Consider the following 57671-nt stretch of genomic DNA (forward strand, 5'->3'; position numbering starts at 1 on the left):
CCGAACGTCAGCTGCATGGATGAATCCTCTACATGAGGCGGTAGTGTCGCGCATCTGTGGTGAGTTGATCAGACCTTTCCTAGGTGTGTTCCGGGGCCTGCGGCGACATGCCCGTATAAGGCACTTCGCCGGATATCTGACTCCGCGTTGCGGATGGGCCGTGGATGAGCAACCTCTGGGTCAGGTGGAAATCAAAATCATTCGGCTAGCGGCCATGCAGTGCTCTTGTGTGCGTCTGGGGGTGTCATATCGATTGCGGGCAAGCTGACCCCCAAACGCTGCCTTACTTTTGCCAACGCGGCCGCATCGGCTTTGAAAACAACATCTAGTCCCCGCATGTATGCCTTCGGATCTGGACTATCGGCGTCGAATCCTCTCAAGCTTTGCCTGACCAGTGCGCATCCGCATACGGGTGGCCGATAGCTCGAGATCGTCAGCGTAGTGCCAGGCGCGTCTGGTCCCTTCGGCGCACTCTTTAACTGAAAAATGAGATCGATCGTCAAGGAACCGAAGGAATTCGACTGCTCATGGCGGCTAGCCAACCGGAATCCGGATTGCTCATAGGATTCGATGTAGGCGCGTTCCAGAGCCTGCAGCGACATGCCGGTATGAGGCACATCGCTGGGTATTTGACTTTGCGCGGCGGATGGGTGGTTCATCAGTGAACCCAGGGTCAGGGTGGTGATCAGGATCAATCGACGGGCTTGCACGTGGTGGTCTCCAGTTCTTGGGACATCTTGCCCCGATAAAGATTTCAATGGCTGCTGCCCGCCGGGCGGCGGCCATTGCTCGGTGCGTCGCACCACCAGACCTGTCTGTGTAACCAGCAGATCGATTCCCGACACCGCGCCGCCCAGCAGCGCGGCCCATCGAGTGTTTCCCAACCCCATCGGGTATGTTCCGGCCGTGGCCGTCCAGTCGATCACGGGCTGGCTGGATGCTCCCGGGTTGACCACGATGTAGCTACCACCCTGCACGCTTCAGCCAGAGGCCGAAGCACCGAGATTCGAACGGCGACGCCAACGCGCAAGGAGTTTCCGCGCCGCCGCCAGACCGCGGCCCATCGGACGCTGGAGACGCATACCAGGATGTAGACGTCGAGCGCGCCGGGCGGCCTGAATCAGGTAAGCCGTTGCTACATCCACCCTGTAGCTGCCGAGGGGTGGCACGTGGCTCATTAGAAAGGACGGTGTCAGGGCGCGGGCATATCCATAGCGGGCAAGCTCACGCCCAATTGTTTCCGTACCTTTGCCAAGGCCTGCGTATCGGCTTTGATGAGAACGCGCTGTCCGCGCGCGAAGATTGCGGGATCAGAACTGTGCTCGTCGGGTGCCCTGAAAGTTTCCCTACTCAGGTTGCGCGGCTGACACGTTGGCGGGTTATTACCCGATATGACCAGAGTAGTGCCAGGCGCACCGAGCGCTTCTGGTGCACTCTTTAACTGGAATTCCAAGACGGTGGTCCAGGAGCCAAACTGATTTGAATACTTTTTGCTGCTAGCGAGGCGGAATCCAGATTGTTCGTAAGACTCGATGTAGGCACGTTCCAGAGCCTCCCGCGACATTCCGCTGTGGGGAGTTTCGGTAACGACGGGGCTATATGCTGCGGATGGTTGATTCATTAGAAGCCCCAGCGTAAGGATAGCGATCAGGATCAATCGACGGGCTTGTTGCATGTGGTGATCTCCGGTTCTTGGAACATCGTGCCTCCGAGACGAAGACGACCGCGTGGTTAGTAGCCTGGGCGCAAAGGGCGTTGGCGAGATCGGCCAGGTCGGCGTCTCTGCGGCCATCTGCAATGCCATCTTCCATGCCACCGGCAAGCGTATCCGTAGCACGCCGATGACGCCGGAGAAGGTCATGGCCGACTGATTGCCCGCGGTGGATCGGGAACGGTCCGCAACCTGTCGCAGATGACGGCGTACGAGCCCGGCACATGCCGGGCTCGTTGCGTCTCCACGATGGTGGCCCAAGATCCGCCATACGTGAAAGGCTTGGGTAGAGACATCGCCGGGCAACGGCATGCCGTTCTACCGCCCTGCACAGGTGTGAGTGCTTCATCGTGTAGCGCTGACCGCGTCCCGATGCAGCGGGCCGACGCTCCAGGCCCTGTCTTTCGACCGTGGTGCGCATGCAGATGCGATAGCCATGTCGCCGATCGCTGCATGCAGCCCCGTCATCGACCGCGAGCCGGCGACTTCTTGGCCTGCGTGTTGTTGGCCGGCGCCCGTCCCGTCCCGGCCTGCACCGTGGACAAGGCCATCGTGATCAGGCCGGCAATCAGGCGACGCAGCACCGCTTCGTTATCGGCCGAGGCCTTCAGGCTGGTGGTGGCAAGCCGCAGGATGTAGGCGAGATCGGCGGCCGACATCGCGCTGTCTGCCCGCACGTGCTGGCCGAGCAGACGCACCAGCGTGTCCTCCATCTGCTGGTACAACGCGTCCAGCGCGGCTGGCGCGTAGACGCCGCAGTTGGCCACCAGATCCAGCCCATTGTCCGAGTCGATCACCGAGGCCATCGGCTCCAGCACCCAGATATCGAACAGGTGCCGCAATTGGGTGTGCAGATCCTGCGTGTCGCGCACGCGTTGCGCGGTCTCGGCCACGCAGGCGTCGCGCTGGCGCGCCACCTGTGCCGCGAAGATCGCTTCCTTGTTGGGGAAGGCCGCATACAGCGACGGCCGCGACATCTGCGCAGCCTGGGCAATGTCGCTCATGCTCACCTTGCGGTAGCCGTGGCGCAGGAACAGCTGCAGCGCGGTGTCCATGACACGCGCTTCCTTGCCCTCGGCGGATGCGGGCACGGCGTCAACGGCCACCCGATGCGACTTTACACTTGACATTATTTGTAAATAAGTAAATCTTACAGATTCCGCCAATTGTAAAGCATCGCCACCGCCATGACTTCAGCCCAGACCAGCGCCACCGGCTCCGGCCGCCTCACCCGTGCCTACGCCGCGCTCGAAAAGCGTGGCCCCATGGTGCCCTGGCAGTTCGAGCGCCGCGCCGTGTGCGCCACCGATGTGGCCATCAAGGTGCTGTACTGCGGCGTCTGCCACTCGGACCTGCATTCGGTGAACCAATGGGCCAGCGAATATCCGCTGGTGCCCGGCCACGAGATCGTCGGCGAGGTAATCGAGCTGGGTGCGCAGGTCGAAGGCTTCGCGCTGGGCCAGCGCGTGATGATCGGCACCATCGTCGATTCCTGCCGGCACTGCGCGCCGTGCCAGGCCCATGACGAAGTGTATTGCCATGCCTTTCCCACCCTGACCTTCGACGGCGTGGACCGCGTCGACGGCAGCCGCACGCGCGGAGGGTATTCGGAGTACTACGTGTCCGATGCGCGCTTTGTCTACCCGCTGCCCGAGGGCCTGGATCCGGCCGCCGCCGCGCCCTTGCTGTGCGCCGGCATCACCAGCTTTGCGCCGCTGCACCGCTACGGCATTGGTCCTGGCCATACAGTGGGCGTGGTCGGCATCGGTGGGCTTGGCCATCTGGGCATCAAGTTCGCACGGGCGATGGGCGCGCACGTGGTCGCCTTCACCACCTCGCCCAGGAAGGCTGCCGAAGCGCAGCGCCTGGGCGCACACGAGGTGGTGGTATCCACCGACCCGGTGCAGATGCAGGCGCAGGCCTACCGCTTCGATTTCATTCTCGATACCGTCTCGCGCCGCTATCCCATGAACGACATGCTCAAGGCGCTGAACCTGGATGGCACGCTGTGCTCGCTCGGGTTGCCGGACCAGCTGGATTTCCGCCCGGTGCTGTTGGCCATGGGTCGCCGCAAGGTCACCAGCTCCGGTACCGGCGGCACCGCCGACACCCACGCCATGCTCGCGTTCTGCCAGCAGCACGGCATCGTGGCCGACATCGAGCTGATCACGCTGCAGGACATCAACGCCGCCTTCGCGCGCGTGGACGCCAACGATGTGCATTACCGGTTCGTGATCGATCTGCAGGCATCGACCTTTTGAACCGGCGGCACGGGCAGCGACCGCGCGTGCGCCTCCGACACATCGCCCGGCCAGGCGATGTGCGGCCATGCCGCCTCGGCCTGGAACGACAGTGCGTGGCGCCGTGCGCGCCTTCGGACTACCCAACCGGAAACCATGCCAAGGGCCTCTCTTCCCGCGCCTGTTGCGCACCAGGCGACTGGACCTGATCGCCGGGATCGCCAGCGATGCGCCGCAGCGCAGCGCCCACTCCACGCAGCAGCCATGCACATCAGAAGGCTGTCGCCATTGTCAGCAGCGCACGCTCAGCCCTGCGTTTCCTCACGCATCGCCTGCGCCAGAAACGGTGCCGTGCGGCTGCCACGCTGCCGTGCCACCACCTCCGGCGCTCCGGCCGCCACCACATTGCCGCCGGCATCGCCGGCACCCGGGCCCATGTCCAGCACCCAGTCGCTGCTGGCGGCCACGCGCATGTCGTGTTCGACCACGATCACCGTATTGCCTGCCTGCACCAGCCCCTGCAGCTGCGCCATCAAGGTATCCACGTCGGCCGGGTGCAGGCCGGTGGTGGGCTCGTCCAGCACGTAGACGGTGTCGCGCCGTTGGGCGCGTTGCAGTTCGGTGGCCAGCTTGATGCGCTGCGCCTCGCCGCCGGAGAGTTCGGTGGCAGGCTGGCCCAGCCGCAGATAGCCCAGCCCCACCTCGCGCAGCACCTGCAGTGGCCGCAGCACGCTGGCATCGTCGGCAAAGAAGCTTGCCGCCTGGTCCACGGTCAGCTCCAGCACCTGCGCGATGGTGTGCCCGCGCAGTTCGATCTCCAGGGTCTTGGCGTTGTAGCGCGCGCCGTGGCAGGTGGGGCATGGCGCATAGACGCTGGGCATGAACAGCAACTCCACCGACACCGAGCCCTCGCCTTCGCAGGTGGCGCAGCGGCCCTTGGCCACGTTGAAGGAGAACTGGCCCGGATCGTAGCGGCGGCGGCGTGCGGCCGGGGTGGCCGCGAACAGCTTGCGGACCGGGTCGAACAGGCCGGTGTAGGTCGCCAGATTCGAGCGCGGCGTGCGCCCGATCGGTTTCTGGTCCACGCGTACCAGCCGGCGCACCCGATCCAGCCCGCCGACGATCGCACCATCCACCGGCACCTGGGTGCCGCGCTCCAGCGGGTCCAGTGTGTCCTCGTCGTCTGCCTGGCTCTGGCCGAGGTGGGCGGCAAGCAGTTCCACCAGTGCCTGGCTGATCAACGAGGACTTGCCCGAGCCGGAGATGCCGGTGACGGTGGTGAACACCCCCAGCGGCAGATCCACATCCAGGCCGCGCACGTTGTTGCGCGTGATACCGCGCAACTGCAGCCAACCACTGGCCTGCCGCGCATGGCGATGTACCTGCGGCGGCGCACCGAACAGATAACGTCGCGTGGACGATGCCTCCACCGCCTCCAGCCCGGCGGGCGGGCCGCTGTACAGCACCTGCCCGCCATGCGCACCGGCGGCCGGGCCCACGTCCACGATCCAGTCGGCGTGGCGGATCACATCCACTTCGTGCTCGACCACGAACACCGAATTGCCGGCCGCCTTGAGCTGGTCCAGCGCGCCCAGCAGCGCCTGCGCATCGGCCGGGTGCAGGCCGGCCGATGGTTCGTCCATCACATACACCACGCCGAACAACTGCGAGCGGATCTGCGTGGCCAGCCGCAGCCGTTGCAGTTCGCCCGGCGACAGCGTGGGCGTGCTGCGCTCCAGGCTCAGATAGCCCAGGCCCAGGGCCTGCACCACGGCGATGCGCGCGCGCAGGTCTGCGGCGATGCGTTGCGCGGCGATGCGCTGTTCCGGATGCGCGGCTGCGCCTTTCTTGTTGCCCTGCGTGCGCAGGTCGGCCTCCGCCGCCGGGCGCAGCAACTCGGCCACCTCGTCCAGCGGACGCCGCGACAACTCACCGATATCCAGCCCGGCAAATGTCACCGACAGCGCCTCGCGTCGCAGCCGCTTGCCGTCGCATTGCGGGCATTGGGTGCTCACCAGATACTGCGCCACGCGCTTTTTCATCTGCGCGCTCTGGGTGGTGGCGAAGGTGTGCAACACGTAGCGCCGCGCGCTGGTGAAGGTGCCCATGTAGCTGGGCTCTTCCTTGCGTTTAAGTGCGCGCTTGACCTCGGCCAGGTCGTAGCCGGCATACACCGGCACCACCGGCTGCTCGTCGGTGAATAGGATCCAGTCGCGGGTCTTCTTCGGCAATTGATGCCACGGCACATCCACGTCGATGCCCAGCGTGGTGAGGATGTCGCGCTGGTTCTGCCCATGCCAGGCACCCGGCCAGGCCGCCACCGCGCGCTCGCGGATGCTCAGGCTGCGGTCCAGCACCATGGTGGCCTCGGTGGCGTCGTAGATGCGGCCCAGGCCGTGACAGGTGGGGCAGGCACCGGCCGGCGTGTTCGGCGAAAACCCATCCGCATAGATGATCTCCTGCCCCGGCGGATAGTGGCCCGCACGCGAGTACAGCATGCGCAGCGAATTGGAGATGGTGGTGACGCTGCCCACCGACGAACGTGCGCTTGGGGCACCGCGCGCCTGCTGCAGCGCCACCGCAGGCGGCAGGCCATCGATGGCATCCACCTCCGGCACACCCACCTGGTCGATCAGGCGCCGCGCATAGGGAGAGATGGAGTCCAGGTAGCGCCGCTGCGCTTCGGCAAAGAGGGTACCGAACGCCAGCGACGATTTACCCGAGCCGGACACCCCGGTGAATACCACCAGCGCATCGCGCGGGATGTCCACGTCCACGTTCTTGAGGTTGTGCTCGCGCGCACCGCGCACGCGCACCTGGCCGGAGATAGATGAGATTGCGTTGGACATGACCACCAGACCGACATTCGACAACGCCCTAGCCTAGCGCGGGACGCATGCAGCCAACGTCAGTGTTGCCGACGAGCCCTGCAGCGCCTGACGCTGATCGCCTTGAAATACATCGGTCGAGGGCGCGGTGCCCTCCCCGCTTGCGGGACACGCCGTGAACCCATCCATGGGGGCTCGGTGGCGGCATCCATGCCGCCACACGGTCCCGCAAGCGGGGAGGGCACCGCACCAGACAGTGGTCGGCGCTCACTTGAAAAACTATCCGTAGTGCGGCGCGCATCCGGTATGGAGACGATGCTCATGACCCAATAGGGCGCACCCGGCGGTGCTCTTTCATGCACACCGACCAACTCGTCTGGTCCTTGTTCGCCCCCGGTCGCGGGACCTTATGCAGCATGGATGCCGCGTAAGAACTTACATGGACGTACTTGCAGCGTGTCCCCCGCGATGGTGGGCGGGCAAGGGCGCTGCAGCCAGGCAGCAAATCAGTCGCTCTAAGCGGCCATTCTAAAACGCGATCAGCCCAGCGCGTGCGCCGGCACCGGCTGCTCGCCGGTCTCCGCCAGTGCCTGCATGCGCATGACAACGCCACTGAACAGCCGCGCAGTTGCCGCATCGCGGGTGCGGAAGATCTCTTCCAGCGCGGCGTAGTACCACAAGGTGCCGTCGCGGCCGGCGGTAAAGACCTTGAAGATGTCCTGGCCCACTGCAGGGTTTTCCAGATCCTGCACGATGGTGCGTGCGTTGTAGAGCTTGTCGCAACCGGACACCAGCAAGGCGTGCTCCGGGGTCTTGCGCAGGTGCTCCAGGTAGGCCAGCTTGCGTTCGCGCCAATCGCGCTTGCGCGCACGCTCGCTGTTGTCCACCTCGGCCTTGTCTTCGGCGGTGGCGTCGGTGCAGGCCATCACGATGTCGGCCACGCTGTCGCCGAACTGCGCGCGGATCGACGCCTCATGCCCACCGCCACAGTCTTCCACCACATCGTGCAGCAGCCCGGCGATGGCCTGCTCCTCGTCGCCACCGCATTCCAGCACCAGCGTGGAAACGCCGAGCAGATGACTCAGGTACGGAATCTGCGTGCCCTTGCGCAGCTGCCCGGCATGGGCGATGCGGGCGTAATCCACGGCCTGGGCGTAGCGTTCGGTGAGGGCGGTCATGGGGCTTCCGATGCGGGCGATATGCCCAGTATCGCCGAGCCCGACCACCGGCAGGGTGAGGACGTTGCGATGGAGAAGGCGCGGGAGCCGCGGAGGCTGCACTCGCGTGGCGCTCGCTCGCCGTGTACCAGAACCGGCACAGCGGGCGCGGCCTGCGGTGCAATGCCGCACGCGTGCGCCACAGCTTGCCAGCCGCGGCAACACCGGACGCCCAGGGAGTGTGCCGTTTCCTGGCATTGGCCATGCCGGAGCTGCCGGCAGCGCCGCAATCGGACTGGCTGCCCTCAATGACGCGCCATTGCGGCCGATAAGGCTAGGCTCGATCCACGTCGCACGGTGATCCCGCCATGACCCAGATTCCTGTTTGCAACGCCTGCCGCGATGGTCAAGAGTTCCCCACCGCCATCACCATGGCCTTCCAGCCGATTGTCGATGTGGTCGCGCACACCGTCTACGCCGGCGAAGCGTTGGTGCGTGGCATCAACGGCGAGTCGGCCGGCAGCATCCTGGCCGCGGTGGACACCCACAACCGCTACGCCTTCGACCAGGCCTGCCGGATCAAGGCGATCGAATGCGCTGCGCAGATCGCCCTGCCTGCGCTGCTGTCGATCAACTTCATGCCCAACGCTGTCTACAACCCCGAGCACTGCCTGCGCGCCACGCTGGCGGCCACCGCGCACTACGGCTGGCCGCTGGAGGCGATCATCTTCGAGGTCAGCGAGCAGGAATACCTGACCGATCCGTCGCATCTGCTCGAAATCCTGCGCACCTACCGCGCGCGCGGCATGAAGACCGCCATCGACGACTTCGGCGCCGGCTATGCCGGGCTGGGCCTGCTGGCCGAGTTCCAGCCGGATCTGCTCAAGCTGGACATCGCACTGATCCGCGGCATCGACACCGACCGCAACCGCCAGGCCATCGTGCGCTACGTCACCCGCATGTGCGAAGAACTCGGCATCGCCGTCATCGCCGAAGGCATCGAACGAGCCGACGAATACCGCGCCCTGCGTGAGCTGGGCATCCACTTGCAACAAGGCTATCTGTTCGCCCGCCCGCAGATCGGGGTGCTACCGCAGGTGCACTGGCCGACTTGAGTGGCACGCGGTGCCAGGCGCATCCAACGATGCCCGGCAGATCAAGCGATCTCCACCAAAAGCAAGCACCAAAAATGTAGACGCGGAAGCTTGGCTTGACGATTGTCCAATCCCGATTCCCGATTCCCGATTCCCGATTCCCGATTCCCGATTCCCAGCAGGACATCAGCACGGCATTAAGCGATTCAAGTGCCGGTCGGCTCCTGAGTGGCAAGTTCGGACACCGGCACCGGTTCTGCCTGATGCGCCAGATACTGGTGAATCTGCGCGACTACCGCAGCGCCCTCGCCCACCGCCGCCGCTACGCGCTTGACCGAGCCGGCCCGCACATCGCCGATGGCGAACACCCCGGGGCGATTGGTTTCCAGCGGCAGGCAGGCGGGCACGCCATCGCCGCGTGCGCTGCCGGTGATGACGAAGCCGCGTTTGTCGGTCTCCACGCAATCCTGCAGCCAGCCCGTGTTGGGATCGGCACCGACGAACAGGAACAGGTGCCGCAGCTCCACGCGCGTGGTCGCGCCATCGCTGCGCGTGCGCAGCGTCGCCGCCTGCAGCCCGCGCTCGTGGTCGCCATCCAGTGCGGCCACTTCGGTGCCGGTATGCAGCTGCACGTTCGGCAGCGCGGCAATACGTTCGATCAGGTACTGCGACATCGACGCTTCCAGGCCGTCGCCACGAATGATCAGATGCAACTGCTTCACCCGCGGCGCCAGGAACGCGACCGCCTGGCCTGCAGAATTGCCGCCACCCACCAGCGCCACCACGCCGCCCTCGCATAGCCGCGCTTCCACCGGCGAGGCCCAGTACGACACGCCATGGCCTTCGAAGCGGTCCAGCCCGTCGATCTGCGGGCGCCGGTAGCGCGCACCCGAGGCGATCACCACGGTGCTGGCCAGCACCTGCTTGCCGTCGGCCAGATCCAGGTGCAGGGCGCCATCGTCGCGCCCGCACTCCAGGGTGGCCGCCTCGATCGGGATCGCCAGCTCGGCGCCGAATTTCAGTGCCTGGTTATAGGCCCGGCCCGCCAACGCCTGCCCGGAAATCCCGGTGGGAAAGCCCAGATAGTTTTCGATGCGCGCCGACGCGCCGGCCTGGCCGCCGATGGCGCGCTGGTCCATCACCAGCACCGACAGGCCTTCGGAGGCGGCGTACACCGCCGTGGCCAGGCCAGCAGGGCCGGCACCGACGATGGCCACGTCGTAACGCCTGTCCGGGTCGATGTCCGGTGTCATGCCCAGGCAATGCGCGGCTTCGGCATCGCTGGGCTGGCGCAGCACACGGCCGCTGGGGCAGACCATCACCGGCAGATCGTGCTCCTGGATACCCAGTCGCTCGACCAGCGCGCGGCCATCGTCGTTGGAGATGTCCACCACCGTGTTGGGGTAGCCGTTGCGGGTGAGAAAGCCCTGCAGCCGCGTCAGATGCCTGTCGCCCGGCGCACCGATCAACACCGAGCCGGAGGCATCGCCCTCGATCAGGCCCACCCGGCGCAGGATCAGCGCACGCATCACCACTTCGCCCACTTCGGCAGAACTGATCATCAATGCGCGCAAGTGTGCGGTGTCGAACGGCAGTGCCAGGCAGCCCTCCGGCCCGGCCCGCCCGGCCGCCAGCGACGCGCGGCCGGCCAGCTGGCTCACCTCGCCGGTGAATTGCCCAGGCGTGTGCCGGGTGATCGGTTTTTCGTTGCCCAGGCCGTCGCGGCGTACCACCTCGATGCTGCCTTCCAGCACCACCCACACCGGTGCGTGCGCATCGCCGACATCGAACACGGTGTCGCCGGCTGCAAACCGCTGCGCCGGCCCGCTGGCGAAGCGCCGCGTCATCGCCAACTGGCCCGCGTCCAGTTCGGGAAACATCTGATGGTGGCGGGTATCGTCCAGGGGCATGGATCGGCAACGCAGGTGGGGGACTGCATGCAAGCATGGACACGGGTGATGGCAATGGCAATCACCCGACAGAGGCAGCACACACCGCCTTGCGCACGCCGCGTGACGCACGCGGCCACCCGCGCCGGCGCCCTCGCGTCGGTGCGCGCCGACCCAGCGTGACGGCGCAGACGAACGCCACCGGCAGCGTCCGCGGCGCGCACATGACAGATGCCTCCGACGTGATCGCAACGCGCAGGCGCTGCAGAGCGAACGCGACCACTCGCGCGGAATACGCCACTGCAAACTGGCTCGCCGCCGCCGCTGTGCTACGGTCCGGCGCTGCATCCGCACGGAGCCGTCCCGCATGCCGCATCGACCGATCGTTTTCTGCCTGCGCTGGCTTGCAGTGTTTGCCGCCGCTGCCTGTCTCGCAGTTCCCGCCGCTGCACGCACGGCCGGGTCCGCCTTCGACGCGGTGGATCCGTTCATCGGCACCGGCGGCGAAGGCCATACCTATCCCGGTGCCACGGTGCCGTTCGGCATGGTGCAGCTGAGTCCGGATACGCAGATCAAACCGCGCAAGGAGGCCTACGGCTGGGCTGCCGGTTACCGCCATAGCGACAGCACCATCGTGGGGTTTTCGCATACGCATTTTTCCGGCTCAGGGCATTCGGACCTGGGCGACATCCTGCTGATGCCGCAGGTGGGCGCGGTCAAGCTGGAACGCGGCGATGCCAGCCAACCGGGCAGCGGCTACACCGCGCAGTTCGACCACACCAGCGAACAGGCGCAACCGGGCTATTACGCCGTGACCTTGAAGGACCGCAATATCCGCGCCGAACTCACCGCCAGTGCGCGCGTGGGCGTGCACCGCTACCAGTTCCCCAAGGGCAAGCCGGCGCATGTGTTGGTGGACCTGCGCACCAGCCTGTACGACTACCCCGGCAAGGTGCAGTGGGCGCGGCTGCGCGTGCGCAGCGATGGCACCGTGACCGGTTTTCGCCAGACGCGCGGTTGGGCGCCCGGCCGGCAACTGTATTTCGCCATGCGCTTCTCGCGGGGCTATCTGCCCGCTGCGAACAAACGCGACAACCGATCCACGATTCCTGGCACTTCGCGCGGAGTTCGCTAAACGCTCGCGAGCACGAAAGCAGTTCCGAGGTTCCTTCTCCCATCGGGAGAAGGTGGCGCGCAGCGCCGGATGAGGGTGCGGGCGCACGCGGAGCATGCGGGCGCAGCGATGCAAGTAAACACCAACCGTCTGCAACACGGTCGACCCATCGCACCCTCACCCGAACCCCCGCTCCGCGCCCCGGCCCGCGCTTGCGGCGCGGGCGCTCCAAGGCACACGCGCCAATGGCGCGTAAGCCGTGCCTTTTCGCCCCGACGGGAGAGGGGCTATCTACCCGCTGCGGACACCCGCGATAGCCGATCCACGATTCCCGGCACTTCCAGCGGAATCTCCCGCGCCAGGAATCCCACCGTACCGACCCGCCCGGCCAATCGCTTGCCGGCCGCTGCATGCACAAACACGCCCCATAGCGCGGCAGTCAATGCATCGCTTCCGCGCGCGGCAAATCCCGCAATCAGTCCAGCCAAGGTATCGCCCGAGCCGGAAGTGCCCAGGCCTGGTACCCCGCCACGGTGCACCCACAGCGCGCCGTCAGGCCCGGCGATGAAACTGTCTGCGCCCTTGACGATCACCACGCTACGCATCTTCTTTGCAAAGGCCAGCGCGTATTCGCCAGGCGCCGCCTCCACTGCCGTCTTGTCGTCACCGGCCAACGCCGCCATTTCGCCGGCATGCGGCGTCAGCACGAACGGCCGCCCGGCCGGCGCGCGCAGGTTTTTCGATAAAGCGCCGGCATCCATCACCAACGTGCACACCGCCTGCGCAATGGCGCGCCTGACCAGCGCCGCCGTGGTACTGGTGCAGGCCATCCCCGGGCCGATCACCGCTGCATCGCAGGCGGCCATCGCCGCATCCAGCGCACGGTGCCCGCGCACGATCTCGCCTTGCCCGTTCTGCCCCAACCCCAGCACCAAGGCTTCCGGCACCGCCAAGGCCATGCCCGGCGCCACGCTTGCCGCCGTGGCGATCTGCAACTTGCCCGCACCCGCACGCAGCGCGGCCTCGCCCGCCAACAGCGCCGCACCAGGCACCCGCATCGACCCGCCCACGATCAGCACCCGCCCACGCTGCTCCTTGTCCCCACCGGGCGATGGCAACGGCATCGTGCGCAATGCAGCAGCCGTCAAGGTGCGTAGCCGCGGGGCGCTCATCTCAGCGCGCCCCGGCCGGGCGATCGGACTCGGTGGTCACCGGCTCATCGGCCAGCTCCGGCGGCACGAACTTGGTGCGGATCAGCTCCAGCGATTGCCCATCGGCAGCGGCTGCATATTCGGTGACGCCGCAATTGGGCACGTCGCCTTCGCGGTCGATCGCCAGGATGGTGGCCTCGTCCATCCGCTCGATCAGGTAACGGAAGCAATTGACGATCACCTGGTGCCCCACGATCAGCACGCGCGCACCCACATGGTTGCGCTGCAGATCGCCCACGATACTGCGCAGGCGAAAGATCACATCGCACCAGCTCTCGCCACCGGGCGGGCGGAAGTAGAACTTGCCGACCAGATTGCGTTGCTCGAACAAGGCCGGAAAGGCCTCGCGGATGCCCGAGGTGGTGTAGCGATCGAGCACGCCAAATTCCTTCTCACGCAAGCGCTCATCCACACTGACCGCATCGGCTGGCTGACCCAACGCTCGCGCAACCGCCGCTGCTGTCTGCCGCGCACGCACGTACGTTGAACTCAGAATCAGGGTTGGCCGCTCCTGTGCCGGCAACCCGGCAATCCATGCGCCCAGCGCATCCGCCTGGCGCTCGCCAAGCGCCGACAGGGGAATGTCCGCATCCCGGTGCTCCAGCTCGATCAACGCCGCCCCATTGGACTCGGCCACATCGCGCGCCACGTTGCCCGCACTTTGCCCGTGCCGCACCACCCATAAGCGCGCCGGCCATTGCGCCGACACGCCTGCAACTGCACTGTTCTCACTCACATGCATCTCCTGCAACCAGACCTCACGTGTCGCACAGCCGCCGTGAAAAATCGGTTGATCCATGCCCGCTGCACACAGTGCAGGTCGCCTTGCAAGCCCCCATGACTGATGGCACAGACGCAAGCGAACGCAACGGATGGGCAACGCTGCGCCGGTATACTGCAGCCCCCCGCCAATCTGCTGCCCCATGTCCAACGTTCTGCTGCTACGCACGGCGAAAGAGCGCGAAGAACTGCTGCTGGAAGATGTCCTGGTCGCCACCGAACAGTGCATCGACGAAGTGGGCCTGGGCGCCACCAGCTTCGAACTGATCGCCGAACGCGCCAAGGTCAGTTGCGGCAGCCTGCTGCAACGTTTCGAAGACAAGGACGCGCTGGTACGTGCACTGCTGGAGCGCAACTACATGCGCGCCATCCGCCAGATGTGGCTGGTAGAGCGCCCGGACGAAGTCCACGTGGTGGATTTCATCGCTGGCCTGCTCGAAGACTGGCTGCTGCAGGAAACCAGCATCAAGCGCATCCGCATCGACCTGGAACTGCACCTGGCCACCCTGCGCGACCCGGTGCTGGCGGCCTTCATGCGCAGGCAGAGCGCATCACTGATCGAACACCTCAGCGCCCTGCTCAAGCGCCTGCTCCGCGGCCACGCCGACCCGGCCAGCAGCGAACACGAGTTCCAGGCCCGCGTCTTCGCCGTCGCCGCCATGTGCGGCGGCCTGCACAGCGTGATGACCAGCGGCATGGAACTCAACCGCATGCATCTGCAGTTGATCCTACGGGAGAGTTTGTCGGGGATTTTGAAGTCTGCGCCGGTGTAGCGTTGAACACCTAGCAAGTGACACGTGGTTCACCGCGCAACCCGGACGCATCACGCGTGGGGTCGCCTTTCAACCACCGGACGATGCAGGCGCATCTGCAGACGCGCGGCTTCGCGCGGCCGCAAGTAAGCGACTCACCAACGCGTTGGCATCGTTGCCAACCCCACTGGCAGCACTCCAGAGTTCAGGAGGCAACTGCGAACGGTCTGATGTCGCCAGGTGCATGAGATCCGTGGCCAGTGCAATCCTCTCCCCTTCGCTCATTTCAGGGCCGGACGTCTCTGCATCGGGCGCGGTGACCAGGTCGATGGCCTCGTCCAAGCATGCTTCGGTTGTTCCCAACTCGGCTGCCCTGGCTGCCTTCGTCACAGGAGACTGAGATAGTGCTTGCTCATACCATTCCATCAGACGTTCGATCGAATATGCCGCAGCCAACGCACTCAACGACGCCAGAAAAGGAGGACAAGCAGCGATTGCGTAGTTCTTCAAGTGCGGATTATCTGTCGCGTAACCGTAAGCTGCCGCGAACGGCGCCTGTAATGCGACCAAGCCACTAGGAACGAGCGAAGCAGCTGCCACCATCGTGCCAGCATGCGCCACCCACCTTCCCGCGCCTGCGATCTGTGCGCCGACGCCTGCGATCTGTGCGCCGATGGGCACATGCGGCTGCCTCAGGCGCGCCGCACGCACTGGTGGCCGTGGCCTCAGGTTTTCCGTCAATTGCCTGTTCTGCTGAGGATCCGCCTGCTGTTGGGAGGAGCCAACGCCATGCTCGGCTGGCATCTCAGGTTGATCGTGTCTTGACCCTCTGCGTGTGGCCGATGTCAGATTCGCAGGGCGCATGCTTCACCTCTTCATCGAGTTGACAGGCCGTCAATATTGCTCTTGGATGTCCCTGCGTAAAGCGAATAACCGAAAGCATGCAGCACCTGACGAAACAGACTGGTTCGCACCTCGCACAGGTGCAGGGTATCGGCGTAGCGACCACGCACGCGTATGCGTCTGCGGCCACCTGTCACAAGACAAGCGTCCGACAACGGTGTAAATGCCAGTGTGCTGCCATGCTGCAATGGCAGGATGCAGAGGCGACGTGTCCGCAGATCGCTACACGCTGTCACTATATCGACGGTCACGATTTCATCATTGAAGCAGCGCAACAGGCAACCGCCGCTTCGTGCCGTTACCGCGCCCTTCGCTGATCGATGTACCAGGGAATGACGCCGCATCCATGCTGATCGTCCCGTTGGCCAGCATCTACGCGAGAACAATGGATGGACCCCATCGGGCACCCACCCACACTGCATATGCCCACAAACAGGCCGCGGCGACCGAGCGCACGGCTCAGCACGCTGGACCCGTGGCGGCAGATCGACACCCGCCCTGCGCAGAGCCCCAAGACGGCGCAAGACAGGCCATTGCGTTCGACCAGGTGTGGCCGAAGGTCACCAGACTCAACTTGTACGACCCACTGACACTACTTGCCTCGGTTCCCGGCGCGGCGGGCATGCTGTTTACGCCGAGGCAGATCCAGACCGATGGACTCAGCGTTGTGGAGCAGATAGGCGAGAACGACGTCAGGCATTCGGAGAAAGCCAAACTGCTGATGTCCGCCTTGGCGAAAGCGGCGCTTGCCAAGACAAAATGACGATCGAGCATTCTGCAGACGCGGCAACCAGGTTCTGCAGAGCTGGGCAGCAGCAACTGTTCCAGCGCATCCACCTGCTCCACGGTGATGCCGAACGCAAGCGCATCACGCGGCTTGTCATCCCCGGCCCGCCTTTGTGTGCGGGGCGATGCCATCACCGGCTCATGCGGCCTCCCCAGCATCGGCACGCGCGTTCTCAGAGGCGTCGGGCTCCAGGCGCGCGGGCCACTGCACCTGCGCCAGTGCCTGCGTTACCTGCTCGGCCAGCAGCTCCAGGCAGCACGCCAGCTCGTCCATGCGGATGGCAGGCTGCCGCGACTGCTCTTCGGCCTGCGTGCGTGGCTGCGCCAGGCGCGCCAAAAATCGAATGTGGTCGCGCAGCTGCTGCAAGCGGTATTGCGCGCCCTCTGGCAAGTAGTAGCCCCGGTATGACTGCGCATCGCGTACAACGTCCGACATGGCCTGCTCCTCATTCCATGGAATCAGCCCGCCCGCCGCAAGGCGACGGACGGGAAGTCGGGAGGCTCGAAACCGCTAACAGCCGGCGGGCGTATTCCCCTTGCGGGTGTTGTATTAGCCGCCCTCCCGACGCAGGCATCACGTCGGTTGCACCTACAAAAGTTGCAGGCACAAAAAACCCACCGGTTTGTCGGAGGTGGGTACCGCTGTTAGCGGAGTTTCGAGGCTCCGTAGGCTGAGCATGCTACTCATCAAATTCAGCGTCAACCCCAAGGCACGCGTTGGAGCGGCTAGCTTGCACCCTTCAGACTTGAGCTAGCGGCCTGCACTCGAATCGTCGCAGTGTGAGCAGGGCCGATACCTGTCGGCTATGTCGCCAGGGGCAAGGCGTTGAGCTCAGCTCTCGCGTCTCGCCATCCAGCGTAGTGCTTGTCCAGCAAGGCGATGAAGCGTGCATTGTGCGTTGGCTCAAGCAGATGAATCATTTCATGCACAATCACGTATTCGAGCAAGTCACGCGGCTTCTTGACCAGCTCGGTATTGAGCCGGATGTGGGCGCGCAGGTGATTGCAACTCCCCCACTTGGTTTTCATGCGCTGGAGAAAATAACCTTCCACCTTTACCCCGATACGGCCTTCCCAGTGCGCGATCAACGGCTGGATCGCTTCATGCAGCAATGACCGCTGCCAACGTTGATAAATGGCCTCGCGCCTGCCTGCATCGGTGCCGGGACGCACACTCAGGGTGATGCGCCGGTGGTCCATCTTGACGGCGGGCGAAGTATCGCGCTCCACCACAGCAAGCAGATAGCGTCGCCCCCAGACGTAGTGACTCTCGCGGGTGACAAACTGCCTGGGTGTTTCACGTACCTGCGCCAGCAATTGCACCTGCTGTTGTCGAATCCAACGCAACTTTGAAATCGCATAGGCGCGTGCCACTTCAAGCCGTGTGCCAGTCGGCGCCACCAGCGTCACCTCGCCTTGCGGCGGGTGAACGGAAAGGTGGACGTTCTTCACAGCCTTGAAGGTGACCGCAATGTCCAGCTCGCCCAGGCGGATGTGCGTCTGTTTCATCAATAGCCCGACTGACTTTTCAGCAGCTCGAAGAGCTTGAGCGTGGCCTCGCGATTGCGGCCCGTCAGCGGATACAGAACATTTTGCACAATGCGTTCCTTTGCTTCATCTCCTCGCCATCCTGCCGGAGCCTCGTCACGCATCAGGCGATCGATTTTCAGTGCCAGGAAGGCCAGCCGATTGCCGTATTTCACTTCCGGCTCCTGGATGGCGCCATGTCCAGCTTGAGCATCATCAGAAATGATGTCCGGCAGATTGCGATAAATCACCAGCGCGCCGGCATTGCCACGCAGCATGGTGGGTTCATCACTATCGTGCTGTCTCTCATGCCAGGTCATCACCAACGCCTCTGCCTTCCTCAGAAATGCTTCGTAGGCTTCGGTGCTCTCGCGGCTTTGTTGGATCAAATCGCCGAGCAGCTTGGACATCTGCTCGTAAAACCGCGGATCAGTCAGGCGGTCGCGGATAATGGTCTTGCGGACATTGTTGATGATGGTTTCCGCAATGGCATTCTTTGACAGCTTGCCCTTCTCGTTGAGCTTTTTGGCGATAGCGTCGTGGACGCCGGTTTTGATGATCAGCTCAGTCAGCGACAGCTCGGCTAGTTGCCCCAATGCTTGTGCCGGTTCGGCATGGACATAGGTGTTGATGAGATGTCGCATATCAGCCTCAAAGGGTTTGATATCCAGCTCCTCACAACTGCAATGCTTGATGGCAGACCTAACCTCGGCATAGAACTCGGTTTCGCACCGCAAGGTATCGGCCTCGCTATTGGAATAACCCGCCTCGGCCAAGTCCTGGGCAATTGCGGCAAAGGCGCGCAGATAGGTCGCTACCGCTTTGTAGAAGGCAATACGTAGCGCCTCACTCTCCAGTAGCGCCTCCGGATCACCTGCATGGCCGCAAAAGTAGTGGATGAACTGCTCTACTTCGCGAGGGTGCTCGACCGGCTCGCACAGGTAGTGCAACGCCTCGCGCGCCTCATCCAACTGTTTACGACCTTCGCCCAGCCAATTCTTTAGCTGGATGTTGTTGTCGCCACTGTTACCGGCGTCGATGTCCAACGCATCGGAGCTGTACACCGCAATCGCCTGCTGCACATCATCGAACAGCTTTTTGTAATCGACGATGTAGCCATAGTCCTTGTCCTCGCCGTCGAGACGATTGGTGCGACAAATGGCCTGAAACAGGTTGTGGTCATGCAGCTCGTTGTCCAGATAGATGTAAGTGCAACTGGGCGCATCGAAGCCTGTCAGCAGCTTGCTGACCACAATCAGCAGTTTCATGCTGGCCGGCTCTTCAATAAAGCGGCGCTTGGTTTCGTCTTCGTACTGTTTGGTTGTTTGGCCGGTGCGCAGCACATGCTGCTTATAGGTGTCGTACTTGTAGCGCTCATCGCTGCCCGATGACGCCTTCGAGATCGCCACCGGATTGGGCTCAAACGATGTGATGACACCTACATGCGGGCTAAAATGTGTGTTCTGTAAAAGCCGAAAATAATGGCATGCGTCGTAGATCGACGCAGCCACCAGAATCGCCGTACCACGATCGTTGTCCAGGCGGGGCTTGAGGCTGAAATCCTCGATAATGTTGGCAACGATGCGGTCCTTGCGCTCTTTACCGCTCATCAACTCTTCCATCGTTGCCCAGCGCTTGCGCAGGATGGATTTCTGAAAGTTGTTCAACCCTCGCGTTTTCTTTTCAAACCAGGCATCGATGGCCGCACGCGAGGTCAACCGCTGCGGCACGTCGCGGGCCTCGTACTTCAGGTCCAACACCACCTTGTCTGCCACTGCCTGGTGAAACTTGTAGGTGTGGATGTAGGTCCCGAACACATCGCGGGTGGTTTGCCTGTCCTTGCGCAGTAGCGGCGTGCCAGTAAAGCCAACGAAAATCGCATCGTCTAGCCAGCGCTTCATCTGCTTGTTCATGTTGCCACCCTGAGTACGGTGGCATTCGTCAACAAACACGTAGAACCGCCCATGGATCGGTGGTGGCTCGCCCTTGAGGTCCGCAGCATCAAACTTGTGGATCAGCGCGCACAGCAAGCGGGGGGCGGCCGCACTCAGTTTTCGCACGAAGTCCGCTCGGGAGGTGATGCGCGGCGCAGCGGATTCCGCACCAATCACACCGGCATTGCGCATGACACCTTCGATCTGCTTGTCCAGTTCGTCGCGGTCAGTGACCACCAGCACGCGCGCCTGCGGGTCGTGCTCCAGCAGCCACTTGGCCAGCAGCACCATTAAGATGCTTTTGCCACTGCCCTGGGTGTGCCAGATCACACCACCCTCGCGTTGGGCAATGCGCGCCTGGGCCGCCTTGATGCCCTGGTACTGGTGCTGCCTGGGCACCTTCTTGAAGCCTGCGTCGAAGATCACGAAGTTGCGGATCAAGTCCAGCAACTGCACCTTGCTACACATCTGTGCCAGTGGACGATCCAATAAGGCGCCTGCCGCTACTGCAGCCAATGGTTGTTCGTCTTTCCACTGCACGAAGAACTGTTCCGGGGTGCCGGTGGTGCCATAGCGCAGCCCCTGCGCGTCGCTTCCGGCCAGCAACACCTGCACCGTACTGAAGAAACCTTGGTTGAACGCCTCCTCCTGATTGCTGCGCAGCTGGCGAATGCCGTCGCCCAGATCCACCGAGCTGCGCTTGAGCTCAATCACCGCCACCGCCAGGCCATTGATGTACAGCACGATGTCCGGCCGGCGTGTGCTCCCGCCTCTCAGCGTCACTTCTTCGGCAAGGGCAAACTGATTCCGCTGCGGCTGCACCCAGTCGATCAGCTGTACCGTCTCGTGCGATTTGCCGGCCGCAGTCTGCACCGGCACGCCATAGCGCAGCAATTGGTAGGTGCGTAGGTTAGCCTGATAGGGCGTGATGCCGGTGACATCCACCGCAACTTCCAGCTTTTGCAGTGCGGCGCTGATATGGGCAGGCGCGTAACCACGCGCTGCCAGATTGGCGCGTAACAGATCGACTTCAATGGCCCGATTGTTCTCGCGCTTGCTCCAATTGCCAAGGTGCTCGTAACCCAGACCGCCCTTGTCTACGGGGTCAGCGAATAGGCGCGCTACGCGGTTTTGTGAGTTGCGCTCGGAGCGCGGCATGCCTTGGGTCATTGCATCATTCCTTGGTGCGTTCATTGACAGCGTTAGCCAGCTCCCGCTCGATCTGCTCGATGCTCGGCAGGCTGGTTTGCAGCTCTTGCGGCAGAGATTCCACTAGCTTGTATTCGGCAATGCCCATTGGCTGGGACTTGTCCCCCAGCGCGTATTCGGCCACCACCTTGTTCTTGCTCTTGCACAGCAGCAGGCCGATGCTTGGGTTGTCTTGCACGTGCTTCAGCTGCCGATCTACCGCCGTCAGATAAAAGCCCAGTTGCCCCAGGTGCTCGGGCTTGAACTTGCCTGCCTTGAGTTCGATTACTACGTAGCAGCGCAGCTTGAGGTGATAGAACAGCAGGTCGATGAAGAACTCCTCGCCGCCCACGTCCAGCAACACCTGCCGCCCCACAAAGGCAAAGCCCGCGCCCAGTTCCAGCAGGAAATCGGTCACGTGCTGCACCAGCGCGCCCTCGATCTCGCGTTCCTGCGCTTGCTCTCCAAGGCCGAGGAAATCGAAGCGGTACGGATCTTTCAACGACTCCATGGCCAAGTCGGACTGCGGGGCGGGCAAGGTGGCCGGGAAGTTCGTCACGGCCGAACCGCTACGCTCCAACAGGCCGGACTCGATCTGCAGCACCAACACGTTGCGCGACCAATTGTGCTCGATGGCCTTGGCGGCATACCAGCGGCGGGTTTCAGGGCCGGGCAACTTGTCCAGCAAGGCCAACTGGTGATACCAGGGCAATTGTGCAAGCACCGCTTGCACAAATGATTCGTCCGGCCAGGCCTCGGCAAAGGCCCGCATGTATTTGAGGTTGCGTGGCGAAAAACCCTTCATCTCCGGGAAGGCAGCACGCAGGTCATGCGCCAGACGCTCGATCACCTTGGCGCCCCAACCCTGCTCGGCCTGCCGCGCCAGAATGTCGCGGCCGATCTGCCGGTACAGCCCCACCAGCTCCCGATTGACCGCCAGCGCCGCACGTTGCTGTGCGCCGTGGATGCGCCCCTTGAGCTCTACCAGCCAGTCGGCATAGCCCTGCGGGGTGGCGGCGAGGGAAGCTGGCTTGTCGCTCATATCAACCTCGTCTTCCCCGTCAACAGTTCCTGCATCATCGCCTGCTTGAGCGCGCGGGTCTTGGCGCGACGGGTTTCGAGCGCGATGATCTCGGCATCCATGTCGGTGAGGACGGTAGCGATGGCAGTTTGTTCATTTTTCTTTGGAAAAGATATCTCTAGGCGTTTCAACTCGTTAACTGAAATACCCTTAACTGTGCTTCCGCTACCAATATCGTCTATGCGCTCACCATAGCAAGAAAACCAGTGGAATAAGAAATCAACAGTCACGTCCGAATTCAAGAACAAAGCCTTCATGTCTTGATTGATTGCCACATCAACTTGATAGACCACTGCTTTACCAAGCGTCATACGAACTGAAGTTATCAGCGTTCCAGCCGGAATCAAATTTGATGCACTATTACATAAACCCAACCTTGTTATTCCTTCTTGCGCCTGAAACGGATTGAAGGTTGCAAAATCATTCACGGTCACCCAGGGAATTTCATTCCCCCAATATGCGGGATTTGCCCGACTTGGTGTCCCACCCCCAACAAATTGGTCGACCACATCGCCAAGCGTCTTCACCTCCCATTCTCCGCTGAACCCCGGCAGGCGAATGTGGCCGGCAAGGATTTTCTGCATGGAGGACTGTTTGATGGCGCGCTTTTTGGCGATCAGGCGATCCAATCCGTCCAGCAGCGCATCCATATCACTCAGGACAGAAGCGATAGCGCGCTGATCTTCATACGGAGGTATAGGCGCTAAAACTTTACCCAAGCTCTGCTGTCCGATGTTTGCACGAACTGCACCTTGCCCCATCGGAACAATCTGAGAGCGAATAAATGGCGCGCGAAAAGCATAGCCAGAGTACAGAGGATCAAGAGCCTGAAAAATTGGTCGCCCACGAATAACAAAGCCACCAAACACAACAACCTCGGAATCAAGATAAGTCGCCGCCAAACCAATTTCAGATTCCGTCTCTGATGTACGATTAAAAATTACGTCACCCTTCTTGATGGCATAATGATTAATAATGCGCTCTGGAAGAGACACCCTCCCAGGAATATCTTGGCCATGCAGGTGCGAATATGTAATAGGCTCCAGAACATTTATGAACCGAACACCCTCACCATATGCATTCTTATCGGCGTTAACTCCATTTCTAAATTCGAATAATTCGCCAAATGACTTAATCTCCCAATCCTCCGGAATCACTCCCACGTCCGTCAGCTTGTAACCCGGTTTCACTTCCATACCGCCCCCATCTTTTTCAGATGTGCTTCCACCTTGGCGCTAATGGTGGCCACGTCATCTTCCAGCTTGGGCAGCGGGGTCTCGTAGCGCTCGGCCAGTTCGCGGATGCGCTGGGCGAGGGTTTGCGAGATGCGTTTCAGCTCCTGTTGTACGTCGGCTTGCAGGTGGGCCAGCCATTTGTCTTGCACCACCAGCGTTTTCACCTCAGCTTCGCCGAGGCTGGCGTACTGCTCGTAGGCTTGCTGGTCGAGTTCCCCATCAAGCGCTTTGACGGTCTTTTTCAGCGCTGCTTCGCGGGCGCTGAGCTGCTGCCACTGCTGGAGCACGGCGCGTTCGTCAGCGCTGTCGGCGTCGTCGCCAATCTCGGCGATACGGTCTTTCACCTGCGCGGCGTTGATCTTGTCGAAGCCTGCGAAGGCACCATCTTCGCCACTGTGTTCTTCCTGCAACTCGGCAAGCTGGCTAGCAACGCTATCAAGCTCGGCTTGTTTGGCCTCCAACTCGGCCTGCTCGGTGGCGAAGTAGCGCGCAACGATATAGGACTTCGGCAGCAGATCGCAGATCCAACCCTTGTCCTTGGCCTTGCCTTTCTTGTCGATTTCGACGATGCGCCGGGGCAGCGCCACCCAGCCGTCGGCGACAATCAGGTAGGCGTCGTCCTGCATCACTTCCGCCCAGTAGTCCATCAGATGCTGGTAGATGTCATAAGGGTCAAGCAGGGGCGCAGCGTGGAAGGTTGCGAGCAGGGTTTCGGCCGCCTGCGTAATCAGCACCTTGGGTTTGTCGCCGGGCTGGATACCGGTGAGTAAGGGGGTGACAGCTTGTTGCCATTTTTCGAACAGGGTTTCGACCTTGCTGCGGAATCGCTGGAATTGCGGGTGGGCCAGGATGACGGGGCGCACTTCGGCTATCGGCTGGCGCAGCCGCGCATAGCCAGGGCGCTCGGCCTCGAACAGCGCCTGGCGCAGGGCTGGCATTTCCTCCCAGTCAGCGGCGAATGCGCCGATATCGCGCTCGGGGATGCCGCCGTTGAGGTGCGCATCGATGTCGTGCAGGTCTTCCGGCTCGCTGCTGTCGATGTAGCGCGGCAAGTTGAGGTTGTAGCTGTTCTTGTCGCTGGCGATTTCATCCAGCGGCACCATACGGGCATAGCGCGGCACATCCACGCCACGGCGGAAGGCATCGACGATGCGATGGATATCCTGCTCGCGCAGGCGGTTCTTGGGGCCGTCCTTGATGAATCCTTTGCTGGCGTCGATCATGAAGATGCCCTTGCGAGCGCTGGCATTTTCCTTGTCCAGCACCAGGATGCAGGCGGGGATGCCGGTGCCGTAGAACAGATTGGCCGGCAGGCCGATGATGCCCTTGAGCACACCTGAGCGCACAAGGTTTTTGCGAATGACGCCTTCCGCATTGCCACGAAACAGCACGCCATGGGGCAGGATGATGGCACCCTTGCCGGTAGTTGCCTTCATGCTGCGGATGACGTGCAGCAAATAGGCGTAGTCGCCCTGCTTGCCCGGCGGTGCGCCCCAGGCAAAACGTTGATAAGGATCGTTGGCGGGCGTCAGCCCGGTGGACCACTTCTTGTCCGAGAACGGCGGGTTGGCGACCACGTAGTCGTAGCTACGCAGCTGCTCGCCATCCTTGAACCTGGGGTTGGACAGCGTGTCCCCGCCAAGGATGGTGGCACTGGGGAAGTGGTGCAGGATCATATTCATCCGCGCCAGGCCGGCAGTGGTCACGTCCTTTTCCTGCCCTTCCAGCGTGATCTGCCGGCCGGCCTCGGCTGCCACTTTCAGCAATAGTGAGCCTGAGCCGCAGGTTGGATCGTAGGCGGTCGTAGATCCGCGGCTATTGGCATGCGAGATGCCGATCACCTGGGCGATGATGCTACTGACTTCGGAGGGGGTGTAGAACTGGCCCTTGCTCTTGCCGGAGTCCTGCGCAAAGTGGCGCATCAGGTACTCGTACGCATCGCCGAGCAGGTCGTCGTTGTCGGCCCGGTTGTTGGCGAAGTTTAGCTCGGGCTTTTCGAAGATGGCGATCAGGTTGCCCAACCGCTCGACCATGGCCGGGCCTTCGCCGAGCTTGTTGGGGTCGTTGAAGTCGGGGAAGTCGCTGCGCCCCAGCTTGGTGTTGGCGTCGATCAGCTTTTGAATGACTTGCGTGTTGATCCTGTCGCCGATATCGGCCTTGCCCTTGAGCGCCACCATGTCCTTGAACGAGGCGCCAGGCGGGATGACGACAGGCGGGGCGAAATCGTCACTGTTACCGTACTTGTCGCTGATGTACTTGATGAACAGCATAAACAGTACATAGTCCTTGTACTGGCTTGCGTCCATGCCACCGCGCAGCTCATCGCAGGAGGCCCAGATGGAGCTATACAGGTCAGACTTTTTGACTACGCCGCTGCGCCTCACCGACGGTGCTGTGTCTGCCTCGGCATTCGTCTTGACTGCCTTTACTTTAAGAACTTCCACTACTTTTTCTGCCTGTTTTGCACCAGAATCTCCGGCTCTGTTTTGCACCACAGCCGTCTCAGCAAGCGCGACGGAACCGCCGCGCCCTCGGCCAGACACGATGTCGCCTTGCTCGATCAACAGGTGTTTGATGCGTAGATACGTACTTTCCTGCCAGCCAAGTTCCTCTCGCAGCTTGCCGTTGCCAGCAGAGCCGCCGAGAGACTGCAACATGGCGAGAAAACGTTCAGTATTTTGCTCGGTGGATGTCACTGCGTTGTTCCGTACTGCTTGAGGGCCTGCATCACGCCTGCCAGTGAAGCCGCTTTAGCGGCAAAGAGTATTTTTTCAGCATCGATAGCCACTTAGCCAGGAGTTGTTTCAAGCATGGCGCGCACGACGCTCGGGCCTACTTATTCTTTTCCGGCCAGAAACCAAACCGGCTTGAGCGGCAGACGGGCCCTGGCAGTGTCCTCAAGCTGTGAATAGTGGGTGGTCCATAGTTCGACCAACTTTCGCGCATCGATCAGATTGATCCGCCGATGCGATTGCCGCGCTTCGTAGTCGGCGTCCTTGGTGAAGCCGGACAAAGCGACGAACAAACCGACGTCTCCATCCCCCAGAACCGCCATAAAGCTGCGCAGGCCTGTCACATCAATCCGCGGCGAGTTTGCATTACGCTTGACCTGCACCTTGATGCGCGGCGGGCGGGTGCCGAGCGGATCGTTGTAGGCAATGATGTCGGTGCCACCATCCTTGCCGGGCGGCGCGACCCAGGCAACGTGATACCCCATCGCCCGCAGCAGAGACGCTACGAGCTCTTGGAAGTCGTAGGGCGGCATCGCAGCGAGGTAAGCCTCGATCTCGGCCCATGCCATTTCTTCGGCTTCTTCTAGCGTGATGCTGGCCGATTCCTCGGTGAGCTCGCCTTCGGGATCGTCGACCTCGTCGGCAACAGGCTGGGCGCTCTTCCACTTCTTGTACAGTTGCCCCACCGCGCGGATGAACTCCTCTGGGTCCGGATACGCGTCAAGCGCCGCTTCGCCCTCTGGCGTGAGGGTCCAGATGCCTTTGTCCTTGACCAGCCAGCCGGCCTTGACCGGCGCTACGGTGCTGAAGCGCACGATCTTCTCGAAGCGACGGCCGCCGGTTTCGTAGTCGCCCGCTTCGTACTCGGTAAGCACGACCTGCTTTTCCAGTGCGGCCAGCGCGTCTGCGGCACGCATGCCTTCAGGCTGAGTCTTGAGGATGTGGAACAGCGCACGGGTCAATTCACCCGTGCGGCGCCTGCTGATATTGGCCATCTACTTCCCCTGTGGCGCGGCGTTGGCGCCGGCGCCGTGCTTAATGATAGTCGCCTTCACACTGATGCCTGACTGCCAAAACGGTGACGACCTGATCGCTTTCCACCTCAAACAGCAGGACGTAGCCGCTGGCACCGAAACCGATCACCAGCTCCCGCAAGAACGGGTCCGCCAACCCCGCCTTGCGGCAGCTCAACGGGGCCAGTTCGAGCACGGTAACGCCGTCGCGGATCGCCTGCAGCGCGCGCTCGGCCACGGTGAAGTCGCCTTCGGCACGCTGTAGCAGCCAGTCGTAAAGACGCGCGAGATCGTCGCGCGCCTGCTGCGTGAAGCGGACGGAAAATCCCACCTTGACTCAGCCCTTGCGCGCCTGGTCCAGTTGGGACTGCAGCCCGGCCAGCACATCGGTCGCGTCGATGTACCGGTTGGATGCCTTGGCGCTGTCAAGCGACGCCAGCCCGCGTGCAATGAAGGCTTCCTGCTGCTGACGCTGCTGCACCTGGGCACGCACGGAGTGTTCGACAAAGCTGGACAGCGTCTCACCCTCCTGCAGCACGGCCTCGGCCGCTTCGCGCAGCGCCGGGTCTACCCGGAGCGATGGAAGAGATGCGGATTTCATGGCAGGCCCCGTGCGTTGCAATTGCGATGCATCATCGCAAGCGAGCGCCGGTGCTTCAAGGTTTCTTTGCAGACCTAAGTCGACGATGTCGCAGCTACGCTGATGCAATGGTACGTAGACGCTGAAGCACAACGCTTGCGCGCGCCGGTTCGGCGACCAATCCCGGCAACGCGTTCACAAACGCCGGGTTATCCACTAGCCCCACGAACACGTCGGCCACCCACTGCCGAAGATCTACATGCTCCACGGCAAGCTCTTCCACCAGCTCGGCCCGGCCATCGACGACATTGAGGACATCCTCCAGGTCGTGACTGGAAAGGAAGTCGCTGTTACCCCGGGTAGCGAAGGCTTCGAGCTTGGTCGCAACGAATGCTGTCGCTGTCACCAGGCGGATGGACAGGCGATCGCTCAAGGCCACAACTTGGGCCGTCTCTACCGCATGGGCGTACCAGCGGTTGGAGAAGCCAAGCACGCCGGCATCCACCGGCATCAGGTCGAAGACGACGCCCGACGCTTCGTGTACCCAGCGGCAGACAACACCGCTGCGCATCTCGCGCGCAAAGCCCTGCGATTCCACGCGCGCCTCGATACCGCGGAACCGGGCCCAATCAAGATTGACCACCGCATCGACGTCATGGGTGGCGCGGACGCTTTCCGCCAATGGATCGGATACCAGCAGTCCAACAACTGCCCCGCCAAGAAATACTACGTGGTCGCAAAGTTCGCCCAGTGCATCTGCAATCACCAGCAGATGCGGCAAATTGGGATCATCAGAGCGCATCGCCAAGCCCCAGCAATTGTTTGAGATAGCGCGCTGCCAGCGCGCGCTCGCGGGCGCGCCCGCTGCGCAGGGCGTCCTGCAGCGCCAGCAATTGGTGCAAGGCAGGGTCGGCCAGTGCAGCGTTGGGCGCACCGGCCGACAACGGCGACAAGCTGGGGCCTTTGGCTGTGCCCTGCGCGCTTGGCCACACCGGTGCATCCCCTGGGGAGCTGGAAATGGCAATGGACAGTGGGGGCACGCCAAAGGCCGTAGGAATGCCACGGCTTAGCGGTCCGACGACCGCAGGAAAGGCATAGCGCACGCCGTGAACCGCAAACTCGTGCAGGGCCGTGCGCACCGTCTCCCACTCGCCGCGGCTTTTTTCCAGCGCCAAGCCGGATGCCACCGCGCGCTTGACGCTGCGATGCACCTGCGAAGCGCTCATGCCCAGCGCTTCTCCAAGGGAGGCGTAGGTCCAGGCTCGGCTGGCCTGGGCGACCTGCTTGTACAGCACCACCAGATCCTGGGGCTTCAGTTCCACAGCCAAGCCCGCCTTATTCCATATTCCGGAATATGGAATATCCATCGAAACGACCTGTTTTGGCAAGTGTGCGTATTCAAAAAGCGAACCCGAGCCCAGATCTATCGCCCAAGGTGGGCAACGGACGACCTTACCCAATACTCCGGGGTTTGACTGCCTCTTCCTGCGCCACCGATCTTTCCAGCGCTTGGCTCTGCGCTTGCGCCAACGTACGCGCATCGAGCTCTTGCAGCCTTGCCAGTGACTGCTCCACCGGCGTATTGACTGCAACGTGAGTGGGCATGCTGGCGCGCAGATGGGCCGGGTTGCTGGGTTCGCCCTGTACCACGAACACGGTGGCGCCGGCCGCTGCACGCGGAGTCTGGTTGCTCAGCATTACGTGGTCGATCCGCTCGAGCCCATGCTCCTTCGCCAGGTGGGCCAGGCTGGCGCTCATCCGCTCGCTGTGCGCATCGCTGGCGCGGCCCATGCTGGCATCCAACCGGCCAACCAGGGCGCTGGCCTGTGCATGCAACGGATGAGGCGCGGGTTGGGCGTCTTCTGCGTCTGCCTGTCGCGGCCTCCCAGGCACAGGCGCGGCAGGCCCGCCGTTCTGCCGCTGCGGCTGGGCCGGCGGATGCCCCCGCTCCTCCTGCCCTGGCTGTGCCCCTTCATTTCCTCGCCCTTGGTCCTGTTGCTGCTCCCGCACCGGACCGGGTGTAGTGCTGGTCAGCACGTATTGCCAGCGCGTCTGCGCTGGGTTGCCTTGAACCGCATTCAAAAATGCATCGTAGTCGTCCGCGTGGATCGTCTGGCAACCGGCTGAATCCGTACTGCCACGTGATCCGCGATGGATCTTGAACGTATCGTTGAGATCCTGCGTGCCGTTGACATCGGCCTGGTCGAACCAGCCATCGGCGTTGCTGTCCCGCTGCACCATGCCGCGCCCCGCGGCGACCGCGGCCTGGGTCGGCCTCAGCGCGCTGTCCATGGTCCCTGCCAGCAAGGGATTGGGATGCTGCGCACTCTGCATTTCGATCGTGCCTTCGCGCAGACGTCCAAGGTCACGCACACCGTCCGCGTTGACATCGTCGCCTTCGATCTTGCGAGGCCGCGTAATGCTTTCAAATCCTGGAGATGGATCGAATCTACGGTCCTCGCGGCCGCCTTCGCCCAGCGGCCTGGCTCCCGTATTGCCGGCATGGTGGTCGTATTGCGCAGTTGGCTCGGTATTGGCGCGATTAGACTCGACCACATGCGCGGTGCCGTCCGCATCCTTCCACAGAACAATCAGACGATCGTTGTAGACGCCGCTGCCGCCGCGCGACTCGTCGCGCGCAGTGGCCGGGTTGTCTGCCCGCCGCTGGGTTGGATGGGCCGAATCCTCCATCGCGTCGAGCGTGGAGTTCTCTTGACGTAACCCAAGGATCACCCGTTGCCCTGGCGTTGCCAGCGCTTGATCCGCTGCCGCGTTGCCACGCGCCTGCGCGATGCTCGCGTAGACGTCGTACTTCTGGCTGTCGGCCAGTGCGGCCATCTCATCTTCGGACGGAAACCGCGGCGCCGTGGTCTGGGTGCCTTGCAACCGCTGTAGCGCTGCAGCAACACCTGGTGCCTGCGAGCGCTCTGCACCGGCGGCGATACCGCGCTGCACCTGGGTGCCGACATAACGATCCAAGCTTTCTTGTACGACCTCTGGCTGCCCCTGCCGATGTCGTTCCAGCAATGCCACGGCATCTGCCGGACGGTTGGCGTTGAACAGCGCCACAACGTCGTCTGCGTTTGCTTTGATATCGAACTCTATGCCCCGTGCCATCTGTGCTCTCCCTGCATGGATTAAGGAGTTACAAAGCGATCGCCACTGCTATCCAGCGCGCTGGAACAGGCAGGCTTTCCTTCAGCCACCGCCCTGCACGGCCATCGCGAGCGATCAACCTTGTCCTTCAATTCGAAGCGCTGCCCGGCCCAGACCAGAAACCCGAAATGCAGATACGCCCAGTCGTTGTAATAGCGCGGGTCATCGGCAAGCGGTGCATCGGGATCCGACTCGATGACCCAACGCAACACGGGAACTTCCCACAGGCGCGAAACATCCAGAATGGGAACCGGCTCGGCATAGGCTTGATAGCGCCGAACCTCCTCTTCCGACAATGTGGGCGCAGCTGGCAACACCTCTCCACTGACATCTACCAGCCGGCCTTGCCCTTCGAACCGGAACGCACGGACTCCCCCCGAATCCTTGCAGTCAATGGCCTGGTCGGTGCACGTCACACCGCCGACCAAGTAAACGGTGTTGCTTGGTTCACGCGACTCGAACGAGCGCACCCAGAACGTGTTGGTCGCCAACGTGAAATCTGCGCGTGCGCCCAGCCCGGGCGAAGCAACATACGCGGCATTCTTCAAGGCCTCCATACGTGCCTCGGGGGTAACCCTCATATCAGACGATGGGAGCGACAGAATGACCTCGGCCAGCGGACGCGGCGCAGGGCCGATGCATTCGTCGGCAGGCAACAACGTGCTGCGACCGGAAGAGCTTCGCTGCGACCGGGTTGAACAGGTTGCTCCCATGCCTTGCTCCAGCGCGAAGCGCTTCCAAGGTTTTGGGGAAGGCGACGGCACCGCCGGATAGGCATTCTCGGCGGCAGAGGCCGTCGCACGGGGCCGGGGTGCCGAGCGGGCGCTGTCTTGAGCGCAGCCAGCTGCAATGATGAACACGGCCCCCACAACCAGTCCATTCAAGTGGCGATGCTGCATGCTCTGCTCCGTCTGGATGGCCTAGGTCAGGATCGACTGACTTTTGCCAGGCCACGTCTTTTTGCTTTGTCGCACCGGTTACTGCTCTGGCTTGGTGCGACCTGCGCGTGAAGAACTCACCTTATGCCGCACGCCATGGATTGGCAATCTGCGTTGCCACACTGCGTTACCGGGCAAGGAAGCGGTCCTCACCATCCGGATAATCCGCACATGCCGGCTCGCCTTTGCGCTGCTGGCGGCACGGCCACTGCGCTCTAGGGACCCGTTCCACAAGCTCGAAGCGCTCGCCTGTCCACCGAAGAAAACCAAAATGGGCGTAAGACCCGACGCGCTTCGGATCATCGATGGCCACTGGCTGGTCGGGATCGAACTCCATCAGCCATCGCATTGTCGGCGCCACGGGTAGCTTGTCGTCGAACAGAAAAAGCTCCGAGCCGCCGTGTTCGTTCTGCCGGGCAACATCTTCTGCAGTCAGGCTAGGCGCTGGCGGAAACACCGCTGCACTGACATCGCGTGTGGTGCCGTCCTTGGTGACGCGATACGCCTTTCGCCCTTTGCCCGATTGGCACGCGAGGCCAGCTTCGCCCGCGCCACATTTCACCGACCAGACCAAGTACACCGTTTTGTAGGGATCCGCACTTTCAAACGAACGGATTGTCAGATCACCCGCAACCACGGTGAAGTCCGCGCGCCGTCCCAGGCCGGGTGCAGCCACGTACACGGCGTCGCGCAGGCTCGCTTCGCGCGCTTGCGGCGAGGCATCGACCGCATCCGCAGGCAGGGCAAGCAATGCAGCCGCCATGTGCGCAGGTGCCGGGCCTTTGCAAAACCCGTCCCTGAGCAAAGGCGCAGGCGAGGAGCCCTGTGATTGCGTACGGTCCACACAGACGGCGCCCATCTGCCGTTCCAGTTTGAAGGACACCCAAGGCGACGGCGTGGCAGTAGGCGCCCGAGGAAAAGACGTTGCTTCGTGTGCACCACTTGGAGGTTTTGCGGCAGCCTGTCCATCGAAAGCCGTGCGCACCCAAGCGTCATGATGGGCACCAGCGCGGTTGCCAAGATGCACTGCGTCAGCTTCTTCACGGGCATCCTTGAACGGAGAAGACGAATGCCCCGGACTGTGGCCACATGAGGAGGCTTGGTCAAGTGACTGATCGCAGACGAAACCGGTTCAGTGGCGCTCCTATGTGACCGAAATAAGCGCTGCATCCCGCAATGCTGCCATCTACTAGGATTCAGCGCGAGCGTCCGGGTTGGACAGTAATTCGGTTAGTTTGAAACGCTCAACCGACACGCTGCGTGCGGCTTCATGTGATCACCGGCATTGCACAAGGAGGTTGAAGTGGCCTGTGTTAAAGCCAGCCTAGAACATGGATGGGCCACAAGCGCGGCCCTGCCCTCTTGCTGATTCGCCGCACCAGTCATCCAGCGACAACTTCGCCTGAGAGACCGCAGATCACTACCGTCTCATAGCACCTGCCGATTGACTGTACCGTGTAGCGGAAAGCGCACCTCTATTAACGAGTAGGTGCGCTCACACCACCGCAAGCCCTCTGCCCCGCCCGCCCTGCCTATCCCCGCAGCGCCACCCGAAGCGCCTCCCCCGCCAACCGCGCACTCGCCAACAGACGCTCCAGGCTCTGCCCATGCCGGGCGCTGGCGGACAGCCCGGCCATGGTGGTGCTGACGAAATCGGCCAGCCGGTCTGCGTCGTGCGGGCACTGCTTGGCGATGTGGGAGCGGATCAACTCCTGGGCGGCGACATGAAAGCCGCAGGCGGCCTCGCGCGCCTGCGGGTCGTTGCTGCGCGTGCCTTCCAGCACCAGGCAGCCGGTGGCAGCGGGGTCTGCGGCATAGCAGCGGGCGGCCTGCTCCAGTACGTCGGCCAGTGCGTCGGCCAGCGGGCGGGCGGTGTCCAGGAGTTGCGGCAGCGGGATGGCCCCAGTCTGCGCGTAGCGGTCGAGGATGCGCGCATACAGGCCGGCCTTGCTGCCGAAGGCGGCGTAGAAACTGGGCGGGTTGATGCCCAGCGCCTGGGTGAGGTCGGCCACGCTCAGTGCGTCGTAGCCGCGCGCATGAAACAGCTGCTGCGCGGTGGCGACCGCTTGGTCCGGGTCGAATGCGCGCGGCCGGCCGCGGGCCCGGGGGGTTTCTGTAGTCATATTTACAAAATCCTTGACGGCAGACGAAATCTATTATGTATTAATCGCTACATTAATTGCGAGGTGAGTGCATGTCAGCGTTCAAAAATAAGTCGGTGTTGGTGCTTGGTGGCAGCCGGGGGATTGGGGCCGCCATCGTGCGGCGCTTCGTGGCCGAGGGCGCGCGGGTGACGTTTACCTATGCCGGTTCTGCCGAGGCGGCGCAGCGCCTGGCCAGCGACACCGGCAGCACCGCGGTGCTGGCCGACAGCGCCGACCGCGATGCGGTTATCGACACGGTGCGCCGCAGCGGGCCGCTGGATGTGCTGGTGGTCAACTCCGGCATCGCCTTGTTCGGCGATGCGCTGGACCAGGATCCCGACGCGGTGGACCGGCTGTTCCGCATCAACGTGCACGCGCCCTACCACGCGGCCGTGGAGGCGGCGCGGCAGATGCCGTCCGGCGGCCGCATCATCGTGATCGGCTCGGTCAACGGCGACCGCATGCCGCTGCCCGGCATGGCGTCCTACGCGCTGAGCAAATCCGCGCTACAGGGGCTGGCCCGCGGGCTGGCCCGCGACTTCGGGCCGCGCGGCATCACCATCAACGTGGTGCAACCGGGCCCGATCGATACCGACGCCAACCCGGAAAACGGGCCGATGAAAGACCTGATGCACAGCTTCATGGCGATCAAACGTCACGGCCGCGCCGAGGAAGTGGCCGGCATGGTGGCTTGGCTGGCCGGCCCGGAAGCGAGCTTTGTCACCGGGGCGATGCATACGATCGACGGTGCGTTTGGGGCATGACGCAGCGACGTCTGTATTGAGGGCACGGCAGCTCGACACGTCGCGCGATGGGAGGCGACAAACGCCCTCCATCAGCCTACATGGCGAACTGCCGTTGCACGGCCAGCCTGATGGTCTGCCCGCATATCCTGCTGTCAATGCGTGGTCGCACTCCCACGCCGTGCGGCGCATGGCAAAGGCAATCGCTGGCCGGGCCCTTGCTGTCGCGTTGATCTTGATTTGCCTATAGTTCGCGACGAACCCTGCAATGGATTGACCAATGCATCTGATGTTATCCGGCCGGTGCCTGGCCCTTGCACTCGCCGTGGCTGTCACCGGCAGTGCGTGTGCACGGACGCCGTCACCCGACCAAAAAAGGACTTCCCCCATGCCAGACAACGTCATCACCGGCCGCACCATCAACGGCCACACCTATTCGGACGCTCCGGTTGACGTAAAGCTGGGGCCTAACACCTTCCGCATCCCCGCCAACTACCTGGACAGCCAGATTGCACCGTGGCCGGGCGAAGGCGTCACGCTTGTCATCGAATGGCCAGATATGACTCCCACCCCGCCCGGGGCACGGGCCAACCCGCGCACGAATGATTTCCGGAAAGAAATTTCCGTATCGATCGACTACATCGACCGCGCCCCCATCGAAACATCGCTGGAGAGGCTGTCGTCCAACGAGGCCATCACTGAAGACGGTTCGGTGGAACGCCGAGATCCAAGAGATCGCCTGGACTTACGCATTGCCCAAACCGAGACCATGGGGCTAATGCTATACACCATCGACGAAGCAAAGATGGCAGGGTTTTCGAAAGAATACGAAGCACGCTATGGCAAACCACCAACACGTAACCCCGGCTACGAAGACGATTGGTATGTCGCGCGCGGACCAAAGGGCAACCTGACGACATTTATCAAATGCGACAGCAAGAAGTTTCGAGGAGATGGCGTGCGCCTGGAGGGTGACCAGGTCATCAATGAGGATGGCGCAGTTTCCGCCGGTTGCTTTCATTATTTCTCGGATATCGAGAATAAGCTGTCAATCAGGTTGACCTACAAAAGAGCGTTCCTGAAGGATTGGAAGCGCATGGAAGACGCAGTACGGGATGTACTGGCGCGAACCAAACTGCAGTAATCCGCCCATTATAGGAGTGATCATGAGTGGATTGACTAAGAAGGATTTGGCTGTCCTGACCAGCTATGCCAGAGATGGCAACCGCGAACTCTACTGGAACTATCTTTCCCAGTTGCCAGGTGCCGATGGCTACGGAACGTTGGCACTGGGTGTCGTTCGCAATGACAGCTTGCCCGGCCAAGTGGCAAACAGTTATGCCCAGGATTACGCCAGGCAACAACACGACAACGGATCGCGCTTTGCCAATGCCGAACTGAGTGAGCGTCAATGGGAGGTATTCGGGCAGACGCTGGTCAAACAGGATTTGGCGCAGCGGATGCATTGGATGGAACAGCGCCGCCCGGACCTGGCCTTGAACCTTCCCGGCAAGGATGTGATGACTGCACATGATCGAGCATTCGAATTTCACCAGCTCGACCCCAACTGCTGGACACCTCGCGTCCTTTTAGAAGCAGCCGAGCAAAAAAGCGGTCCCCAGAAGCTGGAACAGATCTGGACCAACATGCTCGACAACGGGTATGCCGGCGCCACCCGCATCAGCAACACGGGCTATGAGACCTTTGCGCAGATGGGCCTAGCGGCCGGTAGCGAGTACCTGGCCAAGCTCGGCACTACCGAAGCGATCCAGATGCTGGAGGGCCGCTCTGCCGTCGATCCCAATGTCATCGGCAGCAACAGCTTCTACGCGATGTACTTCGAAAAAGAACACAAATGGGTGAACGTCAGCGCAGGCGGCGGGCATCTTTCCATGCGCGAAGAGACCAATCCCGGCCGTATCGCCGAACTCGACGATGCCCGCGCCGTGCGCCTGGAGCGGCAGCAGAAAGCCACGCAGTTCCATGAAGACGACCCGCACCGCTCCATCACCCGCAGCCCGTTCACCGCGTCGGTCGATGACATGCGTGATCGGATGCTCCCGCCCACCAAACTGGCCGATATCGGCCCTGATCATCAGGACTACGCACTACTGCAGCAGGTGCGAGCGGGCGTGAGCGCGATCGATGCGCAGGCTGGGCGCACGCCGGACGAAAACAGCGAGCGCCTCATCGCCAGCGTGATGACCCTCGCACGCCAGAACAACCTGGACCGGGCCGACCATGTGGTGCTGAGCGCACAGACCACCGACAGCCCGGCCGGCCGCAACGTGTTTGTGGTGCAGGGCGAATTGAACAATCCCGCGCACCTACGCGCCCACATGCCCACCGATGTGGCCGTGCAGACGCCGGTGGAGCAGTCGCTGCAGCGGCTGGAAGTGACCAGCGCGGAACGCCAACAGGCCTTGGCGCAGAGCCAGCAGCAGGAGATGGACAACCGGCAGCGTGAGAGTGCAGCAATCCGCATGGGGTAAGCGATGCTGCGTGTCGGCGCCTCCGAGGCAACGCCACCCCGGGGCCGCCCTAACGGGGGGTGCGGCATCGCGGTCCTCCCCATCAGGATCACGTGGCGCGCCGCTGATCGAAGCGCCACAACGACAAGGAACGCGCAATAAGGAACGCGCAATGTAGCGTCTGCCAGGCGACACGCACGCAACCACGCCGCGATGCCCGGCAAACGCCGCTGTCTCAAGATCCCACGCGTTCGAATGGCGGTGCTGGCTGCCCTGGCATCAGCGCGCGCCAGGGTGGAGATAGCTTTCCGGGGTTAGGCTTCGGGCTTGTCGACGGCATCCGATGCAGCCAAGGCTGCACAGCGCGCGTGAATCAAGCCTTGCGCGCCTGCAACCACGCCCTGATCTGCGGCACACGCTGATCACGCAGCTTGACCCGCGTCTGGATGGTGCCGATCGCGGTGTCCGCCTCGCTGCGCGAGGTGGCGGCGATGTACTTGTCCGCAAACGCCTTGATTTTGTCGACGGTCTTGAGGTCGAACGAGCCATCCGCCAGGCCGGGGTAGTAACGCGCACGCGAGGTGGTGTCGACCAGTGCGTCGACCTGGCTGCGATGGGCAACGGCGAAATCGAACGCCAGCTCGGGGTGCTCCTTTGCGACCGCACGGATCATGCTGGCGGCATTGGTCGCCCCAGGTTCGCTGGTGAGGGCCAGCGCCAGGGCGCGCTCTGCCAATGCCGGGTCCTTGGCCTGCGCCAGATAGAGGTAGTCCTCATCGCGCACCATCGCGGAGGTTTCCTTCCTTGCCATTGCCTGCAGTACTTGCCAGGTGGCAGCATCGGCATGCCGGGCGACGATGCCGAGCACGGCACTGCGCAGCTCCGGCGACAGCGCGGCGGGCGTGGCCTGGAAGGCAACGAAGCGGCGCTGCGCTTCGGCGATCACCGCAGGGTCGTCCAGTGAGCTCAGCGAGGTGATCAATTGCGCGCGTAGTTGCTTGACCTGCGCCGAGTCGCCATCACGCTCGTCCCAGCCGTAGCGGGCGAACACCGGCGCCAGCCGCGCCAGCGCATAGCTGCGCCAGGCGGCGCGGTCGGCTGCAGTGGTCTTGAACAAATCATCCAGGTCCACGAAGGTGCGGGACACGATCTGCCACAGGTCCGGCGCGGCATCCGCCGATAGGTTGGCGGTGAGGTCGAGCAGGTCCGCATCCGGCTGCAGGCCCACCTTGGCCAGTGCCGCGGTATCCAGCAGGACGCCGAGTTGGTCCACCACCGGCAGCGTCGGCAAGCGCGCGGCCAGCGCCTTGAACTGTGCGGGCGCATACAGCGTGCGGTAGTAGCCCTTCTGGCCGGCGTTGACCAGCACCGGGGCATCGCAGCCGGGCAGTGCGAGCTGCGCGGTGCGGTCCACCAACACGCGCTGGGTGTTGCCGGCGCCGCCGCGCACGGTGACCGGCACGCGCCATGTCAGCGGTGTCTTGTTGGGCCGATCCAGGGTGTATTCGCCCTGCTCCAATGTGAGCGTGGTGGTGCCGGCGTCGCAGCGGGCGCTGGCCTTGATCAGCGGCACACCCGGCTGCTGGGTGAAGTCGTGCGCAATATCGATGAAGTGCTTGCCAGGCGCGACCTTGTCGATCTGCTGCCACAGCTGGCCGGTGACCGCGTTGCCGTACTGATGCTGCTGCAGATACTGCCGCACGCCGGTGCGCCAATTGTCCGAGCCCACATAGTCTTCCAGCATGCTGATCACCGCCTCGCCCTTGTCGTAGGTGATGGCGTCGAAGGCCTGGCTGGCCTGCTCCACGGTGGCCACGTGCTGCACCACCGGGTGGGTGGTGGCGTAGGCATCGAGCGCCATCGCGTTGCGGCTTTTGTAGGCCGGGCCGGTCTTGTCGATATCCCATTCCGGATGCAGCTTGGCGGTGGTGCGCGCCTCCATCCAGTTGGCGAAGCCTTCGTTGAGCCACAGGTCGTCCCACCACGCCATGGTCACCAGATTGCCGAACCATTGATGCGCGATTTCATGCGCGGCGATGGTGAACACGTCCTGCCTGTCGCTGACGGTGGACACCGCCGGATCCAGCAGCAAAAAGCGCTCGAAGGTGAAGATCGCACCCCCAGTTTTCCATCGCACCGAAGAACTGGCTGCTGCCGGGCGCGGCGATGTTGTCCAGCTTGGGCAAGGGATAGCGAATGCCGAAGTAGGCGTTGTATTCGTGCAGCACATCGCGCCCGGATTCCAGCGCGAACTGCGCCTGGTCCACCTTGCCCTTCTGCGCGATCACGCCGATCTCGGTGCCATTGTCGGCGGTGACGGTGGCGCGCTCGAACGCGCCCACGCCGACGAACAGCAGGTAGGTGGACATTTTCGGCGAGGTCTGGAACGCGATCCGGGTGCGACCATCGGCGCCCGGCGTGGACGATGCCACCGGCATGTTGCTCACCGCCATCTGCCCGGCCGGTGCATGGATGACCAGGTCGAAGGTGGCTTTGAAATCGGGTTCGTCCCACGCCGGCACGAAGCGGCGCGCATCGGAGTTCTCGAACTGGGTGAACAGCGCGCGGCGGCTACCCTGCGCGGTGGGGTAATCCAGTGCGAACAGGCCATTGGCCTGGGTGCCGATGGTGCCGCTGTAGTCCAGCGTGAGCAGGTACTTGCCCGGCGCCAGCGCGGCGCCGGTAGCGATGCTGGCGGTTTGCGCCTCGGCATCGGTGGTGACCTTGGCGACCACCGGCTTGCCACCTGCCGCGGCCAGCGTGGCCTTGTTGAAGCGCAGATCCGCTGCCTGCAGCACGATGGCATCGGTGGGCACCAGCACGTCCACATCGATGCCGACCTTGCCGTCGAAGCGCATCGCCTCGGCATGCGGGGTGATCTCGATGGCGTAGTGGCTGGGCCGGGCGGTGCGCGGCAGTTGGGTGGTAATGGCCGCATCGGCCGGTACCGCGGTCATGGCCTTCGCGGTTTCGGCAGCATGGACCGCACCCGTCAGGGCGGTGCCGGCCAGGGCCAGCGCGATGGCGGTTACCAGGGGAAGACGCATGGGCAATTCTCGCAAGAGGACGTGTGGATCGACCCATCCATGATCCTACTGCGGGCTCATCCGCGCGCACCGCCGAAAGTCATGCCAATGCGCAGCAAGGCTCAAACGCCAACGGCCCGGACAAGCCGGGCCGTTGCTGTGCCACTGCGCGGGGTCAGCCGATCAGGCGAACGGGTCCTGCAACACCATGGTGTGGTCGCGGTCCGGGCCGGTGGAGACGATGCTGATCGGGCAGCCGGCCAGTTCTTCCAGCGCGCGCAGGTAGGCGCGGGCTGCCGGCGGCAACTCGTCCCACACGGTGATGCCGTGGGTGTTCTCGGTCCAGCCGGGGAACTCCAGGTACACCGGGGTGCACTCTTCCCAGCCCTGCGCGTCCAGCGGGGCGTATTCGGTGCGCTTGCCGCGGTATTCGTAGGCGATGCAGACCTTGAGCTTTTCCATGCCGTCGAGCACGTCGAGCTTGGTGATGCACAGGCCGGAAATGCCGTTGATGGCCACCGCACGCTTGAGCGCGACGATGTCCATCCAGCCGCAACGGCGCGGGCGGCCGGTGGAGGCGCCGTACTCGGCACCGCGATCGCGGATGCCCTGGCCCACTTCGTCGTCCAGCTCGGTCGGGAACGGGCCACCGCCCACGCGGGTGGCATAGGCCTTGGCGATACCCAGCACGTAGTCGATCGCATCGGCACCCACGCCGGTACCGGCCAGTGCGCCGCCCACGGTGGTGTTGGAGCTGGTGACGTACGGATAGGTGCCGTGGTCGATGTCCAGCAGCGCGCCCTGCGCGCCTTCGAACAGCACGCGTTTGCCCTGCTTGCGCAGGTCGTGCAGGATGCCGGCCACATCCGACTTCATCGGCTGCACGTACTCGCCGAAGGCCAGCGCCTCGTCGAAGGTCTTCTGGAAATCCACCGCGTCCACGCCCAGGTACTTGGTCAGCACGAAGTTGTGGTAATCCAGCGCGGTGCGCAGCAGTTCTTCCAGCTGCGCCGGGTAATGCAGGTCGGCGATGCGGATGCCGCGGCGCGCCACCTTGTCTTCGTACGCCGGGCCGATACCGCGGCCGGTGGTGCCGATGGCCTTGCCGCCGGCGGCCTTCTCGCGGGCCTGATCCAGGGCGATGTGGTAGGGCATGATCAGCGGCGCGGCCGGGCTGATCTTCAGGCGCGAACGCACTTCCACGCCGGCCGATTCCAGCTCGCCGATCTCCTTGATCAGCGCCGCCGGGGAGATCACCACGCCGTTGCCGATCAGGCACAGCGCATCGTCGCGCAGGATGCCGGAGGGGATCAGGTGCAAGACGGTCTTCTTGCCGTTGATGACCAGGGTATGGCCGGCGTTGTGGCCGCCCTGGAAGCGGACGACCGCACCGATCTCTTCGGTGAGCAGATCGACGATCTTGCCCTTGCCTTCATCGCCCCACTGGGCACCGAGCACGACAACTGATTGACCCATGACGGGTGAACTCCTGAGTTTTGCTGCGGCCATCGGGGCCGCGGGATGGGACCGGTTCGGGGCCGACGGCGCCACCATGCGCGCGGCTCCATCGGGGAGCGTTGCGGCGGCCAGACGCCCGGACACGGAAAAAGCCGAACGGAGTGCTCTGGTTGGAGCGTGCCCGGCCGGCTTTTGTGCATTATCCGGGTTTCGGGTGACATGCACTACCCCTGGCGCGCGGGAACGCGGCAGTCTGGTCAATCAGGAGCTGGACCCAATCCGCGGCCGCCAGGCCGGCCGTGTGGCAACACCCAAGCCTCTTCACGCCAATCCCAATGCCGCTCACCGCAGGCCGATCAATGGCGCACGATCCACAGCCCGATGACGGCCAGCGCCAGGGTCACTGCGCCGATGGCCCGCACCTGCGCGACCGGCAGGCTGAACAGCTGATCGATCATGCGCTTCCAGGCGATCGGCATGGCAAACAGCAGCAGGCCTTCGATGACGAAGATCAGGCACAGGGCGGTGAGCAAGTCATGCATAGCGATGCCATTGTCTGGGAGATCTGTAGTGTGCCCGGATCCGCAACCCGAAATACCCCTCGCGCAGGAGCGCACCTGGGCGCGACGGGTATTCGGGTCAGGTGATCGCGCCCAGATGCTTTCCTGCAGCTGGGGGGCGTACCTGCTCGGCAAAAGAGCCACATACAAAAAACGCCCGCATTACGCGGGCGTCTTCGATTCAAGCAGAGCAACTCAGCGATCGCTTTTGAGGTACTGCAGGAACGGGTCGTTCTTGTCCAGCACAACCACGCCGTTGCCGTCGGTCATCGACTCGCGGTAGGCCTCCAGGCTGCGGTAGAAGGCGTAGAACGCGGGGTCCTTGGAGCCGGCCTGCCCGTAGATCCGCGCGGCTTGGGCATCGCCTTCGCCACGCAGCTTCTGTGCGTCGCGCTCGGCATCGGCCTTGATCACCGTGCTCTCGCGGTCTGCCTGGGCGCGAATGGTCAGTGCCTGCTCTTCGCCTTCGGCGCGCAGCTTGCTGGCTTCCTGCTTGCGCTGGGCGCGCATGCGCTCGTAGACGTCGGTGATCACCTGGCTGTCGGTGGGCAGGTCGATCTGCTTGATGCGCAGGTCGGTGATCTGCATGCCCAGGCCCTTGATGGCGGCATTGATGCCCTTGAGCTGGTTGGCGATCAGCTCGCTGCGGTCGCCGGAGACCAGCTGCTGCAGGGTGCGCGAGTTGATCTGGTTGCGCAGCGAGTCGGTGATGATCGGGGCCAGGCGCGAGTTCGCCACGGCCTCCTCGCCGCCGGTGGCGCGGTAGAACGCACGCACATCGGAGATGTAGCCGATGGCGAAGAAATCCACGCTCACGTCTTTCTGCTCGGCAGTGAAGTATCGCGCCGGGGCGGTGTCCAGCACCTGGAAGCGACGGTCGAACACGCGCACCGATTCCACCATCGGAATCTTGAAGTGCAGGCCGGGCTTGAGGTCGGCACGCACCACGCGGCCCAGGTTGAGCACCATGGCGGTCTGGTCCTCGCGCACCACGAACACCGAGCCCATCAGGCCCAGCAACACGGCGACGATCAGGCCGATGACTAGCGAATTCTTCATTATTCGGTTCCCTCACGGCCGGTCGGACGCGGGCCGCGATCCGGATTACGGATGGCCTCGCTGCTGGCACTCTGCGGCGGGTTGAGCAGCACATCCTGCGGCACCATCGACGGCATGCCACCGTTGGTGTTGCCACTGGCGTTGGCAGGCTTGTTGGCATCGGCCGGCAGCGGCACATAGATGACCTGACGGCCATCGCTGCCGATCACCTTGCGGTTCTCGGCCAGCACTTTCTGCACGGTTTCCAGCCACAGCCGCTTGCGGGTGACCTCCGGGGCGCCGGCATACTGTTCCTGCAGCAGGGTGAAGCGGTCGGCATCGCCCTCGGCCTTGGAGATCACCGCCTGCTTGTAGCCTTCGGCGCCGGTACGGGTGCGTGCACCCTGGCCGCGCGCTTCCGGCACCACCTTGGCGGCGTAGGCCTGGGCTTCGTTGATCAGGCGCTCGCGCACCTGCTGGGCACCGTTGACCTCGTCGAAGGCCGGCTTCACCTCTTCCGGCGGACGGGCGTCGGGCAGGGTGACGGCAGTGACGGACAAGCCGGTGTTGTAGGCGTCGAGCGAGGCCTGCAGGCGATCCTTGGACGCGATCGCCAGCGGGCCGCGATTGTTGAGCACGGTATTGAGATCGGAACGACCGACCTGCTCACGCACGGCACTCTGCGCGGCCTGCTCCAGCACCAGGTCGGCATTGCGCGAACCGAACAGATACTTGCGCGGGTCGCTGATCTGGTACTGCACGTTGAGCGAGACGTTGACGATGTTCTCGTCGCGGGTCAGCACCGGCACCTGGTTGCTGAAGGTCTTGATCTCGGTGGCATTGACCTTGCGCACCGACTCGATCGGCCACGGCAGCTTGAAGTTCGGGCCAGGCTGCAGGATGCGCGAGAACTGGCCGAAGCGCAGCACCACGCCACGCTGCTGTTCGCCGATGAGCTGGAAGCTGGAGAACAGCACCATCAGCACCACCGCGACCAGGATCCAGCGGCCCACGCCGCCATCGAACAGCTCCTTCAATGGCGCCGGCAGATTGCCCCAGCCCCCGCCATTGCCGCCGCCGCGCGGCCCCCAGGACCTGCGACGGTTGGGATCCGGGCCATCTCCGCCCTTGTTGCCGGGTGTATTCCAGGCCATGCACGCTCCGTGATCGAGGGGCTGTGCGGGCCAGTCCCGCAGTGCCGCCGTGTTGTGTGATTCGCCGATTCTACTAGATGGGGCAGACCCGCCGTTTTGAAAGGCCCGGATCGGTGCATCGGCGGTTTAGCCGCTGGGGCGGATCGAACGCGAAGCGGGTGCCGGCACCGAGCGACCAGCGACATGCCTGCGCGGGCGGGAATCGAAGGACCAGGCGCGCGCCTGCCCCGCAGGGCGATAGCCGGGAGCGAACTATCGATATGTCGCCCGCCTGAGCGGGCAGCCCTGGCCTGCCAACGCTGGGCTGGCGTGCATGGGTGCGAGCGGGCGCATCGACGTGCGCCCCGGCCGAACCAAAGGGGAGCGTAAGCGCAGATCCGACGTTTGGGGACGATGCGCGCTGCCACGCTGGGCAATGCGCCGACGCCGATGCCTCTGGCTCACCGGAGCCGTAGTGGTTGCGTGCGGGCAACCGCTGCGTCGGTCGCAGGCGTGACGCCGCCTGGTGAGTTGACGCGGCCGTGCGCAGCGATGCATGGGGCGTTGCGCCGGCGGCCCTCAACGGCGCATCTGCTCGACCCGTGCACCGGTCGGGGCGAGGATCGCCATGCCGCTTATCCTTATCCCAGCCTGCGCCCATGGAAGCGGGGAGTGCCCCGCCCGCCTGCGAAGGACCTTGTCCGGTAGAGCCTTGCCGACGCGCTCAGGCCGCCGGTGGTTCTTCCTTCTGGTTGAACACGCGCTCCATCACTTCCAGCAGTTCGTCTTCGGAGAACGGCTTGGTGATGTAGGCGCGCGCGCCCTGGCGCATGCCCCACATGCGGTCGGTGTCCTGGTCCTTGGTGGTCACCAGGATCACCGGGATGTGCTGGGTGGTGGGCTCGCGCTTGAGCGTGCGCGTGGCCTGGAAGCCGTTGAGGTTGGGCATGACCACGTCCATCAGCACCAGATCCGGCAGCGACTCCTTGGCGGCTTCCACGCCGGCGGCGCCATCGGTGGCGGTAATGGTTTCGTGTCCCAGCTTCTCGACGATGCGCTGAATCCCCAGCAGCTGCGACGGCGAGTCGTCGACGATCAGAATGCGTGCCATGTGTTTCCCCTAGTGTGCGGCGAGTGTAGTGCGCCGGCAGCGCTTTCGGTAGCTGGGCCGGGCCAACTGCCCGATGCGTGCTGCCTGGCGCCTTGCAAGTGTTGCTGCACGCGAACGCACGGCGCTGGCGTGTGAACGCACGTCACCCCATCCGCCCTTCGGGCACCTTCCCCCGCGAGCGGGGGAAGGGAGCGGGTGGATGGTCGTGCAGCACAACCAACAGATCACAGCCAGGCGTCCCTTCTCCCTCTGGCGGGAGAAGGTGGCGCACAGCGCCGGATGAGGGCAGCACCGTCATGGCCATACGGCTGCAGGCATGGCAACGCACGGCGCTGGCGTGTGAACGCACCTCCCCCATCCGCCCTTCGGGCACCTTCCCCCGCGAGCGGGGGAAGGGAGCGGGTGGATGGCCGTGCAGCGCAACCAACAGATCACACGCAGCCAGGCGTCCCTTCTCCCGCTGGCGGGAGAAGGTGGCGCGCAGCGCCGGATGAGGGCAACACCGTCATGGCCATACGGCTGCAGGCATGGCAACGCACGGCGCTGGCGTGTGAACGCACGTCCCCCCATCCGCCCTTCGGGCACCTTCCCCCGCGAGCGGGGGAAGGGAGCGGGTGGATGGTCGTGCAGCGCAACCAACATGTCACACGCAGCCAGACGTCCCTTCTCCCGCTGGCGGGAGAAGGTGGCGCGCAGCGCCGGATGAGGGCATGGCTACGATTCGATGGTGCAGATCGACGTCGACTGCTGCGGTGCTGGCCGAGCGTACCCTCCCCCACCACCTCGCGCGCCAATGGCGCGCAAGCCGTGCCTCATCGCCCCGTAGGGAGGGACTCCAGTTCCCGTTGTGGGGAACCTCACACCGTCTCGCCAAAGGCCTTGGCGAGATTGCGATACGCCTTCTTCTGCGCATCGTCGGTGGGCGCCGGCGCCAGGATTTCCAGTTCCACGATCTGGTCGCCCGGGGTGGTGCCCGGCAGCCCGCGCCCGCGCAGGCGCAGCTTGCGGCCGGCATCCGAATCCGCAGGCACCTTCAACTCCACCGACCCGCCCAGGGTGGGCACGCTGATGGTGGTGCCCAGCGCGGCCTGCCAGGGCGTGACCTGCAAGGTGTACAGGATGTTGCGCCCGTCCACCTCGAAGTGCGGGTGCGCGGCATATTCGATCTCCAGCAGCAGATTGCCGCCACCGTTGCCCTGCCCGCTCAGGCGGATCACCTGGCCGGGCTGCACGCCCTTGGGCACGCGCACGTCCAGCTGCTTGCCATTGATGGTGATGCGCACGCTGTCGCCCGAATGCACGGCCTCCAGCGGCACCGCCAGCTTGGCGCGGGTGTCGCCACGCGCCTGAGGGCCGGCTCCCGCGCCCGGACCGGCTCCCGGGCCGCGTGGCCGCCCACCGCGCTGGCCGGCGAACAGGCTCTCGAAGAAATCGCTGAAGCCGCCACCGGCACCGCCGTTGCCGAACACTTCCTCGAAATCGAAGCCCTGCCCGCCGCCGTAGCCGGGGGGAGCCTGGAATTCGTCGCCGGGGCGATAGCCCTGCGCCTTCAGCTGATCGTAGGCCTTGCGCTTGGCCGGGTCGCGCAAGGCCTCGTAGGCTTCGTTGATGGCCTTGAACTTGTCTTCGGCGCCGGCTTCCTTGCTGACGTCGGGGTGGTACTTGCGCGCCAGCCGCCGGTAGGCGGTCTTGATCTCCGCATCGCCTGCGCTGGGCTCCACGCCCAGCGTTGCGTAGTAATCCTTGAATTCCATCTAATCACCTCTGGAAAAAAAACGGCCCGCAGCCAGGGCCACGAGCCAGTTCGAGGGGCGGCACCCGGTTGGCGCGGCCATGACTGCGGTGGGTACCCGGATCTGCAGGGACATGCCGCCCCTGCAGATCCGGATACCCACCGCGCCGTGGCGCTGACGCAACTCAAGTGCCAGCCGATCCATTCGCAGCCGGGCGGGCGACCGCGCCTATTCTACGGCGCGACCGTCGCCGGGGAGCGAAGCCGATGGCTTCGCCCCAGGTCGATTGCCTTTCAGTGGCTCGTCGCATCGGCGCACGGGCGGCCGCCCGGTAATGCCACGTTCCGGGCGCCATACGCGGCCCGGAGCGTGGCAGTCAGCGGAATCGGCGGCCTTGCAGCCTCGCTGCGACCACGCGGCTTACTGCACCGTGCCGCCGCTGGCGTCCTGCCCGTTGCCGACCTGAATACGACGCGGTGTCGCCGCCGGACGCTTGGGAATGCGGATCTCCAGCACCCCGTTATGGCCGGCCGCAGTGATGCCGTCGGCATCGGCACTGTCGGGCAGCGCGAAGCGGCGATGGAAGCTGCCGTAGCGGCGCTCGATGCGCGAGAAGCGCTTGGTCTCGGTACTGGACTCGCCCTTGCGCTCGCCCTTGATCGACAGGATGCCCTTGTCCATCTGCACCTCGATCTGGCTCGGGTCGATGCCCGGCAGGTCGGCATACAGCACGAAGTGATTGGCCTCTTCCTTGATGTCCACGCGCGGCACCCACTGCGCGGTGACCACGGCCGATTCGTCGGTATCGCCGTTCTGTTCGAAGAAGCGGTCGAACACATGCTTGATCTCGTTTTGCAGGGCGTGCGTGGGCCACTGGGGATAACGAACGATGTTCATTGCAAGCCTCCAAAAGGTTGGGTGAGGGGCCGGCGGCGGTGGCGTGCATCGTTGCGCCGGCCATGTGCGTCAGATAGGCGTCGGGTTGCGGATTTCAAGCGCGTTGACGCGCTTTTCCCCTGCCCTTTTCTAGACTTCGTTCAGCCACAGGAGCCCCACCCATGACCATCGCCGTTGGTGACAGCATTCCCGAAGTAGTGCTCAAGCGCATGCGCGAGGGTATCGAAGCGGTCGACACGCATAGCCTGTTCGCCGGCCGCAAGGTGTTGCTGTTCGCGGTACCGGGCGCGTTTACGCCCACGTGTTCTGCCAAGCACCTGCCGGGCTATGTGGAGCACTTCGAGGAGTTCCGCAAACGCGGCATCGAGGTGCTGTGCACCGCCGTCAACGACCCGTTCGTGATGCAGGCCTGGGGGCGCAGCCAGCTGGTCCCCGACGGCCTGCATCTGTTGCCCGACGGCAACGCCGAACTGGCGCGCGCCCTGGGCCTGGAGATCGACGCCAGCGGTTCGGGCATGGGCATGCGCTCGCGTCGCTACGCGCTGTATGCCGACGACGGCGTGGTCAAGGCCTTGTTCGTCGAAGAGCCCGGCGAGTTCAAGGTGTCTGCCGCCGATTACGTCCTGCGGCACTTGCCCGACTGATCCACTGATTTCCCCGTCCACTCAGAAGGAAAACGGCCAGCCATGTCCACTCAGCCAGCCAGCACTACCACCGCCGGTATCACCGATACCGCCACCCTGCGCGCCCGCGCACGCAAGAGCATCGAAGACGGTGCCATCACCGAGAGCTACCATGCCGACCGCGAGAAGGTGATCGAACTGCTCAACACCGCGCTCGCCACAGAATACGTGTGCACCCTGCGCTACTACCGCCACTACTTCATGGCCAAGGGCATGCTCGCCGACGCGATGAAGGGCGAGTTCCTGGAGCATGCGCAGCAAGAGCAGGAACACGCGCACAAGCTCGCCGAGCGCATCGTACAGCTGGGCGGCGAACCCGACCTCAACCCGGATACGCTGACCAGGCGCTCCCACGCCGAGTACAAGGAAGGCAGCGATCTGCGCGACATGGTCAAGGAAAACCTGATCGCCGAGCGCATCGCCATCGACAGCTACCGCGAGATGATCGATTTCATCGGCGACAAGGACACCACCACCAAGCGCATCCTGGAAAGCATCCTGGCCCAGGAAGAAGAGCACGCCGACGAATTCGCCGACATGCTGGAAGGCTGGATCGGCGAGTAAGACAAACTGTGGCGATGCGTTTGATCGATGCGTTTGGTGTACCGCAGTATCGACAGCGATGATGAAACAGACAGGGCGCCCCGAGCGCCCTGTTTGCTGTCCGCTCCGCGCAGTGGCGCGTGGATGATGTCGTTCCGGCCGATGCCGCTGCGATGCGGCACGCCATGCCCTTGGCCATCGTTGGAACCCATGTTGGCGTGACGAGATTTCCAGGCAACGCCCGTCGCGCCCGGGTGCGCTCCTACCCCGGCAGCGGTGTTCCTGCGTGGACGCCGCCACACGATGCAGAAAAAACAGCGTGCCGTTGAGCACCACGCTTCCATCCATCGCCGGTATGGCTTGCCAACTGAGCGGTGAGTTTTAAACACCATGCAGACAACCATCATTCCCTAGGAGCGCACCCGGGCGCGACGAGATTCCAGGCAGTGTCTGTCGCACCCAGGTGCGCTCCTGCCACAACAGTGCTGTGGCCCTGCCCGCTCAACGCAGGACGCGAAAGCGCACCTGGGTCCAGGCGCCGTCGGCGGCCATCGCGGTCAGCGTGTGCTGGCCTACCTCGGCAAAATCGCGCTGAAACCCCTGTCGCCCGCTGGTCTGGGCGATCCAGCGGCCATCCAGCAGCCAGTCGATGCGCGCTTCACTGCCCAGCGCGCGCAGTTGCAGCCGCACCGGGCGGGCGCTGTCGTTGGCGCGCGCCAGGGTGGCGCGGTCGCTCAGCCCGTCGATGCGCAGCACGCCGCCACCGGTCATGCGTCCATCGGGCAGGCAGTCGGCGGCCAGCGGCGGCAGTTGCGCGGCCGCGCGCTCGGCCGCGCTGAGCCAGGGCGACACCAGCGCCGGCCAGCGCGCCAACGCACGCGGTTCCCGCTGATGCGGCTGGGTGCATTCCTGCGACAAGCGCTGGCCGCTGCGCGCGTCCACCTCGAACCGCAGCTGGCCGCTCTGCCATAGCCGCGCATCGCGTTCGGCAAAGGTGGGCGGCACCGCACCCTCGAGCGTGTAGGCCTCGGCCCGGCGCGCGCACAACGGCGGCGGCGTCTGCTCGGCCGCACCGCCCAGCGGCCAGCAGATCTCCACCGGCTGCACCGTGGCAGGCATCGGCAGTGGCGCGCTGTCGCCGGCATTGCGCGGCAATGCATCGATGACTTCGAACATCAGCGGCAACGCAGTCACCGCGCCGTACTGCCCCGGCAGCGGCGTGCCGTCCGGTCGCCCCACCCATACGCCCACGGTGTAGCGACGCGTTCCGCCGATCGCCCAGGCATCGCGGTAGCCATAACTGGTGCCGGTCTTCCAGGCCACGCCCGGACGCGCGGCGGTGTCGAAGGTGCCGCTGCCATAGCCGGGGCGCGGGTTGCTCTGCAGGATCTCGCGCACGATCCAGGCCGCACCCGGCGACATCAGCCGGCGGTTGATCTGGGCATCGTCCGGCGTATAGCGCACATGCCCGGCAATGCCGCCGCGATTGAACGCCGCGAAGGCGCCGACCAACTCCTGCAATTGCGCGCCGGTACCACCCAGTATCAGCGCCAGCGAAGGCGGCGTGCCGCGTGGAAAATGCAGGGCGATCCCGGCATTGGACAGCCGCGCGGCAAAGCGTGCCGGGCCGATGCGATCGAGCAGATCCACTGCCGGCACATTCAACGACAGCCGTAATGCAGTGGCCGCGCTCACCGGCCCATTGAAGGCGGCATCGAAATTGCCGGGCCGGTAATTGCCGAAGCTCTGTGGCGCGTCCACCAGCAGGCTTTCCGAATGGATCAGGCCATCGTCCAGTGCCATGCCGTACAGGAACGGCTTGAGCGTGGAGCCGGGCGAGCGCCAGGCCTGCACCATGTCCACATGCCCCAGCCGCCGACGGTCGCCGAAGCTGGCCGAGCCCACGTAGGCGCGCGCTTCCATGGTGGCGTTATCGACCACCAGCAAGGCGGCCGAGGTACGTTCGGGCAATTGCGAGAAATAGCTGCTCACGCGTTCTTCCAGCGTGCGCTGCAGCTCCACGTCCAGTGTGGTGACGATGCGTGCGGCGCGCGGCTGTGCGCTGTGCAGGCGCTGCGCCAGCAGGGCCGCATGTAGTGGCGGTTTGAGCGACCGGGTCACCACCGGCTCGATGCGCGCATCGTCCACCTGCGCGCGCGACCACACGCCCAGTTCCACCATGCGATCGAGCACCTTGTCGCGTGCGCGCTGCGCCGCCTCCGGATGCCGGTCCGGGCGCAGCCGGCTGGGCGATTGCGGCAACACTGCCAGCAAGGCCGCTTCGGCCTGCGAGAGCGCCCTGGCCGGCTTGCCCAGGTAGGCCCAGCTGGCCGCTTCCACACCCTCGATGGTGCCGCCGTAGGGCGCGCGCTCCAGGTAGAGGGTGAGGATCTCGCGCTTGCTCAGATGCGCTTCCAGCTGCAGCGCACGCAGTAGCTGCTTGATCTTGCCCCATGGCGTGCGCGTATGCGGGTCCAGGATGCGCGCCACCTGCATGGTCAGGGTGGAACCGCCGGAGACGATGCGCCCCTGCCCCAGCCACTGCCCGCCGGCACGCAGCAGCCCCCATGGATTGATGCCAGGGTGGTGCCAGAACCAGCGATCCTCGTAATTCAGCAATGCCTGCAGATACAGCGGCGACACCGTCTGCGGGCTGGCCGGATAGCGCCACACGCCATTGCGATCGGCGAACGCACGCAACGGCGTGCCGTCGCGCGCCACCACCAGGGTGGAGGTGTCGCGAGATTTGGGTAGCGGCAGCGGGAAGGCCAGGTCCAGCACCAGCAACACGGTCAGCAGCGCGGCCGCACTCCAGCGCAGCCATCGCAGCCATCGCAGCCAACGGCGGCGACGCTTGGCCGGTTGTATCGGCGCACGCGGGCGCGGCGGCGTCTGGTCCATCCCTGTCTGCGCCTGCGGTTGTTCGTCCATCGTGCAAAGCATGCAGGGCAAAACGCATTTCGGCCACTGCCACGCGGTGCGGGCGGTGTTATTGCCAACGCCGGCTGACCATCCGCGGCGCTAGGGGTGCGGCGTCCGGGCAGCGACGACAGCGCTGTGCGCGGGCCGGGCAGGCCTGACGAATGCCCGCAGCAATCCCATCGCCAGAAACACCGCCGACAACCGCAGCGCCATCCCCAGCCAGCCACTGGCGGCCGAGTCGGACACCGCAAACACGGTCCACGCGGCGTTGAGCGAGACATGCAGCACCCAGCCGCTCCAAATCGTGTAGCCGTCCTGCGCATCCACGATGGCAAACAGCAGCGCCCCGATCCCGGTGATGGCAAAGATCAGCAGTGCCTCACCGCCAGCGCCGCCTGCCCCCAGCCAATGCACGCCGCCGAATACCAGCGCCTGCAGCAGCGCGGCCAACGCCGGGCGCCAGGCAAGCGCGCTGCAGGCGAACACGAAGCCGAACCCGCGGAAGACGATCTCTTCGGCCAGCGGAAACAGCACCGCCAACCACAGCAGGCCCAGCAAGTCGTCGGTACCGATCGCGGTGGCCTGCGTCCACAGGCCGATCCAGCACGGCAGCGTGGCAAGCAGCGTCAACAGCGGCCCACGCAGGCCATTGCAGCACAGCCCCAGGCGCGCGTACAGATCGCCAGGCGTGCTGCGGTAGAGCAAGGCGGCCGCCGCCAGCACGACGATGACGCTGAGCCCGTTGTCGAGGATCGCACCGCCATACGGCACCGGAATCCTGGGAATCGGCAGGCCGATGGCCTTGGCGATATCGCGCACCTGCAGCGCGACCAGCAGCACTGCCAGCCAGACAAGATGCCGGGCCAACGGCCAGGCGCGGAACGCGAGCGACATGCAGACATCCTTGAGCGCAACCGTCGGAGTGCGACTGTAGCCAGTGCCGACCGATGCCCGCAATGGCTTCGACCTGGTCAAGCCGATGGCCGTGGCGCCAGACCCTGCGAGTCGGCGGCTCGCGTGCAGCATGCACCGTGGTCTTTGCACGCGACCGCTCCATCAGGCGGTCAGGCGCCTCTTGGTGCCCGCTGTACACGGTGACATGGTGACGCTTGATTGGGCAGCGCGCCGATCAGTAGGTCCACTGCGCACTCCTGCCACGTACTCAGCGTTTTTCCAGCGTGGCGCGATAGCGCAGCAACGCTTCCGGCGCATCGGTCTGGATGATGCTCACCCCATCGCGGTACAGGCGGCCCCAGACCTGGTCCGGGTCGCGCAGCGCATCGGCATCGCCGCCATAGCCGGCAATGAAGCCGTCCCACAACGAGTTGACCATCAACCGCACGTTGTGTGCCTTGCTGACCGCTGCCAGGGCGGGCAATTGCTCCGCGGTCATCTTGGGCAACTCGAATGCCATCGGGCGTGCGTTGCGGGTCTGTGCGGTGGCGATCGCGGCCAGATCGGCAGTGCCGTGTGCATTGATCAAGATCGGGAAAAAATACACGGTGTTGAACGGTACCATCGCCGCCAGCGGCGGCGTGGCGATGCCGGCTTCGGCCTTGACGATCACCTGGTGCTGCATGCCGGCGCGCGCGACCGCATCGACCACCTGCACATAGATCGCATCCTTGACATCCAGATTGAGCAGGATGCGGCCCTTGGACGCAGCCAGCATCTGCTCCAGCGTGACCACGCGCTGGTCGGTCAATGGCGCCTGTGCGCCGCCTTCGTCACTGCGCAGGCGCAGCTTCTGCAGGTCGGCCAGGGTCAGCTCGGACAGCTTGCCGGTGCCGTCGGTGGTGCGGTCAACGCTGGCATCGTGCAGCATCACCAGCGTGCCGTCGGCGGCGCGGCGCACGTCGGTTTCCATCACATCGGCGCCGATTGCGATGCAGCGCTCCAATGCGGCCAGCGAGTTCTCCGGCGCGGTATCAGCGAAGCCGTGCTCCGGTGCCGGCGCGTGACAGCCGCGATGGGCCACCACCACGATGCCGCCGTGCGGATTGCTCAGGCGTGCCTGGATGGCGGCCACGCCGCCCGGCGCTGCGCTGGCTGCACTGGTCATGGCCGCACACACCAGCGCAGCGAGGACGGCGATAGATTGCAAGGACATCGGAACGACTCCAGGTGAAGGAAAGAACGCACTGCGCATCCGCCAGCGCAACAGACCGACTGCGAACGATCGGCGCATGCGCCCCCGTACAGGCTGGCACCACGCGCTGGAGACAGGCATGCCGCAGCGAACAAGGGCTTGCTGCGGCCGGATCAAAACGCTGGGGTGAACCGCAGACCAACCCAATAGGTCGTGGGCACCGAATAGCTGTCCTTGAGCAGGTTCTGCCCCGGGCCGGTCACGCTGGTGATGCGGCTATGGGTGAGGTTGCTGACCTGGCCGACCAGGCTGAGCTGCTTGCTGATGGCATAGGTCGCGCTGAAGTCCAGCTGCGAGCGTGGCGACCAGTACAGATCCTGCCAATCGATATTGCTGACGATGGCGCGCAGCGCCTTTCCCTGGCGGTTGTAGGCCGCGCGCAGTTCCAGGCCGCCGCTGTTGTAGAACACCGTGGCGTTGGCGGTGTAGTCCGGCTGGCCGACTAGGTTGTCGAGCTTGCGCTCGCGCTGGGTGACATTGGTGCCGCTGCCCACGCTGTATGGCACGTCGAGGCTGCCATCGAGCACGGCAACATTGGCACTGAAGCCCACACCGCTGAGCCACGAAGCAAGCGGTGCCAGCGTGTTGACGATGCCGTTGAATTCCACACCGCGGATGCGTGCCTTGGCGGCATTGGCCGGCGTGCTGATCAGCGCATTGGCGTAGGTGGTGCCGTCGAAGGTGTAGCTGTCGGTGCGCGAAAGGGTAAAGATTTCGTCCTGGATGCGCTTGTCGAACACCGCCGCAGAGGCGAACGCATCGAAATCTCCAGGCAGGCGCCATTCCAGCGACAGATCCAGGTTATTGGACACGCGCGGCTTGATATCCGGGTTGCCGATGGTGACGGTGACGTCTTGTGCATTCGGGTTGCCGGCGTCGGCGGTGTTGACGAAGCCGATCGAGGTGCGGGCGGCATACGCATCGTACGGCGGGCGGCCCAGCGTGCGGCTGGCACCGGCGCGCAGGTCCAGCGCGTCGGTCAGGTGGTAGGTCATGATGGCCGACGGCAGCAGATAGTCGTAATCCGCGCTGGTGGGATTGTCGACATACACATATCGGTTGGTGGCGGTATCCAGCTGCCGCTGGCGACCGACGATGTCGAGCCTGGTGCTGTCCAGATGCACACCGGCCTGCACATTGAGCCGGTCGCTGCGATAACTCACCAGGCCGTAGCTGCCGAAGATCTTCTCGGTGTGCGCGAAGTTGTCCTGGTTGCTGAAGGCCTGCTGGTCGGTGCTGTTGAAAGCGCTCAATGGTGTGTTGGCCAGCACGCGGCTGGCCTTGTCCGGATCGATGGTGAGCAGGTTCAGGCCGGCGTAGCGCATCGGCGCCGTGCCGGTGCCGGCCACGTCGGCCAGGCCCAAGACCGGCGCGCTGGCATTGGGCTGATATTCCACGCGATAGATGTCGTAGGACGGCTTGTCGGTGGTGTACGACACGCCTGCCGCAACGCCAATGCCCTGATCGCTTTCGCCCTGATTGAAGCCGTAGTCGAGCCGACCGGTGAGGATGCGATCGGCGGCGGTGCGTTTGTAGTCCGGCCGCCAGTACGACAGGCTGTAATTGTCGAGGTTGTTGTAGGCCTGCGGCGACACGCCAAACCGTTGATCGAACCTGGAGGTGTCGTAGTTGAATGCGTAATTGGGCGTGGCATTGAGGGTCACGCCACTGCCGGTCTGCCCCACCGGCACCGGCGCGGCGCGGCTGATGCCGGTGGCGTACTTGATCATGCGGATCGGCTCGTCGTAGGTCGCATCCGACCACGCACCGCGCGCAGAGAATTGCTGCCGGTCGGTCGGCCGCCAGAGCGTTCCCAACTGCGCCACCTTGGTGCGCGTGGTGACGATCTGGTTGGAATAGCCCACCTCGATATCGCCGCCCGGATAGCTGCCGGACGTGGCGGTCTGGTTGAACACCTGGTTGCGGTTACGCGGATCGATGATGACCTCGTTGCGCTCCATGTTGTCCTTGAAATAGTAGTAGCCGGCCATGGCATAGGCTTCCAGCGCCGCGCTGGGCCGTAGTTCGAACTTGCCGGTAACGCCATAGCGGTCGCGCTGGTTCTGCACGTACCAGTACTTGTCCTGCTGCGGCACCGCCCAGCCATTGCCGAGATTGGCACCGGTCTGCAGCACGCCATTGTTGTCGTAGAACCCGTAATGCACCGTATCGGTGGTCATATGGGTTTCTGTGTAGCTGCTGAGCGTCTGGCAGTTGGCCGACAGCGTGAGCCCGTATTGCTGCTCGCTGCCGAAGGTACGGCTGCCGGTGGCATTCAACCGGTAGCCGAGATCGTCCTGGTCGCGCGGCTTGCCCACATCGTTGGCGTGGCCGAGCGCCGCTTCGGCGCTGAAGAACGGCTTGCCACCATTTTCGAATGCGCTGCGCGTCTTGAGGTTGATCGCACCGCCGGTGGCATTGGGATCAAGATCCGGCGTAAAGGTCTTGACCACCTGCAGCTCGCTGACCATCGAAGCCGGCAGCAGATCCAGCCGCACGCCGCGGGTGATCGACCCGAGCGTGCCGTTCGGCGTGCCGGGCGATGCGATGGTCAGCCCGTCGATGGTGACATTGTTGTACGACGGACCCAGGCCGCGCAGCACCGGCATGGCTGCTTCGTCGCGCGGATGCTCGTTGTCGGTTGCGGGCAGTACCGACAACCCCGGAACGCGACGCAGCGCTTCCACAATCGTGCTGTCCGGCAATGCGCGCACATCGGTGGCACTGATCACATCGGTGATGTTGGTCGCCGCACGCTTGCTCTCCACTGCGGCGGCGTTGGCGCGCCGTACGCCGGTGACCTGCATGGCATCCAGCGTCTGCACACCGGTTTTGGTTGCGGCGGCTGGTGCATCGGCGTTGGATACCTCACCCGGGGACGCGGCGGATTCTGCGCCTGCCGCGTCGTCCGGTGCCGCGCTAGCGTCTGCAGGACTTACAGATGATGCAGGCGACGATGAAACGGTGCGCTCTGCGCTAGCAGACATCGCGTTGGTCTGCGCCTGCAACGCTGGTGAACATGCCGCGATGGCGACGGCGAGAACGGTCAAGTGAAAACGGCACGAATCGGAGCGCTGCATGGAATCCCGGGATCGCGCAGCAAGGGCGCCACGCCTGTGAGAAAGCACGCCACCGTAGCCAGTAGAAATGACCCTTGCGTGTCGCTTGCATCGCACCGCCAAGACAATGCGCAGCGGTGTCGCCAGATACG

The 57671-nt window shown here is 64.0% G+C and carries 43 protein-coding genes and 4 pseudogenes; 11 read left to right on the forward strand and 36 right to left on the reverse strand.

What is annotated here, in order from left to right; genetic code table 11:
- Positions 1-197: 197 nt before the first annotated feature.
- Together XcodCFBP4690_RS22345 and XcodCFBP4690_RS22350 are read right to left on the reverse strand one after the other, a co-directional pair.
- Positions 198-926 (reverse strand): hypothetical protein, encoded by a 729-nt coding sequence (locus tag XcodCFBP4690_RS22345; RefSeq protein WP_146091834.1) that lies wholly within the window; start codon positions 924-926, stop codon positions 198-200.
- Between the two features lie 266 nt (positions 927-1192).
- The gene (locus XcodCFBP4690_RS22350) at positions 1193-1675 is read right to left on the reverse strand and encodes a hypothetical protein (protein ID WP_146091835.1); all 483 of its coding nucleotides are present in this window, start codon (positions 1673-1675) and stop codon (positions 1193-1195) included.
- 52 nt (positions 1676-1727) lie between these two features.
- On the opposite strand from XcodCFBP4690_RS22350, the gene XcodCFBP4690_RS22655 reads away from it, so the two are divergent.
- Positions 1728-1871, forward strand: a complete 144-nt coding sequence (locus XcodCFBP4690_RS22655) for a hypothetical protein (protein ID WP_167394463.1) — start codon at positions 1728-1730, stop codon at positions 1869-1871.
- A 304-nt stretch (positions 1872-2175) separates the two neighbouring features.
- On the opposite strand, the gene XcodCFBP4690_RS03685 is transcribed toward XcodCFBP4690_RS22655, so the two are convergent.
- Positions 2176-2766 (reverse strand): TetR/AcrR family transcriptional regulator, encoded by a 591-nt coding sequence (locus XcodCFBP4690_RS03685; RefSeq protein WP_244183570.1) that lies wholly within the window; start codon positions 2764-2766, stop codon positions 2176-2178.
- 132 nt (positions 2767-2898) lie between these two features.
- On the opposite strand from XcodCFBP4690_RS03685, the gene XcodCFBP4690_RS03690 reads away from it, so the two are divergent.
- The gene (locus tag XcodCFBP4690_RS03690) at positions 2899-3972 is read left to right on the forward strand and encodes an NAD(P)-dependent alcohol dehydrogenase (protein WP_104539718.1); all 1074 of its coding nucleotides are present in this window, start codon (positions 2899-2901) and stop codon (positions 3970-3972) included.
- Positions 3973-4256: 284 nt separating this feature from the next.
- On the opposite strand, the gene XcodCFBP4690_RS03695 is transcribed toward XcodCFBP4690_RS03690, so the two are convergent.
- Both XcodCFBP4690_RS03695 and XcodCFBP4690_RS03705 read right to left on the reverse strand, forming a co-directional pair.
- Positions 4257-6800, reverse strand: a complete 2544-nt coding sequence (locus XcodCFBP4690_RS03695) for an excinuclease ABC subunit UvrA (protein ID WP_104539880.1) — start codon at positions 6798-6800, stop codon at positions 4257-4259.
- Between the two features lie 518 nt (positions 6801-7318).
- Positions 7319-7957 (reverse strand): HD domain-containing protein, encoded by a 639-nt coding sequence (locus tag XcodCFBP4690_RS03705; RefSeq protein ID WP_104539720.1) that lies wholly within the window; start codon positions 7955-7957, stop codon positions 7319-7321.
- A 347-nt stretch (positions 7958-8304) separates the two neighbouring features.
- Here XcodCFBP4690_RS03705 and XcodCFBP4690_RS03710 point away from each other — a divergent pair, with 347 nt between their 5' ends.
- Entirely contained in the window at positions 8305-9051 is a 747-nt protein-coding gene (locus XcodCFBP4690_RS03710) for an EAL domain-containing protein (RefSeq protein WP_104539721.1), read from the forward strand.
- 185 nt (positions 9052-9236) lie between these two features.
- Here XcodCFBP4690_RS03710 and XcodCFBP4690_RS03715 read toward each other — a convergent pair whose 3' ends face one another.
- Positions 9237-10940, reverse strand: coding sequence for an FAD-dependent oxidoreductase (locus XcodCFBP4690_RS03715; protein ID WP_104539722.1), 1704 nt, complete (start codon positions 10938-10940; stop codon positions 9237-9239).
- Between the two features lie 346 nt (positions 10941-11286).
- Here XcodCFBP4690_RS03715 and XcodCFBP4690_RS03720 point away from each other — a divergent pair.
- A pseudogene (locus tag XcodCFBP4690_RS03720) lies at positions 11287-12030 on the forward strand (glycoside hydrolase family 92 protein); the annotation flags it as partial.
- A 290-nt stretch (positions 12031-12320) separates the two neighbouring features.
- On the opposite strand, the gene XcodCFBP4690_RS03725 reads toward XcodCFBP4690_RS03720, so the two are convergent.
- Entirely contained in the window at positions 12321-13205 is an 885-nt protein-coding gene (locus tag XcodCFBP4690_RS03725) for an NAD(P)H-hydrate dehydratase (protein ID WP_104539723.1), read from the reverse strand.
- A 1-nt stretch (position 13206) separates the two neighbouring features.
- The gene (locus XcodCFBP4690_RS03730; RefSeq protein WP_104539881.1) at positions 13207-13986 is read right to left on the reverse strand and encodes a histidine phosphatase family protein; all 780 of its coding nucleotides are present in this window, start codon (positions 13984-13986) and stop codon (positions 13207-13209) included.
- Positions 13987-14167: 181 nt separating this feature from the next.
- Between XcodCFBP4690_RS03730 and XcodCFBP4690_RS03735 the strand changes: the two genes are divergently transcribed.
- Positions 14168-14797 carry a TetR/AcrR family transcriptional regulator gene (locus tag XcodCFBP4690_RS03735; protein WP_104539724.1) on the forward strand — a complete coding sequence of 210 codons (630 nt, stop codon included), beginning with the start codon at positions 14168-14170 and terminating at the stop codon, positions 14795-14797.
- Between the two features lie 69 nt (positions 14798-14866).
- Here the strand turns inward: XcodCFBP4690_RS03735 and xopAV are convergent, their stop codons facing one another.
- Positions 14867-15640, reverse strand: a complete 774-nt coding sequence (xopAV, locus tag XcodCFBP4690_RS03740) for a type III secretion system effector XopAV (RefSeq protein WP_104539725.1) — start codon at positions 15638-15640, stop codon at positions 14867-14869.
- Between the two features lie 547 nt (positions 15641-16187).
- Between xopAV and XcodCFBP4690_RS03745 the strand changes: the two are divergent.
- Positions 16188-16442: pseudogene (locus XcodCFBP4690_RS03745) on the forward strand (type III secretion system effector protein); the annotation flags it as partial.
- Positions 16443-16604: 162 nt separating this feature from the next.
- On the opposite strand, the gene XcodCFBP4690_RS03750 reads toward XcodCFBP4690_RS03745, so the two are convergent.
- The 15 genes and pseudogenes from XcodCFBP4690_RS03750 to XcodCFBP4690_RS03825 all read right to left on the reverse strand — a co-directional run bounded on the left by XcodCFBP4690_RS03750 (position 16605) and on the right by XcodCFBP4690_RS03825 (position 33972).
- A complete protein-coding gene (locus tag XcodCFBP4690_RS03750) occupies positions 16605-16901 on the reverse strand; it encodes an XAC0095 family protein (RefSeq protein WP_104539726.1) in 297 nt (98 codons plus the stop codon).
- Positions 16902-17269: 368 nt separating this feature from the next.
- Entirely contained in the window at positions 17270-17974 is a 705-nt protein-coding gene (locus tag XcodCFBP4690_RS03755; protein WP_104539727.1) for a M48 family metallopeptidase, read from the reverse strand.
- Positions 17974-21096, reverse strand: coding sequence for a type I restriction endonuclease subunit R (locus XcodCFBP4690_RS03760; RefSeq protein ID WP_104539728.1), 3123 nt, complete (start codon positions 21094-21096; stop codon positions 17974-17976). The genes XcodCFBP4690_RS03755 and XcodCFBP4690_RS03760 overlap by 1 nt, the downstream gene beginning before the upstream one ends.
- A 4-nt stretch (positions 21097-21100) precedes the next feature.
- The gene (locus XcodCFBP4690_RS03765; protein ID WP_104539729.1) at positions 21101-22156 is read right to left on the reverse strand and encodes a PDDEXK nuclease domain-containing protein; all 1056 of its coding nucleotides are present in this window, start codon (positions 22154-22156) and stop codon (positions 21101-21103) included.
- Complete coding sequence (locus tag XcodCFBP4690_RS03770) at positions 22153-23391, reverse strand: restriction endonuclease subunit S (RefSeq protein WP_104539730.1); 1239 nt, start codon at positions 23389-23391, stop codon at positions 22153-22155. Before XcodCFBP4690_RS03770 ends, XcodCFBP4690_RS03765 begins: the two co-directional genes overlap by 4 nt.
- Complete coding sequence (locus XcodCFBP4690_RS03775; protein WP_208622683.1) at positions 23382-26126, reverse strand: type I restriction-modification system subunit M; 2745 nt, start codon at positions 26124-26126, stop codon at positions 23382-23384. Before XcodCFBP4690_RS03775 ends, XcodCFBP4690_RS03770 begins: the two co-directional genes overlap by 10 nt.
- Before the next feature lie 140 nt (positions 26127-26266).
- Complete coding sequence (locus XcodCFBP4690_RS03780) at positions 26267-27157, reverse strand: restriction endonuclease (protein WP_104539732.1); 891 nt, start codon at positions 27155-27157, stop codon at positions 26267-26269.
- A gap of 40 nt (positions 27158-27197) precedes the next feature.
- Positions 27198-27506, reverse strand: a complete 309-nt coding sequence (locus XcodCFBP4690_RS03785; protein ID WP_104539733.1) for a type II toxin-antitoxin system RelE/ParE family toxin — start codon at positions 27504-27506, stop codon at positions 27198-27200.
- Between the two features lie 6 nt (positions 27507-27512).
- Positions 27513-27776 carry a YlcI/YnfO family protein gene (locus XcodCFBP4690_RS03790; protein ID WP_104539734.1) on the reverse strand — a complete coding sequence of 88 codons (264 nt, stop codon included), beginning with the start codon at positions 27774-27776 and terminating at the stop codon, positions 27513-27515.
- A 94-nt stretch (positions 27777-27870) separates the two neighbouring features.
- Positions 27871-28557: a hypothetical protein gene (locus XcodCFBP4690_RS03795; protein WP_167394464.1), complete on the reverse strand. Its 687-nt coding sequence runs from the start codon at positions 28555-28557 to the stop codon at positions 27871-27873.
- Entirely contained in the window at positions 28547-29122 is a 576-nt protein-coding gene (locus tag XcodCFBP4690_RS03800; RefSeq protein WP_167394473.1) for an AsnC family protein, read from the reverse strand. The genes XcodCFBP4690_RS03795 and XcodCFBP4690_RS03800 overlap by 11 nt, the downstream gene beginning before the upstream one ends.
- A gap of 85 nt (positions 29123-29207) precedes the next feature.
- Positions 29208-30872 (reverse strand): XVIPCD domain-containing protein, encoded by a 1665-nt coding sequence (locus XcodCFBP4690_RS03810; RefSeq protein WP_341871608.1) that lies wholly within the window; start codon positions 30870-30872, stop codon positions 29208-29210.
- Between the two features lie 20 nt (positions 30873-30892).
- Entirely contained in the window at positions 30893-31810 is a 918-nt protein-coding gene (locus tag XcodCFBP4690_RS03815) for a hypothetical protein (protein ID WP_244183571.1), read from the reverse strand.
- A gap of 166 nt (positions 31811-31976) precedes the next feature.
- Positions 31977-33019: pseudogene (locus XcodCFBP4690_RS03820) on the reverse strand (hypothetical protein).
- 362 nt (positions 33020-33381) lie between these two features.
- Positions 33382-33972, reverse strand: coding sequence for a TetR/AcrR family transcriptional regulator (locus XcodCFBP4690_RS03825; RefSeq protein WP_104539737.1), 591 nt, complete (start codon positions 33970-33972; stop codon positions 33382-33384).
- Positions 33973-34043: 71 nt separating this feature from the next.
- Here XcodCFBP4690_RS03825 and bdcA point away from each other — a divergent pair, with 71 nt between their 5' ends.
- From bdcA to XcodCFBP4690_RS03840, 3 genes are all read left to right on the forward strand, one after another.
- Complete coding sequence (gene bdcA / locus XcodCFBP4690_RS03830; protein ID WP_104539738.1) at positions 34044-34757, forward strand: SDR family oxidoreductase; 714 nt, start codon at positions 34044-34046, stop codon at positions 34755-34757.
- 259 nt (positions 34758-35016) lie between these two features.
- Positions 35017-35880, forward strand: a complete 864-nt coding sequence (locus XcodCFBP4690_RS03835) for a Smlt3025 familytype IV secretion system inhibitor (protein ID WP_104539739.1) — start codon at positions 35017-35019, stop codon at positions 35878-35880.
- Between the two features lie 22 nt (positions 35881-35902).
- Positions 35903-37228 carry a Smlt3024 family type IV secretion system effector gene (locus XcodCFBP4690_RS03840; protein ID WP_167394465.1) on the forward strand — a complete coding sequence of 442 codons (1326 nt, stop codon included), beginning with the start codon at positions 35903-35905 and terminating at the stop codon, positions 37226-37228.
- Between the two features lie 352 nt (positions 37229-37580).
- On the opposite strand, the pseudogene XcodCFBP4690_RS03845 reads toward XcodCFBP4690_RS03840, so the two are convergent.
- From XcodCFBP4690_RS03845 to XcodCFBP4690_RS03880, 8 genes and pseudogenes are all read right to left on the reverse strand, one after another.
- A pseudogene (locus tag XcodCFBP4690_RS03845) lies at positions 37581-40254 on the reverse strand (M1 family metallopeptidase).
- Positions 40255-40416: 162 nt separating this feature from the next.
- Positions 40417-41709, reverse strand: coding sequence for an adenylosuccinate synthase (locus tag XcodCFBP4690_RS03850; RefSeq protein WP_104539740.1), 1293 nt, complete (start codon positions 41707-41709; stop codon positions 40417-40419).
- Positions 41710-42047: 338 nt separating this feature from the next.
- A complete protein-coding gene (locus tag XcodCFBP4690_RS03855; RefSeq protein ID WP_104539741.1) occupies positions 42048-42233 on the reverse strand; it encodes a DUF2065 domain-containing protein in 186 nt (61 codons plus the stop codon).
- 213 nt (positions 42234-42446) lie between these two features.
- Positions 42447-43310: a protease modulator HflC gene (hflC, locus tag XcodCFBP4690_RS03860; RefSeq protein WP_104539742.1), complete on the reverse strand. Its 864-nt coding sequence runs from the start codon at positions 43308-43310 to the stop codon at positions 42447-42449.
- On the reverse strand, positions 43310-44443 hold the full coding sequence (hflK, locus tag XcodCFBP4690_RS03865; RefSeq protein WP_104539743.1) for an FtsH protease activity modulator HflK: 1134 nt from the start codon (positions 44441-44443) through the stop codon (positions 43310-43312). Before hflK ends, hflC begins: the two co-directional genes overlap by 1 nt.
- 703 nt (positions 44444-45146) lie before the next feature.
- Entirely contained in the window at positions 45147-45533 is a 387-nt protein-coding gene (gene pilH, locus XcodCFBP4690_RS03870; protein WP_104539744.1) for a twitching motility response regulator PilH, read from the reverse strand.
- Between the two features lie 857 nt (positions 45534-46390).
- Positions 46391-47287, reverse strand: a complete 897-nt coding sequence (locus tag XcodCFBP4690_RS03875) for a DnaJ C-terminal domain-containing protein (protein ID WP_104539745.1) — start codon at positions 47285-47287, stop codon at positions 46391-46393.
- 399 nt (positions 47288-47686) lie between these two features.
- Positions 47687-48163, reverse strand: coding sequence for an Hsp20/alpha crystallin family protein (locus XcodCFBP4690_RS03880; protein WP_104539746.1), 477 nt, complete (start codon positions 48161-48163; stop codon positions 47687-47689).
- 161 nt (positions 48164-48324) lie between these two features.
- On the opposite strand from XcodCFBP4690_RS03880, the gene XcodCFBP4690_RS03885 reads away from it, so the two are divergent.
- On the forward strand, positions 48325-48807 hold the full coding sequence (locus tag XcodCFBP4690_RS03885) for a peroxiredoxin (protein WP_104539747.1): 483 nt from the start codon (positions 48325-48327) through the stop codon (positions 48805-48807).
- A gap of 42 nt (positions 48808-48849) precedes the next feature.
- On the forward strand, positions 48850-49410 hold the full coding sequence (locus XcodCFBP4690_RS03890; RefSeq protein WP_104539748.1) for a ferritin-like domain-containing protein: 561 nt from the start codon (positions 48850-48852) through the stop codon (positions 49408-49410).
- A 480-nt stretch (positions 49411-49890) separates the two neighbouring features.
- Here XcodCFBP4690_RS03890 and pbpC read toward each other — a convergent pair whose 3' ends face one another.
- The 4 genes from pbpC to XcodCFBP4690_RS03910 form a co-directional block, all read right to left on the reverse strand.
- Positions 49891-52320, reverse strand: coding sequence for a penicillin-binding protein 1C (pbpC, locus tag XcodCFBP4690_RS03895; RefSeq protein ID WP_104539749.1), 2430 nt, complete (start codon positions 52318-52320; stop codon positions 49891-49893).
- A gap of 90 nt (positions 52321-52410) precedes the next feature.
- Positions 52411-53205 (reverse strand): CPBP family glutamic-type intramembrane protease, encoded by a 795-nt coding sequence (locus XcodCFBP4690_RS03900; protein WP_208622684.1) that lies wholly within the window; start codon positions 53203-53205, stop codon positions 52411-52413.
- A 268-nt stretch (positions 53206-53473) separates the two neighbouring features.
- On the reverse strand, positions 53474-54421 hold the full coding sequence (locus XcodCFBP4690_RS03905; protein WP_146091836.1) for a glycerophosphodiester phosphodiesterase family protein: 948 nt from the start codon (positions 54419-54421) through the stop codon (positions 53474-53476).
- A gap of 152 nt (positions 54422-54573) precedes the next feature.
- Positions 54574-57540, reverse strand: a complete 2967-nt coding sequence (locus tag XcodCFBP4690_RS03910; RefSeq protein ID WP_104539751.1) for a TonB-dependent receptor — start codon at positions 57538-57540, stop codon at positions 54574-54576.
- Positions 57541-57671: the final 131 nt, after the last annotated feature.

Source organism: Xanthomonas codiaei, from assembly GCF_002939785.1.
GTDB lineage: Bacteria > Pseudomonadota > Gammaproteobacteria > Xanthomonadales > Xanthomonadaceae > Xanthomonas > Xanthomonas codiaei.

Coding starts and splice junctions, on each gene's coding strand:
- xopAV (WP_104539725.1), bottom strand. CDS start 15,640: ATGCGCCCTGCGAATCTGACATCGGCCACACGCAGAGGGTCAAGACAC.
- XcodCFBP4690_RS22350 (WP_146091835.1), bottom strand. CDS start 1,675: ATGCAACAAGCCCGTCGATTGATCCTGATCGCTATCCTTACGCTGGGG.
- XcodCFBP4690_RS03790 (WP_104539734.1), bottom strand. CDS start 27,776: ATGAAATCCGCATCTCTTCCATCGCTCCGGGTAGACCCGGCGCTGCGC.
- pilH (WP_104539744.1), bottom strand. CDS start 45,533: ATGGCACGCATTCTGATCGTCGACGACTCGCCGTCGCAGCTGCTGGGG.
- XcodCFBP4690_RS03690 (WP_104539718.1), top strand. CDS start 2,899: ATGACTTCAGCCCAGACCAGCGCCACCGGCTCCGGCCGCCTCACCCGT.
- XcodCFBP4690_RS03780 (WP_104539732.1), bottom strand. CDS start 27,157: ATGGCCAATATCAGCAGGCGCCGCACGGGTGAATTGACCCGTGCGCTG.
- XcodCFBP4690_RS03910 (WP_104539751.1), bottom strand. CDS start 57,540: ATGCAGCGCTCCGATTCGTGCCGTTTTCACTTGACCGTTCTCGCCGTC.
- XcodCFBP4690_RS03725 (WP_104539723.1), bottom strand. CDS start 13,205: ATGAGCGCCCCGCGGCTACGCACCTTGACGGCTGCTGCATTGCGCACG.
- XcodCFBP4690_RS03715 (WP_104539722.1), bottom strand. CDS start 10,940: ATGCCCCTGGACGATACCCGCCACCATCAGATGTTTCCCGAACTGGAC.
- XcodCFBP4690_RS03705 (WP_104539720.1), bottom strand. CDS start 7,957: ATGACCGCCCTCACCGAACGCTACGCCCAGGCCGTGGATTACGCCCGC.
- XcodCFBP4690_RS03890 (WP_104539748.1), top strand. CDS start 48,850: ATGTCCACTCAGCCAGCCAGCACTACCACCGCCGGTATCACCGATACC.
- XcodCFBP4690_RS03760 (WP_104539728.1), bottom strand. CDS start 21,096: ATGACCCAAGGCATGCCGCGCTCCGAGCGCAACTCACAAAACCGCGTA.
- XcodCFBP4690_RS03835 (WP_104539739.1), top strand. CDS start 35,017: ATGCATCTGATGTTATCCGGCCGGTGCCTGGCCCTTGCACTCGCCGTG.
- XcodCFBP4690_RS03735 (WP_104539724.1), top strand. CDS start 14,168: ATGTCCAACGTTCTGCTGCTACGCACGGCGAAAGAGCGCGAAGAACTG.
- XcodCFBP4690_RS03755 (WP_104539727.1), bottom strand. CDS start 17,974: ATGAAACAGACGCACATCCGCCTGGGCGAGCTGGACATTGCGGTCACC.
- XcodCFBP4690_RS03810 (WP_341871608.1), bottom strand. CDS start 30,872: ATGGCACGGGGCATAGAGTTCGATATCAAAGCAAACGCAGACGACGTT.
- XcodCFBP4690_RS03730 (WP_104539881.1), bottom strand. CDS start 13,986: ATGCATGTGAGTGAGAACAGTGCAGTTGCAGGCGTGTCGGCGCAATGG.
- XcodCFBP4690_RS03695 (WP_104539880.1), bottom strand. CDS start 6,800: ATGTCCAACGCAATCTCATCTATCTCCGGCCAGGTGCGCGTGCGCGGT.
- XcodCFBP4690_RS03750 (WP_104539726.1), bottom strand. CDS start 16,901: ATGTCGGACGTTGTACGCGATGCGCAGTCATACCGGGGCTACTACTTG.
- hflK (WP_104539743.1), bottom strand. CDS start 44,443: ATGGCCTGGAATACACCCGGCAACAAGGGCGGAGATGGCCCGGATCCC.
- XcodCFBP4690_RS03815 (WP_244183571.1), bottom strand. CDS start 31,810: ATGCAGCATCGCCACTTGAATGGACTGGTTGTGGGGGCCGTGTTCATC.
- XcodCFBP4690_RS03710 (WP_104539721.1), top strand. CDS start 8,305: ATGACCCAGATTCCTGTTTGCAACGCCTGCCGCGATGGTCAAGAGTTC.
- XcodCFBP4690_RS03880 (WP_104539746.1), bottom strand. CDS start 48,163: ATGAACATCGTTCGTTATCCCCAGTGGCCCACGCACGCCCTGCAAAAC.
- XcodCFBP4690_RS03770 (WP_104539730.1), bottom strand. CDS start 23,391: ATGGAAGTGAAACCGGGTTACAAGCTGACGGACGTGGGAGTGATTCCG.
- XcodCFBP4690_RS03840 (WP_167394465.1), top strand. CDS start 35,903: ATGAGTGGATTGACTAAGAAGGATTTGGCTGTCCTGACCAGCTATGCC.
- XcodCFBP4690_RS03800 (WP_167394473.1), bottom strand. CDS start 29,122: ATGGATATTCCATATTCCGGAATATGGAATAAGGCGGGCTTGGCTGTG.
- XcodCFBP4690_RS03900 (WP_208622684.1), bottom strand. CDS start 53,205: ATGTCGCTCGCGTTCCGCGCCTGGCCGTTGGCCCGGCATCTTGTCTGG.
- XcodCFBP4690_RS03795 (WP_167394464.1), bottom strand. CDS start 28,557: ATGCGCTCTGATGATCCCAATTTGCCGCATCTGCTGGTGATTGCAGAT.
- XcodCFBP4690_RS03825 (WP_104539737.1), bottom strand. CDS start 33,972: ATGACTACAGAAACCCCCCGGGCCCGCGGCCGGCCGCGCGCATTCGAC.
- XcodCFBP4690_RS03850 (WP_104539740.1), bottom strand. CDS start 41,709: ATGGGTCAATCAGTTGTCGTGCTCGGTGCCCAGTGGGGCGATGAAGGC.
- XcodCFBP4690_RS03765 (WP_104539729.1), bottom strand. CDS start 22,156: ATGAGCGACAAGCCAGCTTCCCTCGCCGCCACCCCGCAGGGCTATGCC.
- XcodCFBP4690_RS03885 (WP_104539747.1), top strand. CDS start 48,325: ATGACCATCGCCGTTGGTGACAGCATTCCCGAAGTAGTGCTCAAGCGC.
- hflC (WP_104539742.1), bottom strand. CDS start 43,310: ATGAAGAATTCGCTAGTCATCGGCCTGATCGTCGCCGTGTTGCTGGGC.
- XcodCFBP4690_RS03875 (WP_104539745.1), bottom strand. CDS start 47,287: ATGGAATTCAAGGATTACTACGCAACGCTGGGCGTGGAGCCCAGCGCA.
- XcodCFBP4690_RS03905 (WP_146091836.1), bottom strand. CDS start 54,421: ATGTCCTTGCAATCTATCGCCGTCCTCGCTGCGCTGGTGTGTGCGGCC.
- bdcA (WP_104539738.1), top strand. CDS start 34,044: ATGTCAGCGTTCAAAAATAAGTCGGTGTTGGTGCTTGGTGGCAGCCGG.
- pbpC (WP_104539749.1), bottom strand. CDS start 52,320: ATGGACGAACAACCGCAGGCGCAGACAGGGATGGACCAGACGCCGCCG.
- XcodCFBP4690_RS03855 (WP_104539741.1), bottom strand. CDS start 42,233: ATGCATGACTTGCTCACCGCCCTGTGCCTGATCTTCGTCATCGAAGGC.
- XcodCFBP4690_RS03685 (WP_244183570.1), bottom strand. CDS start 2,766: ATGGACACCGCGCTGCAGCTGTTCCTGCGCCACGGCTACCGCAAGGTG.